55 protein-coding genes, 4 tRNA genes and 2 pseudogenes (1 of these 61 cut by a window edge) are annotated in these 54,886 nt (G+C 66.4%); 29 read left to right on the top strand and 32 right to left on the bottom strand.

The features are described 5' to 3' along the window. From recJ to AC07NG_RS23620, 8 genes are all read left to right on the top strand, one after another. Positions 1-100: the final stretch of a single-stranded-DNA-specific exonuclease RecJ gene (recJ, locus tag AC07NG_RS23655; protein WP_494596746.1), read on the top strand. The gene continues 1,727 nt to the left of window position 1, outside the view; 100 of the gene's 1,827 nt are visible here — the last part of the coding sequence; its start codon lies off the left edge, out of view; its stop codon occupies positions 98-100. A gap of 69 nt (positions 101-169) precedes the next feature. Then, a tRNA-Glu gene (locus AC07NG_RS23650) sits at positions 170-244 on the top strand. A 57-nt stretch (positions 245-301) separates the two neighbouring features. After that, positions 302-376: transfer RNA gene (locus tag AC07NG_RS23645), tRNA-Glu, on the top strand. Positions 377-549: 173 nt separating this feature from the next. Then, positions 550-1,146: a stationary phase survival cold shock domain protein CspD gene (cspD, locus tag AC07NG_RS23640; protein WP_492854608.1), complete on the top strand. Its 597-nt coding sequence runs from the start codon at positions 550-552 to the stop codon at positions 1,144-1,146. Between the two features lie 237 nt (positions 1,147-1,383). After that, positions 1,384-1,460 (top strand) — tRNA-Pro (locus tag AC07NG_RS23635). Positions 1,461-1,486: 26 nt separating this feature from the next. Beyond that, positions 1,487-1,792 carry an ETC complex I subunit gene (locus AC07NG_RS23630; RefSeq protein WP_110118268.1) on the top strand — a complete coding sequence of 102 codons (306 nt, stop codon included), beginning with the start codon at positions 1,487-1,489 and terminating at the stop codon, positions 1,790-1,792. A 28-nt stretch (positions 1,793-1,820) separates the two neighbouring features. Then, positions 1,821-1,897, top strand: a tRNA-Arg gene (locus AC07NG_RS23625). Positions 1,898-2,272: 375 nt separating this feature from the next. Further along, a complete protein-coding gene (locus tag AC07NG_RS23620; protein ID WP_494596744.1) occupies positions 2,273-2,443 on the top strand; it encodes a hypothetical protein in 171 nt (56 codons plus the stop codon). Between the two features lie 30 nt (positions 2,444-2,473). On the opposite strand, the pseudogene AC07NG_RS23615 reads toward AC07NG_RS23620, so the two are convergent. Together AC07NG_RS23615 and AC07NG_RS23610 are read right to left on the bottom strand one after the other, a co-directional pair. Beyond that, positions 2,474-3,526 (bottom strand): annotated as a pseudogene (locus AC07NG_RS23615) (recombinase family protein); the annotation flags it as partial. A gap of 362 nt (positions 3,527-3,888) precedes the next feature. Beyond that, positions 3,889-4,290 carry a thermonuclease family protein gene (locus tag AC07NG_RS23610; RefSeq protein ID WP_494596743.1) on the bottom strand — a complete coding sequence of 134 codons (402 nt, stop codon included), beginning with the start codon at positions 4,288-4,290 and terminating at the stop codon, positions 3,889-3,891. Between the two features lie 140 nt (positions 4,291-4,430). Between AC07NG_RS23610 and AC07NG_RS23605 the strand changes: the two genes are divergently transcribed. From AC07NG_RS23605 to AC07NG_RS23595, 3 genes are all read left to right on the top strand, one after another. Then, entirely contained in the window at positions 4,431-4,808 is a 378-nt protein-coding gene (locus AC07NG_RS23605) for a hypothetical protein (protein WP_494596741.1), read from the top strand. 4 nt (positions 4,809-4,812) lie between these two features. Continuing rightward, positions 4,813-5,109, top strand: a complete 297-nt coding sequence (locus AC07NG_RS23600; RefSeq protein ID WP_494596740.1) for a putative quinol monooxygenase — start codon at positions 4,813-4,815, stop codon at positions 5,107-5,109. A gap of 135 nt (positions 5,110-5,244) precedes the next feature. Next, positions 5,245-5,670, top strand: coding sequence for a nuclear transport factor 2 family protein (locus tag AC07NG_RS23595; protein WP_494596739.1), 426 nt, complete (start codon positions 5,245-5,247; stop codon positions 5,668-5,670). Here AC07NG_RS23595 and AC07NG_RS23590 read toward each other — a convergent pair. Both AC07NG_RS23590 and AC07NG_RS23585 read right to left on the bottom strand, forming a co-directional pair. Beyond that, positions 5,667-5,960, bottom strand: coding sequence for a hypothetical protein (locus AC07NG_RS23590; RefSeq protein ID WP_494596738.1), 294 nt, complete (start codon positions 5,958-5,960; stop codon positions 5,667-5,669). The two genes, AC07NG_RS23595 and AC07NG_RS23590, sit on opposite strands and share 4 nt — an antisense overlap. A gap of 172 nt (positions 5,961-6,132) precedes the next feature. Beyond that, positions 6,133-6,453, bottom strand: coding sequence for a hypothetical protein (locus AC07NG_RS23585; RefSeq protein ID WP_494596736.1), 321 nt, complete (start codon positions 6,451-6,453; stop codon positions 6,133-6,135). A 558-nt stretch (positions 6,454-7,011) separates the two neighbouring features. Here AC07NG_RS23585 and AC07NG_RS23580 point away from each other — a divergent pair. After that, the gene (locus tag AC07NG_RS23580; protein WP_494596735.1) at positions 7,012-7,344 is read left to right on the top strand and encodes a DUF3768 domain-containing protein; all 333 of its coding nucleotides are present in this window, start codon (positions 7,012-7,014) and stop codon (positions 7,342-7,344) included. A gap of 212 nt (positions 7,345-7,556) precedes the next feature. On the opposite strand, the gene AC07NG_RS23575 is transcribed toward AC07NG_RS23580, so the two are convergent. The 3 genes from AC07NG_RS23575 to AC07NG_RS23565 all read right to left on the bottom strand — a co-directional run bounded on the left by AC07NG_RS23575 (position 7,557) and on the right by AC07NG_RS23565 (position 9,166). Further along, positions 7,557-8,204 (bottom strand): DsbA family oxidoreductase, encoded by a 648-nt coding sequence (locus tag AC07NG_RS23575; protein ID WP_494596733.1) that lies wholly within the window; start codon positions 8,202-8,204, stop codon positions 7,557-7,559. A 174-nt stretch (positions 8,205-8,378) separates the two neighbouring features. After that, the gene (locus tag AC07NG_RS23570; RefSeq protein ID WP_494596731.1) at positions 8,379-8,657 is read right to left on the bottom strand and encodes an HU family DNA-binding protein; all 279 of its coding nucleotides are present in this window, start codon (positions 8,655-8,657) and stop codon (positions 8,379-8,381) included. Positions 8,658-8,758: 101 nt separating this feature from the next. Beyond that, the gene (locus AC07NG_RS23565; protein ID WP_494596729.1) at positions 8,759-9,166 is read right to left on the bottom strand and encodes a helix-turn-helix domain-containing protein; all 408 of its coding nucleotides are present in this window, start codon (positions 9,164-9,166) and stop codon (positions 8,759-8,761) included. A 423-nt stretch (positions 9,167-9,589) separates the two neighbouring features. Here AC07NG_RS23565 and AC07NG_RS23560 point away from each other — a divergent pair, with 423 nt between their 5' ends. Then, positions 9,590-12,007 carry a type IV secretory system conjugative DNA transfer family protein gene (locus tag AC07NG_RS23560; protein WP_494596727.1) on the top strand — a complete coding sequence of 806 codons (2,418 nt, stop codon included), beginning with the start codon at positions 9,590-9,592 and terminating at the stop codon, positions 12,005-12,007. Between the two features lie 7 nt (positions 12,008-12,014). Beyond that, positions 12,015-12,431: a ribbon-helix-helix domain-containing protein gene (locus AC07NG_RS23555; protein WP_494596726.1), complete on the top strand. Its 417-nt coding sequence runs from the start codon at positions 12,015-12,017 to the stop codon at positions 12,429-12,431. 131 nt (positions 12,432-12,562) lie between these two features. On the opposite strand, the gene AC07NG_RS23550 is transcribed toward AC07NG_RS23555, so the two are convergent. After that, positions 12,563-13,111, bottom strand: coding sequence for an AAA family ATPase (locus AC07NG_RS23550; RefSeq protein WP_494596724.1), 549 nt, complete (start codon positions 13,109-13,111; stop codon positions 12,563-12,565). 136 nt (positions 13,112-13,247) lie between these two features. Beyond that, positions 13,248-14,147, bottom strand: a complete 900-nt coding sequence (locus tag AC07NG_RS23545) for a LysR family transcriptional regulator ArgP (protein ID WP_494596723.1) — start codon at positions 14,145-14,147, stop codon at positions 13,248-13,250. A gap of 68 nt (positions 14,148-14,215) precedes the next feature. On the opposite strand from AC07NG_RS23545, the gene AC07NG_RS23540 reads away from it, so the two are divergent. The 3 genes from AC07NG_RS23540 (at position 14,216) to AC07NG_RS23530 (ending at position 16,510) form a co-directional block, all read left to right on the top strand. Further along, positions 14,216-14,839, top strand: a complete 624-nt coding sequence (locus AC07NG_RS23540) for a LysE/ArgO family amino acid transporter (protein WP_494596721.1) — start codon at positions 14,216-14,218, stop codon at positions 14,837-14,839. Between the two features lie 25 nt (positions 14,840-14,864). After that, positions 14,865-15,545 carry a B3/B4 domain-containing protein gene (locus tag AC07NG_RS23535; protein ID WP_494596719.1) on the top strand — a complete coding sequence of 227 codons (681 nt, stop codon included), beginning with the start codon at positions 14,865-14,867 and terminating at the stop codon, positions 15,543-15,545. A gap of 89 nt (positions 15,546-15,634) precedes the next feature. Beyond that, the gene (locus tag AC07NG_RS23530) at positions 15,635-16,510 is read left to right on the top strand and encodes a dihydrodipicolinate synthase family protein (RefSeq protein WP_494596718.1); all 876 of its coding nucleotides are present in this window, start codon (positions 15,635-15,637) and stop codon (positions 16,508-16,510) included. A gap of 129 nt (positions 16,511-16,639) precedes the next feature. Here AC07NG_RS23530 and AC07NG_RS23525 read toward each other — a convergent pair whose 3' ends face one another. After that, positions 16,640-17,005 (bottom strand): PRC-barrel domain-containing protein, encoded by a 366-nt coding sequence (locus AC07NG_RS23525; RefSeq protein WP_487290750.1) that lies wholly within the window; start codon positions 17,003-17,005, stop codon positions 16,640-16,642. Positions 17,006-17,216: 211 nt separating this feature from the next. On the opposite strand from AC07NG_RS23525, the gene AC07NG_RS23520 reads away from it, so the two are divergent. After that, positions 17,217-17,378, top strand: coding sequence for a hypothetical protein (locus tag AC07NG_RS23520; protein WP_487290751.1), 162 nt, complete (start codon positions 17,217-17,219; stop codon positions 17,376-17,378). 181 nt (positions 17,379-17,559) lie between these two features. Here AC07NG_RS23520 and AC07NG_RS23515 read toward each other — a convergent pair whose 3' ends face one another. Then, a complete protein-coding gene (locus AC07NG_RS23515) occupies positions 17,560-17,976 on the bottom strand; it encodes a hypothetical protein (protein ID WP_494596716.1) in 417 nt (138 codons plus the stop codon). Continuing rightward, entirely contained in the window at positions 17,976-18,563 is a 588-nt protein-coding gene (locus tag AC07NG_RS23510) for a DUF4303 domain-containing protein (protein ID WP_494596714.1), read from the bottom strand. The genes AC07NG_RS23515 and AC07NG_RS23510 overlap by 1 nt, the downstream gene beginning before the upstream one ends. A 270-nt stretch (positions 18,564-18,833) precedes the next feature. On the opposite strand from AC07NG_RS23510, the gene AC07NG_RS23505 reads away from it, so the two are divergent. After that, the gene (locus AC07NG_RS23505; RefSeq protein ID WP_494596713.1) at positions 18,834-20,579 is read left to right on the top strand and encodes a histidine kinase famiy protein; all 1,746 of its coding nucleotides are present in this window, start codon (positions 18,834-18,836) and stop codon (positions 20,577-20,579) included. A gap of 141 nt (positions 20,580-20,720) precedes the next feature. Then, the gene (locus tag AC07NG_RS23500; protein WP_494596711.1) at positions 20,721-21,149 is read left to right on the top strand and encodes a response regulator; all 429 of its coding nucleotides are present in this window, start codon (positions 20,721-20,723) and stop codon (positions 21,147-21,149) included. Positions 21,150-21,172: 23 nt separating this feature from the next. Here AC07NG_RS23500 and AC07NG_RS23495 read toward each other — a convergent pair whose 3' ends face one another. The 4 genes from AC07NG_RS23495 to AC07NG_RS23480 all read right to left on the bottom strand — a co-directional run bounded on the left by AC07NG_RS23495 (position 21,173) and on the right by AC07NG_RS23480 (position 22,999). After that, complete coding sequence (locus AC07NG_RS23495) at positions 21,173-21,562, bottom strand: response regulator (RefSeq protein WP_494596709.1); 390 nt, start codon at positions 21,560-21,562, stop codon at positions 21,173-21,175. 236 nt (positions 21,563-21,798) lie between these two features. Continuing rightward, a complete protein-coding gene (locus AC07NG_RS23490; protein WP_494596707.1) occupies positions 21,799-22,092 on the bottom strand; it encodes a DUF3175 domain-containing protein in 294 nt (97 codons plus the stop codon). A gap of 272 nt (positions 22,093-22,364) precedes the next feature. Then, positions 22,365-22,604, bottom strand: coding sequence for a hypothetical protein (locus AC07NG_RS23485; protein ID WP_494596705.1), 240 nt, complete (start codon positions 22,602-22,604; stop codon positions 22,365-22,367). Positions 22,605-22,711: 107 nt separating this feature from the next. Further along, on the bottom strand, positions 22,712-22,999 hold the full coding sequence (locus tag AC07NG_RS23480) for a hypothetical protein (RefSeq protein WP_487290759.1): 288 nt from the start codon (positions 22,997-22,999) through the stop codon (positions 22,712-22,714). A gap of 198 nt (positions 23,000-23,197) precedes the next feature. On the opposite strand from AC07NG_RS23480, the gene AC07NG_RS23475 reads away from it, so the two are divergent. The 5 genes from AC07NG_RS23475 (at position 23,198) to AC07NG_RS23455 (ending at position 25,665) form a co-directional block, all read left to right on the top strand. Further along, positions 23,198-23,518, top strand: a complete 321-nt coding sequence (locus AC07NG_RS23475) for a plasmid stabilization protein (RefSeq protein WP_494596704.1) — start codon at positions 23,198-23,200, stop codon at positions 23,516-23,518. A gap of 141 nt (positions 23,519-23,659) precedes the next feature. Continuing rightward, positions 23,660-24,211: a type 1 glutamine amidotransferase domain-containing protein gene (locus AC07NG_RS23470; protein WP_494596703.1), complete on the top strand. Its 552-nt coding sequence runs from the start codon at positions 23,660-23,662 to the stop codon at positions 24,209-24,211. A gap of 374 nt (positions 24,212-24,585) precedes the next feature. After that, complete coding sequence (locus AC07NG_RS23465; RefSeq protein ID WP_494596701.1) at positions 24,586-25,068, top strand: Hsp20 family protein; 483 nt, start codon at positions 24,586-24,588, stop codon at positions 25,066-25,068. A 10-nt stretch (positions 25,069-25,078) separates the two neighbouring features. Continuing rightward, positions 25,079-25,342 carry a hypothetical protein gene (locus AC07NG_RS23460; RefSeq protein WP_487290763.1) on the top strand — a complete coding sequence of 88 codons (264 nt, stop codon included), beginning with the start codon at positions 25,079-25,081 and terminating at the stop codon, positions 25,340-25,342. 71 nt (positions 25,343-25,413) lie between these two features. Then, positions 25,414-25,665: a hypothetical protein gene (locus AC07NG_RS23455; protein ID WP_487290764.1), complete on the top strand. Its 252-nt coding sequence runs from the start codon at positions 25,414-25,416 to the stop codon at positions 25,663-25,665. A 427-nt stretch (positions 25,666-26,092) separates the two neighbouring features. Here the strand turns inward: AC07NG_RS23455 and AC07NG_RS23450 are convergent, their stop codons facing one another. Together AC07NG_RS23450 and AC07NG_RS23445 are read right to left on the bottom strand one after the other, a co-directional pair. Further along, the gene (locus AC07NG_RS23450) at positions 26,093-28,612 is read right to left on the bottom strand and encodes an ABC transporter permease (protein ID WP_494596699.1); all 2,520 of its coding nucleotides are present in this window, start codon (positions 28,610-28,612) and stop codon (positions 26,093-26,095) included. Further along, complete coding sequence (locus AC07NG_RS23445; RefSeq protein WP_494596697.1) at positions 28,609-29,298, bottom strand: ABC transporter ATP-binding protein; 690 nt, start codon at positions 29,296-29,298, stop codon at positions 28,609-28,611. Before AC07NG_RS23445 ends, AC07NG_RS23450 begins: the two co-directional genes overlap by 4 nt. 57 nt (positions 29,299-29,355) lie before the next feature. Between AC07NG_RS23445 and AC07NG_RS23440 the strand changes: the two genes are divergently transcribed. Next, on the top strand, positions 29,356-30,000 hold the full coding sequence (locus AC07NG_RS23440; protein WP_494596695.1) for an arylesterase: 645 nt from the start codon (positions 29,356-29,358) through the stop codon (positions 29,998-30,000). 297 nt (positions 30,001-30,297) lie between these two features. Here AC07NG_RS23440 and AC07NG_RS23435 read toward each other — a convergent pair whose 3' ends face one another. Next, positions 30,298-31,230 carry an NmrA/HSCARG family protein gene (locus AC07NG_RS23435; protein WP_494596694.1) on the bottom strand — a complete coding sequence of 311 codons (933 nt, stop codon included), beginning with the start codon at positions 31,228-31,230 and terminating at the stop codon, positions 30,298-30,300. Positions 31,231-31,330: 100 nt separating this feature from the next. On the opposite strand from AC07NG_RS23435, the gene AC07NG_RS23430 reads away from it, so the two are divergent. Together AC07NG_RS23430 and AC07NG_RS23425 are read left to right on the top strand one after the other, a co-directional pair. Beyond that, positions 31,331-31,972, top strand: a complete 642-nt coding sequence (locus AC07NG_RS23430) for a TetR/AcrR family transcriptional regulator (protein ID WP_494596693.1) — start codon at positions 31,331-31,333, stop codon at positions 31,970-31,972. 151 nt (positions 31,973-32,123) lie between these two features. Further along, positions 32,124-35,237, top strand: a complete 3,114-nt coding sequence (locus AC07NG_RS23425) for a PAS domain-containing protein (RefSeq protein ID WP_494596691.1) — start codon at positions 32,124-32,126, stop codon at positions 35,235-35,237. A 220-nt stretch (positions 35,238-35,457) separates the two neighbouring features. On the opposite strand, the gene AC07NG_RS23420 is transcribed toward AC07NG_RS23425, so the two are convergent. From AC07NG_RS23420 to AC07NG_RS23405, 4 genes are all read right to left on the bottom strand, one after another. Next, positions 35,458-35,922, bottom strand: a complete 465-nt coding sequence (locus AC07NG_RS23420; RefSeq protein ID WP_494596689.1) for a PaaI family thioesterase — start codon at positions 35,920-35,922, stop codon at positions 35,458-35,460. Positions 35,923-35,977: 55 nt separating this feature from the next. Beyond that, a complete protein-coding gene (locus AC07NG_RS23415; protein WP_494596688.1) occupies positions 35,978-39,070 on the bottom strand; it encodes an efflux RND transporter permease subunit in 3,093 nt (1,030 codons plus the stop codon). Continuing rightward, positions 39,067-40,158, bottom strand: a complete 1,092-nt coding sequence (locus AC07NG_RS23410) for an efflux RND transporter periplasmic adaptor subunit (RefSeq protein WP_494596687.1) — start codon at positions 40,156-40,158, stop codon at positions 39,067-39,069. The genes AC07NG_RS23415 and AC07NG_RS23410 overlap by 4 nt, the downstream gene beginning before the upstream one ends. A gap of 76 nt (positions 40,159-40,234) precedes the next feature. Continuing rightward, on the bottom strand, positions 40,235-40,858 hold the full coding sequence (locus tag AC07NG_RS23405) for a TetR/AcrR family transcriptional regulator (protein ID WP_494596686.1): 624 nt from the start codon (positions 40,856-40,858) through the stop codon (positions 40,235-40,237). Positions 40,859-40,952: 94 nt separating this feature from the next. Here AC07NG_RS23405 and AC07NG_RS23400 point away from each other — a divergent pair, with 94 nt between their 5' ends. Further along, entirely contained in the window at positions 40,953-42,407 is a 1,455-nt protein-coding gene (locus tag AC07NG_RS23400; RefSeq protein ID WP_494596685.1) for an efflux transporter outer membrane subunit, read from the top strand. Positions 42,408-42,609: 202 nt separating this feature from the next. Here the strand turns inward: AC07NG_RS23400 and AC07NG_RS23395 are convergent, their stop codons facing one another. The 9 genes and pseudogenes from AC07NG_RS23395 to AC07NG_RS23355 all read right to left on the bottom strand — a co-directional run bounded on the left by AC07NG_RS23395 (position 42,610) and on the right by AC07NG_RS23355 (position 54,870). Next, complete coding sequence (locus AC07NG_RS23395) at positions 42,610-43,851, bottom strand: MFS transporter (protein ID WP_494596684.1); 1,242 nt, start codon at positions 43,849-43,851, stop codon at positions 42,610-42,612. Next, on the bottom strand, positions 43,848-44,780 hold the full coding sequence (locus AC07NG_RS23390) for an ROK family protein (protein ID WP_494596682.1): 933 nt from the start codon (positions 44,778-44,780) through the stop codon (positions 43,848-43,850). The genes AC07NG_RS23395 and AC07NG_RS23390 overlap by 4 nt, the downstream gene beginning before the upstream one ends. Further along, the gene (locus tag AC07NG_RS23385; RefSeq protein ID WP_494596680.1) at positions 44,777-46,606 is read right to left on the bottom strand and encodes an alpha-amylase family glycosyl hydrolase; all 1,830 of its coding nucleotides are present in this window, start codon (positions 46,604-46,606) and stop codon (positions 44,777-44,779) included. The genes AC07NG_RS23390 and AC07NG_RS23385 overlap by 4 nt, the downstream gene beginning before the upstream one ends. A 96-nt stretch (positions 46,607-46,702) precedes the next feature. After that, positions 46,703-49,159 (bottom strand): TonB-dependent siderophore receptor, encoded by a 2,457-nt coding sequence (locus AC07NG_RS23380; protein WP_494596678.1) that lies wholly within the window; start codon positions 49,157-49,159, stop codon positions 46,703-46,705. Between the two features lie 188 nt (positions 49,160-49,347). Next, complete coding sequence (locus AC07NG_RS23375; protein WP_494596764.1) at positions 49,348-50,157, bottom strand: substrate-binding domain-containing protein; 810 nt, start codon at positions 50,155-50,157, stop codon at positions 49,348-49,350. 57 nt (positions 50,158-50,214) lie between these two features. Then, positions 50,215-50,382: pseudogene (locus AC07NG_RS23370) on the bottom strand (LacI family DNA-binding transcriptional regulator); the annotation flags it as partial. Positions 50,383-50,749: 367 nt separating this feature from the next. Further along, the gene (locus tag AC07NG_RS23365; RefSeq protein WP_494596677.1) at positions 50,750-51,814 is read right to left on the bottom strand and encodes an alpha/beta fold hydrolase; all 1,065 of its coding nucleotides are present in this window, start codon (positions 51,812-51,814) and stop codon (positions 50,750-50,752) included. 560 nt (positions 51,815-52,374) lie between these two features. After that, positions 52,375-54,162, bottom strand: a complete 1,788-nt coding sequence (locus AC07NG_RS23360; protein WP_494596675.1) for a methyl-accepting chemotaxis protein — start codon at positions 54,160-54,162, stop codon at positions 52,375-52,377. Between the two features lie 549 nt (positions 54,163-54,711). Next, a complete protein-coding gene (locus AC07NG_RS23355; protein ID WP_494596762.1) occupies positions 54,712-54,870 on the bottom strand; it encodes a DUF3325 family protein in 159 nt (52 codons plus the stop codon). Positions 54,871-54,886: the final 16 nt, after the last annotated feature.

The raw sequence follows: 54,886 nt of genomic DNA, 5'->3' as shown, positions 1-54,886 counted from the left end.
GCACGTCGTCGGCCGCCTCAAACCCGACGATTACATGGGCCGGGAAGGGGTCCAGCTGGAGATCGAGGACGCCGCCGATCCCCGGATGTGGACGGAATAAAAAAAACGCATCTGACCGCTTGCGCTCTCCGGGGAGCCTTTGTATATCCCCGGCTCCTCGCGGCGAGATGGTCCCTTCGTCTATCGGTTAGGACGCCAGATTTTCATTCTGGAGAGAGGGGTTCGACTCCCCTAGGGACTACCAGCCGCGAGGGCTGTACTTTTGAACTGCTGCGGATTACCTGCTTCTTCGAAGCATAGTGGTCCCTTCGTCTATCGGTTAGGACGCCAGATTTTCATTCTGGAGAGAGGGGTTCGACTCCCCTAGGGACTACCAACCGCAGCGTTCAAAATTTCTGACAGCATACAAAAGGCGCGACTAAACGTCGCGCCTTTCGCATTGCGCGCTCTCTGCATCATTTGGCCATTGACGGCTCTCCCTCCGCGAGAACAGTGTTATTCTTGTGGCGCTCGCTCCTTTGGGCTGTTTGGGCGAGCCAGAGGGGCGGAATGTCTGGTTACGACTTGGATGCATCGGCGGCGCACGAGGATCTCGTACGCATCAGCGGCCGCGTGAAATGGTTCGACGTCGGAAAGGGCTACGGCTTCATCGTTCCTGACGATCCGGGCCAGACGGGCCTGAAGGACGTCCTGCTTCACGTCACTTCGCTGCGCAACTGCGGCCGCGAGTCGGCGCTGGAAGGCGCCGTGATCGTCTGCGACGTGGTCAAGCGTCCCAAGGGCTGGCAGGTCAGCGAGGTCGTCGATCTCGACGAGACCTCGGCCCCGCCGCCGCTGGAGCGCCCCCGGCGCACCTTCGACGAGGCCGCGCCCCGTCGCGACGGCCTGCGCAGCGGCTTCGGCGGCGGCGCGTCGCGCCAGTCCCTCGAAGCCGTCGGTCCGCCCGAGCGGGCCAAGGTCAAGTGGTTCAACCGCACCAAGGGCTACGGCTTCGTGGTCCGCGACGAGGCCCCGGGCGACATCTTCGTGCACATCGAGACCCTGCGTCGCGGCGGCCTCGAAGACCTCCAGCCGGGCGACGACGTCATGGTCCGCTTCGCCCAGGGCCCCAAGGGCCTGGTCGTCGCCGAGATCACGGCGGCCTGAGGCTGCTTTCCGGGACGGCGAGGGGCCTTCCAGGCTCGTCGCCCGTTCCGCGGCTCCAGCGAGGCGCTCCTGGCCCTTCTGGACGATCCGCGGCGTCGCATCTTGCCGAAAGGCCGAGGACTTGGCCCGAGGCTGGGGAGGCCCCACATCAGGCTGCCCACAAAGTTGGTGCTGCTGCTCTTTTGTCCTGTTGCGTAGAATCGGAAATCGCTTACAAGGCAACCCCTTGCTGGTGTCCGGAGCGTAGCGCAGCCTGGTAGCGCATCTGTTTTGGGAGCAGAGGGTCGCAGGTTCGAATCCTGCCGCTCCGACCACCAGCTGGAGCCGTTTGGAGAGGTCCATGCTCGCCCGCATTTATCGTCCCGCCAAGAACGCCATGCAGTCGGGCAGAGCCAAGACCAAGGACTGGGTGCTCGAGTTCGAACCGACCTCGGCCCGCAAGCCCGACCCGCTGATGGGCTGGACCCAGTCGAGCGACATGAACGGCCAGGTCCGCTTGACCTTCGAGACCCGCGACGAGGCCATCGCCTACGCCCAGCGCCACGAGATCTCGTTCCAGCTTTTCGAACCCAAGGTTCCCAAGCGGATCATCAAGGCCTACGCCGACAACTTCGCGACCAACCGCAAGCAGCCCTGGACCCACTGAGGGTCTCCCGGGCTAAGCTGGCCAGCGCGCGCCCTTAGCTCAGTTGGATAGAGCATTCGCCTTCTAAGCGAACGGTCGCAGGTTCGAATCCTGCAGGGCGCGCCATTCCCGGACAAAACCCGGCACGACAAGAGCCGCCGATTCTACGCCGTTGTTGACGGCGAGCGTCCGCAGCAGCTCCACCTTCGATCCGCAGATCCGGGCTTCGTGCGGCGACACCATTTCCACCTTCTGCGCGACCGCGCGAATCAAGTCCCTGCGATAGGCGCCGTTGTCGGCTCTGAACAGCTCGCGGGTCGCTTGCGAGAACCTGTTCAAAAGCTCCGGGGTCAGCGCCGGCATGATGTTCTCGATCGCCTTGGCGGCCCGGTCGGCGTCGCCGGCGGCCTTGTCGCGCAACGCCCGTAGCTGGGCGATGCGCGGCTTTAGCGAGGGATCTGTGGCGTCGAGTATGCCTTCCTCGATGGACGCATAGAGCCGTTGCAGGCGTTGCTCGACTTCGGTGGCGCGCTTGCGCAGGTCCGCGACATGGCGGTGGCGCTTCTCGATCCATTCCGAGCGCCGGTCGATGATGTTGTCCATCATCGTGGCCAGACGCTCCGGATTGAGCAGGCGGTTTTCCAGGTGATCGATGACCGCGGCGTCCAGTAGGTCCATCCGCACGCTCATGCCCTTGCACCCGGTTGAACCCTGCCGGGCCTTGGTGCAGCAGGTGTAGTATCGGTAGGCGCTGCTCTTGCCGGTGCGCAGGGTCATGGCGTTTCCGCACAGGCCGCAAAAGCAGATGCCGCCCAGAAGGATTGGGCTGTTGACGAAGCGCGGGGCCATGGCGAGCGGATTGCGCTGGGACATCGCCCGCTGGACGGCGTCGAAGGTGTCCCGATCGACCAACGGCGGGACCGCCATAATCACGCGCTCGGACTCGTCCTTGAACTCCTGGGTGGCGTAGTGGCGGCTATTGAAGACATGCTCGCCGATATAGGTCGTGCGGGTCAGAGTGTAGTGCACCGTGCCGTTGCTCCAGCGCCCGCCGCCGCGCGTGGTGAGATGCTGGTCGTTGAGGTAGGTCGCGATCGACTTGACGCCCATCGGGCCGCTGCCGTCGATGCCGTGCAGGGCCAAGCGGTAGATCAGCCGCACAGTCTCGGCCCCGATCGGGTCGATCTCCAGCTTCTTCTTGATCCGCTCGCCGCGCTGCTCGGCCGCGACCACCCGATAGCCTAGCGGGGGCAAGGAGCCATTCCAGAAACCTTGCCGAGCGTTTTCCTTCATGGCCCGCAGCGTGTGCTTGGCGTTCTCCCGCGACTGGTATTCGTCGAAGAGGTTCATCATCTGCCGGACCATTACGCCCATAGGGTCGTCGCCGACCTCCTGGGTGATCGAGACGATGCGCACGCCGTTCTTCGCCAGCTTCCGGGCGTAGAATTCGAACTGGAACTGGTCGCGGAAGAAGCGCGAGAAGGAGTGCACGAGGATGACGTGGAAGGGCGGGGGCTTGGCCATCGCCGCGTCGATCATCTGCTGGAAGGCCGGGCGGCGATCATCGGTGGCGGTGTTGCCCGGCTCGACGAATTCCTCGGCCACGGGCCAGGCCTTGGCTTGGCAATAGGCCCGCAGTTGCCGGCCCTGGTCAGGGATCGAAAGGTCGCTGTCGGCCTGTCGGCCGGTGGAGACGCGAAGATAGAGCGCCGCGCTGGGCGCGGTCGGTGGGGGAGGGGTTCGACGCTTGGCCATCTCTGTCTTTCCGGCGGATCAGGGCAGAGGACCGAGCAAATCGGCCAGGACCTTCTCCAGATAGGCCTCGGTGACCTGCAGCTCGCGGATCCCGATGGGGATCTGCGCCGGCATGTCGTCCGTGACAGAGAGGGAGACAGGCGAGACCGGCCTCCTTGGTAGTCGCGGCGGCAAAATATTTAGGTAGTCGAGGAAGTCGGGCGGTTCGGCCTCGGGGAGCGGCTTTCTGGGCATAGGCCGAGGGTCACTCTCACCTCGATGGGGTGCAAAGCCGATCTCAGGTTGGGCGTGCTGTGGCGCAGAGAAACAGGTGTTCGGCGATGTCGGCCGTCTATGAGCCAGCCGGCTTTTGATCGGGTGCACTAGCGGGCGGGCTTGGCCCACACCCCACGACGGGCCGTCTTGGCCTCGGCTTCGGCCTTGGCATAGAAGCCCTTGCTGTAGCGGCGGTACTCGGTGGCGTAGCCCGAACGGATCAGGGCTGCATTGATGTCGGGGCTGGCGCTCGACCAGCACTTGGCCACCGTGCGGCCGTAACGGTCTCGATCGACCGGTCGGCAGCCGACCCGGCCGCGGGTCAGGCCGATCAGCTCGTCGCGGGCTTCATAGGCGAAGGGTTCGGCCGGCGTGCTCCCGCGTCGCACCTCTGGGGCGTCGACGCCGAAGAGGCGGATGCGCTCGGCCCCGCAGCGCAGGGTGTCGCCGTCGTGAACGGACGGTGCGGTGCAGGCGATGATGGCGGCGGCGAGGGGAGCGAGGGACATGGGCGAGCCTTAGCCTGCTTCGTGGTGGAGCCCTAAGGGGCGGGCGGTGGCCGCGACCGAACCTGACGCAAGGTCATGGTTCTTTGCCATCAGGCGGCGACTCGGGATGAGAAGGACGTCGTGTTGCGCGAGAACTGCTCATGACCCCAGAGGCCTTTTCGCCCCTGGCCTGCCGGCTCGGCGCCGCCGTACAGGTCCGCCATGTGCTCGACACGACCCAGTTTCGAGTCGGCGGACGCGCCTTCGCCACGCTTAACTGGCCCGAGGCCGGGTGGGCGGTGATCAAGCTGACCCTCAGGGATCAGGCCGCCGCCATGGCGCTCAGCCACGCGGTGTCGATCGAGCCGCGGCGGCCGCGCAACTCCGGCGTGACCCTGATCTGGCTCAAGGGGATCGACGAAGACGCCATGGCCTACATCCTGGCGGCCGCCTTCCGCGAGGCCTACGCCAAGGCTTCGCGCGCTCGTCCGGGCAGGGGGCGCGGCGTCCTGCCCGCCGGGGCCAAGGACGCGGGGTGATCCGATGAGCGCCGGGGTCAAGATCGTCGCGGTGCTGGCCGGCAAGGAAGGTATGGGGCAGGCGTTGGAGGCGCTGCTCTTGGGCATGGCGAGCGCGAGCCGGGCCGAGCCCGGCAACCTTCGCTGGGACGTCTGGCGCGATCAGGCCGATCCGACCCGCTTCGTGCTCGACGAGCTCTATGTCGATGACGCGGCAGTGACGGCCCATCGCGCCAGCGCCCATTTCGCCGTCTATCTGGCGAGGATCGGGGACTTGGCCGAGCGCACGGCCCTCGTGCTGGAACCGGCCGACCTCGGCTGAGCGCCGAGCCGCGATGCGAAGACCGCTGCGAGGTCCCGCCGACAAGGCGCGTTGACCGGGCTGGTTCGGCTCCTAAACTGCCGCGTCCGGCCCACGAACGCCGTGACCAAGCCCAGACAAAAAGGGGGGAGGCATATGGCCAAGGAACAGGCGCTGCAGACGCTCCAGGCCTGGCATGACCTGTTGGAAAAGCGCGAGTTCGACCGCCTGCGGCCCTTGGCGGCCGAAACCGTGGTGTTTCGCTCGCCAGCCTTCTTCACGCCCTATCCTGGCGTCGAGGCGCTGGTGCACATCATCGCCACGGTCAACACGATCTTCCAAGAGTTCGTCTACCATCGGGAGTTCTGGACCGAAGGCTATGACGCCGTCGTGCTCGAGTTCAGCGCCCGGATCGGCGACAAGACATTGAAGGGGATCGACATCATCTCCTTCGACGACGCCGGCCAGATCCGAGAGTTCGAGGTGATGATCCGGCCGGCCAATGCCGCGGTCGCCTTGGGCGAGGCGATGGCCGCAAAGGCCGGCCCGGGCCTGAAGGCCCTCTTGGGCAAGCCGGCCTAGCCGGCCAGCCGCACGAGCAGTTCGTTCATCCCGTCGCTGAGGGCGCCGCTCCAGGCCGGGTGCCCTGGCCCCGCCGCCTGGGAGATGTCTTTGGCCTGTTCCATGTGCAGGATGGTGCGTTCCCCGTTTGGCGCGCGACGGCTGAAGGCAAACTGGCCGCTGCCGCGCAGGAAGGCGCCGTCGCGATGGTGCAGGCTGATGAACCGCTGGCCGTCGATGACGACGGCGTCGTCATCGGGCCCGCCGCGGCGATCGGCGGCTTGGCGCAGGGCGCCCCAGATCATCGTCATCTTCGTGGTCCTCCCGACCGGCTCCGATGGTTAACGACCATGCTGGGCAGGGCGATTCCCGCCCAGGCCCCGCCTGGCCGCGATGTGATTTTTCAGTGGATTGATCGACCCGGCCAGCGCGCCGCAGCCGTGAAACCCAAGCGAATGCAAAGGGCCGTGGCTGGCGTTGGTTTCAGGCATCGGCGGGAGGCTCCACCTGGCGCACGGCCCGCCACCAGGGCCAGCGATGCTCGCCGCCGCGCTCGACCTTCTCCATCTCGAACCAGGCTACGTCGCCCTCGAAATCGGGGACGAATTTGGGATCGACAAAGTCGGCCGGGCCCTTGAGGCCGCCGACGGTATGGAGATGGTAGTTCAGTGTGCGACGGGTTTGGGAGGCCCCGTAGCCTTCCTCGACCGCGATGCGCGTGAGGCGGGCGATTGTGCGCAGAAAGACGCGAGGCGCCCTTGGCGCGCGGGGGCGCGCGCGCGGATCGGCGCGGTTGGGCGGCATGGGAAGCTCCTGAATGTTCCCATATTGTTCTCATTTCGCGTGAGTGAGCGCAATGCGCGTTTGCGGCGAGATCGCGACTCTGCGACCTTGAGGCGTTGTGCTCGGTCACCAGGGGCTCCCGCTGGGCGCTTTCGCGCCCGGCTTCACCCGATACGGAGAGCGGCCGGCGGTCACGCTCGGTCCCGAGCCTTTCGGCTCTCCTACGGGCGCGCCGCCTGGCGGGCGACCCCTTAAGCGAAGAGTGGGGTCGCCGCCGGCCGATCGACGCGGACGTTCCGACACGCGCTTTGCGCGGTCTCCTTGCCGGCTTCATTCGTCATGAGCGCTCGCTGACGCGCGCGCGCACGGGTTGTTCTGGCCGCTGCCGCGGCCGCTTGGCTTAGGGCTCCGCCCTCGGCGCGCTTCGGATCGGCTTCCGCCCAGCTTCGGTCCCTAAAGGGCCCTGCAGCCGGGTCCCCGCGAAGCCGCCCCTCCGCTTGCACACCCAGGTCTCGCCGACGGGCGCCGGGGTCAGGCGCGCTTTTGCGCCAGACCCCGAACTCCGAAGGGAGCCTTCAAATGACCGAGGATGACCATACCGCCGCGATCGCGGTGCTGAACGACGCCTGCCGCGCCGAACCTGGCGCGGGATGGGTGCTTACGCCTGGCGTTCAGGCGTTCTCCAAAGTCGATCTGGACAAGGCGGTGGCCGCCGTGTCGGCCTTTTCCGACTTCTCCGAAGCCAACGACCCGTATGGCGAACGCGACTTCGGCGCGTTCGAGGTCGGGGACGAGCGGCTGTTCTGGAAGATCGACTATTACGACCTGGATCTCTGCATGGCCTCGCCCGATCCGGCCGACCCAGCGGTGACCAAGCGGGTGCTGACGCTGATGTTGGCGCACGAATACTGAACAGCCAAGCCCGCCACGCCGTCCGGCGTGGCGGGCTTGCACGCGGTCCAAGAGAAACGGCGAGGGCGTGCGCGCGGCGGCCGATCCTTTGGGGATCGGCCGCTTTCGACGTCGCAGGATCCATCATTTGCGACGGCCGTGATGGCGGGGGCGCGCGTTGTCTGGTCGGCGGGGCGCGCCGCATCCGATAGCTTCGACGAGGGCGCGGGGCCTTACGCCTCGGCCGCGATCTGGCGCAGGGCCTGCTCGAAATACTCCGCCGGCTGGCCGCCCGAGATCAGGTAGCGGTCGTTGATGATCACGGCCGGCACCGAGCTGATCCCGGCGCCCTGCCAGGCGCGCTCGGCCTCACGGACCTCCTGGGCGTAGCGGCCCGAGGTCAGAACCTCATGGGCCGCATGCGGATCCAGGCCCGCCTTCATCGCCGCGCGAACCAGGGTCTCATGGTCCGACGGATCTTGGTTTTCGGTGAAATAGGCCTCGAACAACGCCTGCTTGAGCGCCTTCTGGTCGCCGACCAGGCCCGCCCAGTGCAACAGGCGGTGGGCGTCGAAAGTGTTGTAGATGCGGCTGTTCTCGTCGGTGGCCATAGTGAAGCCGACGGCGGCGGCGCGGTCGTGGATCGCCTGGCGATTGGCCGCCGATTGCTCGCGTGTGGCGCCGTACTTCCGGCCCACGTGCTCGACGATGTTCTCGCCTTCGGGCGGCATGTTCGGATTGAGCTCGAACGGCTGGAAATGAATCTCGGCGTCGACCAAGCCGCCGACCCGCTCCAGGGCCGCTTCCAGGCCGCCCAGGCCCACCACGCACCAGGGGCAGGAGATGTCGGAGACGAAGTCGATTTTCAGGGGCTTGGTCATGGCGTGGTCCGGTTGGGGCGAGAAGCGCTGATATGGGGGCCGGCGCCAGGATTGCACCGTGCTCGGCGAGGCTGACGCTGACGCCAAGGGCGAACCTTGATTTGATCCCGTGAGCGCCGAGCCGCCACGAGGGACCATCCCTGCGGCGGCTCGGCTCAAGGCGCGCTGCGCCCCTTAGCCGTTGACGGCGTCCTTCAGCTGCTTGGCCGGCGTGAAGGCGACCTTCTTGCTGGCGGCGATCTCGACGGCGGCGCCGGTGGCCGGGTTGCGGCCGGTGCGGGCCGGCTTGTCTTGGATCTTGAACTTGCCAAAGCCAGGGATCGAGACCTCCTCGCCCTTGGTGGCGGCTTCGGCGATCGCCTTGAAGACGCCGTCGACCAGAGCCTTGGCCTGGGTCTTGGTGAGCTTGTCGTCGGCGGCGGCCAGGGCTTCGGCGATGTCGGCGGTGTTCATCTTGGAACTCTCCATGGAATCGGAAGGCCGAACCTGAACGTCCCGTCCGGGCCTGTCACGTCGAGCTTAACTCCGATCGCGACAGGAGCGTTGCTCGGCCTTCAATCCTTCGAACCGTCGGCTTCGCTCGCCAGCGCCTCGACAAGGTCGAGCAGGCGCCGACGGAGCTCTTGCGGGAGGTCGGCAAAGCGTTCGAGCAGCGCAGCCTCGTTGTCGGCCTGCAACTGCTCAAGCGTGTTGGACAAGCGCTCCTGCCGGCTCTGCAGCTCATCGGCCGCCTCAAAGAAGAACGCCACCGGCACCCCAAGGATGAGGGCTATGGCGGCGAGCGCCGCCGGTGGGACGCGGTCGACGCCACGCTCGAAAGCGTCGATCTTCTCGAAGCTTACCCTCGCAAGTCCAGCCAAGGCGTCCTGGCTGAGATTGAGGACCTTGCGCCGCACCCGGATCCGGCCGCCGACATGGACATCGACGGCGTTGCCGACCTTGGCTTTGTGACCTGGAGGCAAGTCGAAGGTCCTTCTGAAGGTGCATTGCCTAGACGGCGCCGCCGCGCGGTCGCCTCATGGCGCCAAGCGCGATCGTCAGCACCGCGACACGTGGCCTCTGGCCGGGGTCTCGCGTACGCGCCTCAACGGAGGTCACCCGAGCGAGGGTCCATCTCTGCGACGGCCGCCTCCCGATAGCGACAGCCGACCAGGTCTTCTTCGGGGCGCTGCCGCGCCCGCGGGCTTAGGGCTGCCGCCCTCGGCGCACTTCGGATCGGCTTCCGCCCAGCTTCGGTCACGTCGGTGAAATCGCATATCCGGGCACGACGCCCTGCAGCCGGGTCCCCGCGAAGCCGCCCCTCCGTTTGCACACCCGCGCTCGCCGCTGGGCAGGGGTTCAGGCGCGCCTTGTGCGCCTGCACCCCTGTCCCAAGGAGGCAGATCATGACCACCTCAGAGACCCCCGCGACCACCGTGGACCATGCGTCCAAGGCCGCGAGCCCCGGCCAAGTCATCGTCCAGTACGGCGAGGTCCGGGATATCCCTCTCAACCGCCTCAAAGCCTCGCCCAAGAACGTCCGGCGCGTGGGCCACAGCGCCGAGGTGATCGAGTCCCGCGCGGCCTCGATCACCTACAAGGGCGTGCTTCAGCCGCTCGTCGTCGAGCCCGAGGTCAAGGACGGCAAGGAAACCGGCTACTATCTCGTCAGCGCCGGTGAAGGCCGCCGTCAGGCCCTTCGCCTGCTGGCCAAGCGCAAAGCGCTGGCCAAGGGGGCGCCGGTGCGATGCGTGGTCGATACGACCAACGATCCCGCCGAGGTGTCCTTGGATGAAAATTTCGCCCGCGAAACCCTTCATCCTGCGGACCAGTTCGAAGCCTTCAGGGACCTCGCCGAGCGCAAGGGCTACGGCGCCGAGGAGATCGCCGCCCGGTACGGGATCAAGCCCGACACCGTGCGCGAGCGCCTGCGTCTGGGGGCGGCGGCCCCGGCGCTGCTCGATCTCTATCGCGAGGCGGCGCTGACCCTGGAGCAGGTGACGGCCTTCGCCGTCAATCCCGACGTCGCCCGGCAGATGCAGGTCTATAGCCAGCTGTCGCCGCACGGCCTGCAGGCCTACGCCATCCGCCGCGCCATGGTCGAGGACAAGGTCGTCAGCACCGATCGCCGCGCCCAGTTCGTGGGCGTGGAGGCCTACGAGGCGGCGGGCGGCCCGGTCCTGCGCGACCTCTTCAGCCAAGCGGGCGGCGTCTGCTGGCTGGAAGATGTCGCCTTGCTCGAACGCATGGTCGTCGAAAAGCTGGAGGTCGTCGCCGAGGAGACGCGGGCGGCCGAGGGCTGGAAGTGGGCCAGCGCCCACATCGACTTCCCGCAAGGCCACGGCTGCGGCCGCGTCTGGCAGCACTACCGCCAGCGCGCCCCGGGCGAGAGCGAGGCGATCAACGCGCTGCTGGCCGAGGACGCCGAGCTGACCGAACAGTGGGGCGACGTCGATCCGCCCCCGCCGGAGGTCGCCGCGCGTTTCGAGGCGATCGCCGCCGAACTCGAAGCCTATGGCGACGAATACGGCTGGGACCCGGACGACAAGGCCCGCGCCGGGATTTTCGTCGTGCTCAGCCAGTACGGCGAGGCGCGCATCGAAACGGGCTTTGTTCGTCCCGAGGACGAACCGGCGCCCGAGCCTGCCCCTGAGGATACAGAGGGCGTGCAAGGCGAGGGCGGCACCCATGAAGACGGCGAGGACACGCGCCCCGACGAGGTCGAGGCCGACGCCGATGAGGCCGGGTCGAACGCCGAAGAACCGGCGGGTGACCCGGCCGCCCCGCTGCCCGAACGGGTCATCGCCAACAAGTCCGAGAACGAGCGATCGGGGGTGCTGTCGACGGCGATGAGTTTCCTGGGCCTGTACCGCGATCCCGTCGTGGCGGCCGTCACCTCCAGGTGCGACTGGCGGATCGCGGACCTGGTCGGCCACGAGCGACCGGTCAGCCTCTATCTCGTCGTGCCACCTTCGGACATCAGTCGTACCAAGCCGCTGATCCGGCTGATCCTCAACCAGGTCGGCCGCCGCCTGACCGAGGACTTGGAGGAGGCCCGGGACCGGCGGCCGCTACTGCTGATGCTCGACGAGTTTCCGTCCCTCGGGCGCCTGGACTTCTTCGAACAGGCGCTCGCCTTCATGGCTGGCTACAAAATCCGCAGTTTCATAATTGTCCAAAGCTTGAACCAGGTGGCGAAGGCGTACGGCGAGAACAACTCGATCGTCGACAACTGCCATATCCGCGCGACCCTCGGCGCCAACGACGAGCGGACAGCGCGCCGCATAAGCGACAGTCTCGGCACCGCCACGGAGATGCGGGCCATGAAGAACTACGCCGGTCACAGGCTCTCGCCGTGGCTCGGTCATCTGATGGTCAGCCGTCAGGAGACGGCCAGGCCGTTGATGACGCCGGGCGAAATTCTGCAGATGCCGGCGCACGAGGCCATCATCCAGATGGCGGGCCTGCCGCCGATCCGAGCGCGGAAAGTCCGCTACTACATGGATGCTCGGCTTTCGAAGCGGGTCCTGCCTCCGCCGGAGCCTGGAAGTATCGCCAGCGATGGACCCCCGCCTTGGGGCCAAGTCGTCGGCGTGTCCGCAGCCGCTGGAGAGGGGCGTCGCTCCGTTGAAGACGAAGGCGGTCATCGCATCGAACCGGAGTTCGAGGCGCCTGCCGAGCCGGTGCGAGAGGCGCCCGAGCCTGAGGCTTGGCTCGACCCTGATCCCGACGCCGACGAGTCCGCCCAGGCTGAACAGAGCCGCCGTTTCAGGCTTGCGGCTAGGCAGGCCAGTCTCGATCCCGATGATGGCATCCCGTTGTGAGGGCGCGATGAAGATCCAGACCAAGGTCTTCCTCTCCCGGGACCTCGTCCTGGCACTCGACGAAGCGTCGCGACGGATGAAGCGTTCAAAGTCGGAGATCATCCAGACAGCTGTCGCCAGCTACCTCTCGCCAGACGGCAACGAGGCGGCCGAGGCCGCGGTGGTTCGACGCCTCGATCGGATCGGCCGGGAACTGGAGCGCCAGGGGCGCGATCTGACGATCTCCAACGAGGCGATCGCTCTGTTCGTCAAAGCCTGGCTGACCGCGACGCCAAGCCTTAGCGCTGGGGATCAGAAGGCGCAGAACGCCAAAGGACAGGAGCGGTACGCGGGGTTCTTAGATGCGCTGGCGCGCCGATTGAGTTCGGGGCGGCTCCTGCGGGCTGAGGTTCTCGATGAACGAGTTGGGACTGGGGAAAGCTGACTCTAAGGGGACCTTGCGAAGGTCTGCTGTCGGACGCTCAGCACGCTCAGGACGCAGCGTGGCTCGACCGTTAGGCGCGGGCCTTCACCCGTTATCACTCACGCAAATTCATCGCCGCTTTACCCAGGGCGTCACGGGGGGCAAGCTGAACTGTCGGGTACCTTCGGGGAATCTAGGGTGTCCAGCCCGAAGATCGAACTCTGCAAAAGCTGGTGAAGCATCAACTTGTTGGGTGCTCCGACATAGGCTTCCATGGTCGTCCCGCCCCCCGCGTCGCGGCGCATAACGAAAAGTTCGCCCTCGTCGGCGGAATGGATGGTCAGCGGCGAATGGGTAGTCAGCACGACCTGCAGGTTTGGCAGCGTCCCGCGCAGGAACTCGACGAGCCGTCGCTGCCAGACAGGATGGAGGTGTAGGTCGATCTCGTCGACAAGTAGGACGCCGCGCGCCTTGAGGGGGTCCTTGTGGTCCCTAAACGTCTCGGTGATGCGGAAGAGGAGGTCGCCGCACCAAGCCGCCATGGCCTGGTAGCCATCCGAAAGCGCCGCGAGCGGAAGTTCTCCGTCGGGGGTTCTAAAGAGGATCTGACGGCGTTCACGATCGATTCTCGAGAAGTCGACGTCCGGAAGCAGTGTGTGGATGGGCCCGCTGCGAAACGGCCATTCGAACCAAGAAGCCACCGCCTATATGCGACGGGTAAGACGTTCGATGCCGGAGCCAGCGCAACAGTTCCGCCGTGCAGGGTTGTGCCTGCGCCACCGACATCCACGTCCGCTTCCTGGAGGCGAGCCAACGTCTGCAACTGGCGCATTGCCGTCAGGCGATGTGTAGCCAGTCGGCCGCCCCGGCGCGAACCGCACTCGTCAGGTCTTCGATCAGGCGGGTGGTGATGCGTAGGTGCTGCCAGAAAAGCGGTACGTCGACGATGACGCCGGGGGCAAGATCGACCAGGCGGCCTGACGAGATCAACGGAGCGGCCAGGCGTTCCGGTGTCAGGGACCAGGCGACTCCTGCCAGGGTGAAATCCAGAAACCCTTGGGTGGACGGCACCCAATGGGTCGGGCCTTCGATCGGGCTTCCGACGACCTCTTCAGTCCACTTGAGTTGCAGCCGATCACGCGGGCTGAAGCGGAGCACCGGCGCCTCCGCCAGCCGCGCCGCTGTCACGCCGTTCGGGAAATGATGGTCGCGATAGTCTGACGTCGCGGCGGCCAAGTAGCGAAGCGAGCCTAGCTGAAGGGTGCGACAGCCTGCGACGGCCTTTCCTGTCGTGGTCACTGCGGCGATCACTTCTCCCGAACGCAGGCGCTCGGCAGTGTCGGCCTCGTCGTCGAGCACCAGAGACAGGGTGTTCGGCTGGGCGGCGGCGAAGCAGGAGGCCGCGCCTGGGAACCAGGTGCCGAGGCTGTCCGCGTTGAGGGCGATCTTCAAGGTCGGGCGCGCCCCGCCGAACGCCGCTGCCCAGACGGGATCGCCCGCCATCATGTCGTGCTCCAGCAGGGCCACCTGATCGAGGTGGGCCGCCAGCCGCGCCCCTGCCTCGGTCGGTCGGCATGGCGTCGCGCGGATGACCAGGGGAAGACCCAGGCGCTCCTCGAGTCCCTTCACGCGTTGGGACACCGCGGAGGGCGTTACAGACAGGGCTTCGGCTGCCGCATCGAATGATCCGGTACGAATGACGGCGGCCAAGGCGGCGAGGGCGGGATAGTCGAGCATTAGGGGTGCTAATCTAGCCTAAGCAGGATTAGTTCGGCTACGGTCTCATGTCGTGCGATCTGCGCCCCATGATCGTTTCCATTCTTCTGCCCCTGGCGAAGGGCTTCGCCCTGTCGGCCAGCCTGATCGTCTCTATCGGCGCCCAGAACATGTTCGTGCTGCGGCAGGGGCTGCGACGCGAGCATGTCCTGCCGGTCGTCCTGTTCTGCGCCGTGGCGGATTCCGTTCTCGTCATCGCCGGCGTGAACGGTCTGGGCCAGCTGCTGGCGGCGGTTCCTGGCCTGTCGATAGCGTTGAGCCTGGGCGGCGCGGCCTTCCTCACCTGGTACGCCGTCGGGGCCTTTCGACGGGCAATGCGCTCGGAAGCCTTGATCATTAAGAACGACGCAGGTCTGTCGCTCGGGGCGGCGCTGGCGGCCACCGCCGCCTTCACCCTGATGAACCCGCACGTCTACATCGACACCGTCATGCTGATGGGAGCGGTCGGGTCCAGCCTGCCTCCGAGCCAGCGGCTGTTCTTCATCATAGGAGCCTCGACCTTCGCCGCTGTCTGGTTCGCGTCCATCGGGTTTGGCGCGCGCTTTCTGGCGCCGCTCTTCGCCCGTCCGATCGCCTGGCGCGTGCTGGATGTCGTCACCGGCCTGATGATGACCGTCATCGCCATGGTCCTGGTGCACGGCGTCTTCGCCTGACGCCATTCTATACCACGAGGTCCACATGAACCCGCCTGTCATCGCCCCGGAAATCTACGCCCTGCGCCCGGACTTCTCGGCGCTCAGCATCCTTGTCACAGGCGCGCGCAATGGGGCGAGCGATCCGGTTGACGCAGAACAGTTGCGTCTAGCGTGTGAAGCGCAGGAGCCTGAGTGGGCTGAGGCGCATCTGGACGCCTGGCGGGACGCTTACCGCGCCTTCGGAGCCAAGCCGCAGCGGACGCCCTGCTCGGTCGAGGCCTTGCGCAAGCGGGTTCAGCGGGACGGGACCCTTCCGCCGGTGAACGCCGTCGTCGATCTCTACAATGCGGTCAGCCTTCGCTACGCCCTTCCGATCGGCGGCGAGGATGCGGATGCTTACGCCGGGACGCCCCGATTGGTGGTCGCACAGGGCGGCGAGACTTTCGACACGACCCAGAACGGCGAACCGACAACCGAGATGATTGATCCCGGCGAGGTCATCTGGCGCGATGACCACGGCGCGACCTGCCGACGATGGAACTGGCGACAGGGCGTACGGACGCGGATCACTGACGACAGCACCGCCATGTGGTTTATCCTCGAACGCCTGGACCCCATGCCGATACCGGCCTTGTTGCAGGCGGGTGACGAACTGATCGCCGGGCTGAAGCGTCTTAGTCCATCGCTGCGCGCGAGCAGTCTTCTGCTTCAGCGCCCCGATTGATCGGGTGGCTCGACACAAACTGAAGCCAAGCCTGATTTGAGCTGACCGTCGCGTCGGTCCTCACTGAGGCGGTATTCTGGAGCAGAAGCATGGCGCTGTTTTCGGGCCTTTCGGCCTTTCCTATCACCCCGATGACGTCCGAAGGCGAAGTCATTTCGCCTGACCTGCGGCGGCTGGTTCGGCGTATCGAGGCGGGCGGCGCCGATTCCATCGGCCTGCTCGGCAGCACCGGAACCTACATGTTTCTCAGCCGCGACCAGCGCCGACGCGCCGTGGCGGCCGCCGTTGAAGCCGTCGCCTCAATCCCGATCATCGTCGGCGTCGGCGCCATGAGGACGGACGAGGCTCAGGCCTTGGCGCGCGATGCGGCCGGGGAGGGCGCGTCCGGCCTGCTCCTGGCGCCGGTCAGCTATACGCCGCTGACGGAGGGGGAGGTCTTTCAGCATTTCCTCGCCGTGGCCTCGGCCACGGACCTGCCGCTATGCATCTACAGCAATCCGGGCACGACCAACTTCACCTTCAGGCCTGAACTGGTCGCTCGTCTGGCGGCGATCCCGACCGTGGCCGCGATCAAGCTGCCGCTGCCGGCCTCCGGCGACATCGTCTCCGATCTGGCGGCCTTCCGGCAGGCGGCGCCGAGCCTGTCCATCGGCTATAGCGGCGACTGGGGCTGCAAGGTGGCGCTGCTAGCGGGCGCTGACTGCTGGTACAGCGTGGCTGGCGGGCTGTTTCCAGAACAGGCCGCTGCACTCGCGGTCGCGGCGGTCAAAGGCGATCGCGAAGCAGCGGACCGATGCGACGCCGTGTTCGCCGGCCTGTGGGATATGTTTCGCGCGCACGGCAGTCTTAGGCTGATGTATGCGGCGGCGAACATGTTGGGCTTGACCGAAGCTTTGCCGCCGAAACCGCTTCTGGGACCCGACGAAGGGCTGACGGCCAGTCTCCGAAAGGCTTTGCCGATCTGAGGCGTAGAGGGCGCCCAGTGTCGGGTTTCGGCCGTGAAGCCAAGGACCGCTATTGGCGCCAAGGCGACGCTCGGGCGCTCCGCCGAAAGGAACTGGCACGCTCGTTTGCCAAGCGCGCCAGTCCGGGGCCTAGCCTTTCCAGTCTGGAAGCGCGGCCAGCTGCGCCTTGGTCAGCTTGGTTCGAATAATGTGATCCTCCGGATCGCCCGGCTCTGGAGCGACGGACACGTCCGCCAGCGCGACGACGACCTTCTTGTCGGGTCCCATTCGGTCGATCTCGATGACGATCGCTGTCGGCTTCCCAGCGGCGTCGAGCAAAACGTGCTCGACCTCGCCGGCCTTGCGATTGGCCGAGTCGATCACGTCAGCGTCCTCGATGTGGCCGACCGTGAAAGCGCCCTTGGCGGGCTGGGCCTCGTTGCGGGCGATGGTTGTCTGCGCCAGTGCGCCGGTGGCGATGGCGGCCAGGGACAGGCCAAGGATGGCGGTCTTCATGGGCTAACTCCTTGTGACAGGGGCTCGGATAACGTGACCCGAGCGTCGCGCGTTGCCTGCAAAGCGCCAGGCAGCGGCGAGCCCGCATATTGCCAAAGGCCATCTGACAGCCCCTGACGACCAGGTGGCGAGGCCGGCGCGCACTCCGGTCGTACTCGATCGCGGGAGCCTTTCCGATTGTCGGGGATTGGGGGCGGGAGAGGAGACCGCCATGACGGACAGCAACAAGGCAACGCCTACGCCAAAAAATCCGCCCGCTGGGGAAAGACCAGCTGGCCAGGAGGCGCCGCTGCCGCCCGAGCTCGACCCCAACAAGAAAACCAACGCGACCCATGATCCGACAGCGGACGACCCGGGCAACGGCGCAGATTAAACCCTGGATGACCTCGCCACACGTCACTTGGCGCCTAGAGCAGCGTGCGCCCGCTAGCGTCCATGACTAAGGAATGCCCATGCTGTCTCGCGCCGTCGTTGTCGGTCTGTTTTAGGTCCTGGCGCTGGCCGCCTGTGGCGAACGTTCCGCCGCGCCCAGTGCGAGCGCTTCCCGTGCTGATCTACCGACAGCCTCGGTAACCGCTGAGGGCGCTTCCGAGCGCGACGTGCTGATCAAGCCGGCACGGGACTTGGGCGGCGCTCTGCCGCTCAAGCACGGCATCTTCGTCGCGGCCGACATTTCCTGCGGCGATCCGCCAAACGCCTCCCTGCGTCGCTACGACGGGGAAGGCCTGCGGCGCCCACACGCATGCCTGCCGGATCAAGGTTCTGGCCAAGCGCGGCTCTTCATACGACTTCGAGCAATCGTGCATCGACGCAGGCCAAGGCCCTGGACCTCGTTCGATCGAGAAGGCGACCATCGACATCCAGGACAACCTCACCTTCACGCTCAGGCGCGGCGGTGCGGGCGAAGCACCGATATTGCTCTGCGTCGATGTTGCCGCCAGCGCTTCGGAATTGGTGATCAATAGGCCCATCAGCCTCCAGTTTCAGTCGACCACGGGACGGCGGCTTCTGGCGCAGCGCTGCCGCTTCGGCCCAACCGCTGGCCGAATTCGGCAGCGAGCGTCGACCGATTCAGCCGCTGGACTGAATTCCGCTCGACCGCTCGCGCGGCCTCGCTGTCGGAGATCGTCACAAACAACGTCATACCTTCGAGCGCCTGCGCCCGTTCCGCCTGCAGATGGGCCAACGCATCGATCATCGCGTGGATGAGATGGTCGAAATAGAGGGCAAAGTCATCGTTCGAAGTGGCGCTTGCCGCAGTGAGGTCGCGATTGATATCCGCGAAAAGGTCGTCGCCGAAACCTTCGTACCCCCACTCGGCGGGCGCCCAGCGCAGATAGGTCGCGTAGTCAGAGCTCATGTCCTCGATCGCGGCCTCGGAGGCATGCTTCTCGGCGTAGCTTTCCTCGGTATTGGCGCAGAAACCCACGCTCATGCCGTCATCCGCTGTCTGGAGACAGACCGCATAGAGGCGTCGCCCTTCGAGCACGGAGCTCAACATGTCGACGGCCGCGATCGTCGCCGCGCGAAGTTCCCCTGCTGTGGCGATCCAATCCACGCCGGCTCCCTTTCGATCTCGGGAAGGCTAACACCCAAGTCTCCGCCGACAAGTTGTCTCAAGGGGGAAGGCGAGGGGCGGAGGCCGTCTCCTTACCCTAGTCGCTGAACGTCCGGTTCCTAGCGGTGCGCCGACGGCAGCAAATGGCGCGACCCGCCCCCAGCTTTAGGGGGCACGGTCGGGCGCCGGCTCGACAGATTGGGCGAACCTGATAAGGGCCCAGGCGTTGCGCATCGGGAAGGCGCAGCCAAGCTTGTCGGAGACGGCCCGTTGAGTTCAGAAGACCACGATCGCAACCCCCGGCGCGACGTCGAGGGCGGGGGGCAAAGCAGCGGAGTTCCGGCCGCCGGCACGCTGGACAGCGGCGCGCCCGAGCCCTTGGGATCGCGCGGCCTTCGTCACTGGCGCGAGAGCACGATCACCGAGCCTGGGCTCGAAAGCCGCGGCAACGTGTTCTTCGCGGCGGTCGAGATGACCCGCATGCCGATGATCCTCACCGACCCCAATGTGCCGGACAACCCGATCGTCTTCGCCAACAAGGCCTTTCTGGATCTGACGGGGTATGAGGAAGCCGAGGTGGTCGGCCGCAACTGCCGCTTCCTGCAAGGGGCGATGACGGATCGCGAGGCCGTGGCCGAGATGCGTCAGAGCATCGCCAAGGCCGAGGCGGTCTCGTTGGAGATCATCAACTACAAGCGCGACGGGACGCCATTCTGGAACGCGGTGTTCATCGGCCCGGTCTATGACACGTCCGGCAAGCTGCTCTACTTCTTCGCCAGCCAGCTCGATGTCAGCCGGCGTCGCAACAGCGAGCAGGCCCAGCGCCAGTCCCAGAAGATGGAAGCCATCGGCCAGCTGACCGCCGGCCTGGCCCACGACTTCAACAACCTGTTGCAGGTGGTCAACGGCAATCTGGAACTGCTGGCCTCGCGTCCCCTGGACGAGCGCAGCGTCCGCTATGTCGAGGCCGCGCGTTCGGCGGCCGAGCGCGGCGCCAAGCTCACTCGTCAACTCTTGGCCTTCGCTCGCAAGACCCGGCTGGAGCCGCAGGCCGTCGACATCTCGGCCCTGATCACCGAGTTTGGCGAGATCATCGAGAGCACGCTCGGCTCGCAGGTCGAGCTTCAGCTGAGCCTGCGTCGCAGGCTTCCGGCGGTGATGCTGGACGCCGACAATTTCGAGATGGCGTTGCTCAACATCGTCATCAACGCCCGCGACGCCATGCCCAAGGGCGGGCTGGTGACGATCACCACCTCGGCGCTGCATCTCAACGGCGACGCGGAGGCGCGCAACCTGCCCAGCGGCGACTATGTCGCCGTCGAGGTCCGCGACGAGGGGGAGGGCATGGCCGCCTATGTCGTCGAGCGGGCCACCGAACCGTTCTTCACCACCAAGGGCGTGGGCAAGGGTACGGGGCTGGGCCTGGCCATGGCCCACGGCTTTGTTCAACAGTCGCGCGGCCGCTTGGAGATCGACAGCGCGCCGGGGCAGGGCGCCACCATCCGCATGTTGTTCCCGGTCGCGCGCGATGTGGCCAAGATCCCGCCGGCGGTTTCGGGCCCAGCCCTGACAACGTCGACCGCCGCGACGCCCGTCAGCGAGCACATCCTTGTGGTGGAGGACAATCTGGAGGTCCTCGAGCTGGCCCGCGAAATCCTCACGGGCGTCGGCTATCAGGTGACCATCGCGACGTCCGGAGATGAAGGCCTTGCGGTGTTCGAGGCCTCGCCGCAGGCGTTCGATCTACTGTTCAGCGACCTCGTCATGCCCGGTGGCATGAACGGCATCAGCCTAGCGGCGGAGATACAGCGGCGGCGACCGGAATTGCCCGTGCTCCTGACCACCGGCTACAATGAGGAGTTGGTCATCGACGGCCCCTCTCGCCCGGCGATGGATGTGATCGGCAAACCCTATCGGCGAACCGAACTGATCGATCGGGTGCGCCAAGCGCTGGAGCGGCGCGGTCAGGACAAGCCGCGCCGCAACGCCTCGGAGTTCGGCGCGGCGGAGGCTTAAAATTGGTTATGTCGCCGGCGGGCGCCAACCGCCGACGATCGTCTGTCGCCAAGCAACAAAACCGGGACCGGGCGGGTTACTCGAGAAGCCGACAAATCCGCCAGCCTTTGGACGGCGGATCGCCGGTTCGGGGCAAATGGAATGTCGGGCGATGAAACCGCAGTGGTGGCGGGCGAAGAGGCCGCGCCGCTGATCATACTCGTCGTCGAGGACGAGGTGCTTGTTCGCATGCTGGCTTGCGACATCTTGATGGAGGGCGGCCATCACGCGATCGAGGCCGTCGACGCCCAAGAGGCGCTTATCCTTCTGGAAGCCCGCCCTGACATCGCGGTGATGTTCACCGATGTCGATATGCCTGGCGAGATCAACGGCCTTGGTCTGGCTCGCTTGGCGGCCCTGCGATCTCCGCAACTGCCGATCATCGTCACCACCGGCGCGGCGGCGGTGGCCACCGCCGACTTGCCGTCCAGCGCCCGGTTCCTGGCCAAGCCCTATTCGCCGTCTGTCTTGCTCGCGATGATCCAGGAGGTCACCACGACGGGGAAGGCGCCCCGCGCCGTTGATGAGTAGCAAGGCCAGTTTTCGGCCCAGCCTCAGGCCACCAGCCGTGGCGGCGCGAGCGAAAGCTGCTCATCCATCACGCAACTGAAGGATACCGGATCAAAGGGCTTTTCGATCGCCATATCCGCGCCAAGACCCACAGCCCAATCCAGAGCGTCCTTTCGGCGTAGGAAGCGTGATCCGGCGCTCATGGCGATAATCCGCGTATTTGGCCAGCGGCGTCTTATCGCCATGATGGTTTCGATACCGTCGCAATTGGGCATGATCATATCGACGAGCGCGATGCGGAACGGCTGCTTCTCAAATTGCGCGATCGCCTCCAAGCCGTCGGCGGCTTCGACGGCATCCAGGCCGCTGCCTTGAACAAGAATGCCGACGAGTTCTCGGATGAACGCGTCGTCGTCAGCCACCAGAACACGCATCATCGGCCTCCCGGAAGAATTGTTATTTTCAAGACCGCTATACTGAAATGCGAATTTCACTCATGGCGCCGGTTGTCGCATGTCTTGAAAATTGTGAAGCTTACGCCCTCGATCCCCGTCTAGGGTTGGCGAAACTGAATGGGCGCGAGATGCGTGCACCAACCGGCCAACGCTACGTGTCCGAAGTAGCGTTCAAGTCCGCTGCTAGAGCTGGCGCAGCGGCGCCGAACCTATCGCTAAGCCGGCTTGCGGCCAAACTGCTGGCGCAGTTCACCCTTGGCGGCGTTGAGCACCTGTTTGCGCTCGACCGACAGGTTGTCGCCCGCGCGGTTGATGTAGAAGGTGAGCATCGACATCGCCGACTGGAACGGCGTGCCCTTGCGCCGGTGGTTATGCTCGGCCGAAAGCTTGAGGGAGGCGGCGATTTCGGCCGGATCGTCCTGTTCGAAGTGGTGGGCCTTCAGGTCGAGCGCGTCACTTGTCTCGGTGACCTTGGCCGACCATTGATGGTCGTCAGCGACCTTGGGCATGAACAATTCCCTTCTGTGTTTGCCCATGGCTCTTCATCCGCTCACCCTTGGTTAGGACCGGACTTGAAGGTGTCGCCTACGTCCGCGGAGGCGCCGCCATCCGGCCCAGCCTTGGCCTGTGACCGCTTGCCCGTTCGCTGGACCGCTTTCCTCCCGCCCAGCGCCGTGAATTCGCCCGGGGGCTCCGCCTCGTTGGCCTTTCGGCCTTCGGCGTTCTGATCTGACATGATTTGTCTCCGTTCCAGAGCCTGTGCCTCAGCAAAGGCGTGGTGTTAGGCCTGGGCGTGCGACCCGACTGGCAAGATCGCGTCGCCTTTCGGCATCCACTCACCCGCCAATTGACGCCTTAGATCCAAGATGCGCACGCGCGCACCACCGGGGTGCTTCGCCGCCAGCCGCCTGGCTTCCCGCTCGGCCTGTCCGCCCGTTTCGAAAAACAGAACTTCACAGGTGTCGCAGAGCTTGACCGACCAGCCCCCTTCAAACGGGGAGACCTCGAAAATGCAGGTCATCGTCGCCTCCGATTTCGCCGCGTCGATGGGCAAGGCTCACCACGTACGGGCGTACAACCAGGACCGTGTGCGGAAGGAGGGCCGCTCGAGAGCGGCCCTCAGTAGACTCAGCGTTCAACGCCGCCGTCGCCGGTGCGGCCCGGACGAATGTCGCCGTTACCGCCCGTCACACCGCCGTCGGTCAGGCCGTCCTGATCCGTCCCCTCGACGCCTTCATTGGGGCGACGCTCACGATCGGCCTGCTGGTTTTGCTGACCCGGCTGGGCCTGCTGGGGGTTCTGGTCTTGCTGCTGGGGCTGGCGCGTCTCGCCCTGCTGGTTCTGCTGCCCGGCCTGCTGCCGCTGGGCGTCGTTCGGCTGTTGCTGCAGGCCTTGATTGTCGCGGTTCTCGCTCATGGTCGTCTGCTTCCCATCTTGATGTTGGCCTCGCCGATGGACGTGGCGAGAGGCAAACGATGCATGTCCGCCACCTGTTCCTCTGTCGGAAATGCGACATCCGAACTTGAGCTAAACGACTGACTTTGCTGTGGGAACGGGGTTGGGGCAGCGGGAATTTTGTGGGCGTTGCACCACCCATATCAACGGAGACGTCAGATGCCTCAAGGTGACAAAACCAAGTACACTGGCAAGCAGGAACGCAAGGCCGACCACATCGCCGAGGGCTATGAGGCCAAGGGCGTTTCGGAGAAGGAAGCCGAGCGACGGGCCTGGGCCACGGTCAACAAGGACGACGGCGGCGGCAAGAAGGAGGGCGGCTCCGGACGCGGCAAATCCACGGGTCATCCGGCGGCGCATAAGGGCGGCAAGGCGGGTGGCGAAGCCTCGGCCCATCGTAGCGCCGCCGACCGCTCGGCCTCGGCCAAGAAAACGGCCGCGACGCGCAAGCGCAACGCCGAGCATCACGCCCATCCCTAGGGACGTCTAGCGCCTCGAGCCGCGCCGAAATCACGGAAACGGTTTCTGGCATTTCCGCTGTCGGCGCCGATTGGAACCGCCGCTCGCCAGACCGGGTTTCCGCCAACACTTGATCCCTGCCGCTTACCGAGGAATTTTCCCATGCCCGATCATACCCTGGCCGGCCGCAAGGTCGCCGTGCTCGCCACCGACGGCTTCGAGCAGTCGGAACTGGAAAGGCCGGTCGAGGCCCTGAAGGCGGCCGGCGCGCAGGTCGAGGTCGTCTCGCCCAAGGGTGGGCAGATCCAGGGCTGGGAGCACCACGACAAGGGCCGCAAAGTCCCTGTCGATCGCGAACTCTCGGCCGCCAAGCCCGAGGACTACGACTGCATCGTCCTGCCGGGCGGAGTGATGAACCCCGACGCCCTGCGGCTGGAGCCCAACGCCATCGACTTCATCAAGCACTTCGTGACGACCAAGAAGCCGATCGCCGCGATCTGTCACGGGCCCTGGACGCTGATCAACGCCGGCGCCGTCGAGGGAAGGGAGATGACCTCGTGGCCGTCGCTGGAAGCCGACTTGAAGAACGCCGGCGCCAATTGGATCGACCAAGACGTGGTGGTTGACGACGGGCTCGTCACCTCCCGCAAGCCTGACGACCTACCGGCCTTCTGCGCCAAGATGGTCGAGGAATTCGCCGAAGGCCGCCACTAGGCTCTTGGCGCGGGCGACCATTGCGAGATGGGAAGCCGTGCTGAGCACGCGGCCTCTCTCAGCTTTCGCGTTTGTGCACTGAGGCGACAAGCCGCAAGTCTCCAAACGGGGGGGGGGGGGCGCCGGGACCGCTCAGGATGAGCGTCGACCTAACCTCCAACCGGTGATGCAGTGCGGCCAGGTTCAGCCTCAGCTTCAGGGCGGGCAACGCTTTAGTTCCGGGATCGAAAAATTTCTGATGCGGGCGTCTTGACGCTTTTCCGCCGCGTCCTAATTCATCGCCTGCTTGCCAGGCGCCGACAGGGCCTGGCCCTGGGGCGCATAGCGCTTGGCTCGGCGCCCCTCATGTCCAACTTGCTTGCGAGGAGATGGAAATGAGCACCGTTTTTGATTTCAGCCCTCTCTACAGCTCCATGATCGGGGTGGATCGCATGGTCGATCTCGTCGAGACGGCGCTCCGCACCGAAGCGAGCGCCAGCTATCCTCCGTTCGACATTGAGAAGACCGGCGAGGCCGCCTACCGCATCTCGTTGGCGGTCGCCGGTTTCGCGCCGGCGGATCTCGAGGTCGTGGCCGAGCCCAACCTTCTGGTGATTAAGGGGCGAAGGGCGGCGAACGAAGACCAGAGCGCGCGAACCTTCCTCCACCAGGGCCTGGCCCACCGCGCTTTCGAGCGCCGATTCGAGCTGGCCGACTATGTCATCGTCAAGGACGCCGTCCATGCCCATGGCGTCTTGTCGATCGATCTGGTCCGTGATGTGCCCGAGGCCTTGAAGCCCAAGCAGGTTCCGATCGGGGTCGGTGCACGCCAGCAGGCATTGGAGCTCAAATCGGCCAAGACCCAAAAGGCCGCATAAGGAGCTGGCCATGCGCACGCACACCAATGCGTCCCACCGGGCGGGTCCATGGCCCGTTCGTCCGGCGGTCGGCTTCCTCCACCCCTTGGAGGTGCTGAAGGATCAGGATCTCGATCTCGCCGAAAAGCGCGAAATCCTGGCGGCCTGGGCTTCCGACGCCTGCGCGGTCGAGCATCGGCCCAGTCAGAGATGGCTCTTGGGAACGCCCGGGCCTGTGCCGCTCAGCGAGGTGCTGTCCGCGCTGCGCCGCCTGGACCGCGACATGTTCTCTTGAGTTGGGGCGGGCGGCCGGCCAGCGGAGGGCCGGCCGCCACTTCGCCCCGCTCACTGCTTTGCGTTATGACCATGCCTTGTTTCATCTTTGTCGAGCCGTCGAGCGACGGCTGGATCGTTCGCGGCGACTTTAGCGGCGGTCCTCTCCAGTTTGCCACCGGCGCCCGCGCCGAGCAGGCCGCGCGTGACTTGGCCCATCGCCTGGCGGACGCCGGCGAGCCTGTGGTCTTGGACATCAGGCTGCGCGATGGCGCGCGCGCCGGCCGCTTCCTGTTTCCACCGCACGCGGCGGAGACGGAAGCAGCCTCGGCGCTGCGCGCTTAGCTAGGCCGCAACCGATCCAGCCGTCGCCCGCATTCGCCGCAAGGCGGCGGCTAAGTCTGCAACCGCCAGGGCGAAGGGCGACCCCTGGCTGAGCGATCTCTGCCTCGGTCCATTGCTCACGATTGATTTGATCGGCGACCAGACCCGCCTGCTGGTGGAAGGCGCATGGCTTTCCAGCAAGCCTAGGAGGGCATGGTTACCCGCCCAACGCCGGGCGCCCTCGCCGTGAATCCAGCAACCGAGGAGGCAATGTCGGTCCCATCGCAAGGCGGCGGGATCGACGGGGCGGCGCTCGTTGAGGGCCGCGACGAGCGCTTCGCGAATGTGGTGGTGTGCGTGTTCCTGGCGCGACCCGGTCTGGGATCAAACCTCCCGATCGGCGGAAAACGTCGCTAGACTGTCTTGGCGGCCGGCACGAATTTAAGATTTACTCGCCCCTCAACACGGGCGCCGGGCGTTGGGACAACGCCAGGCCGGCGGCGATCAGTCCGCCCAGGGTTGCCAGGCCGGTCGCGCCGGCAAGCAGGGCCAGGACGCCGCTCCAGTCGACGCTCCAGCTGGCCTCGAACACCTTGACGACCACCGGCCAGGCGGCGGCGAAGCCGAGCAGCACGCCCGCCGCGCCGGCGATCAGCCCGACCGCGCCATACTCGATGACATAGGCGAGCAGGATCTGGCCGCGCGTGGCGCCCAGAACCTTCAGGGTCGCGGCCTCGCGCGCGCGCGCGCGCGCTCCGGCGGCGATGGCGCCGACCAGCACCAGGAGGCCGGCCAGGCCGGCGACGCCCGCCGCGCCGCGAACGGCCAAGGCTAGGCGGTCGAACAGGGCTGCCGCTGCGTCCAGCTGCTCGCGGACGCTGATCACGTTGACGCCCGGAAAGGCCTCCCCGAGGCTGCGGGTCAGGGCCGCTTCCTGGCCGCGGCTCAGGCGGGCGATCGCGACGCTGCGCAGCTCCGCGCCCTCCAGAGTCGCGGGGGTGAAGATCAGGTTGAAGTTGGGCCCGAAGCCGCCGAAGTCAACCTTGCGCAGCACCGCGATCCGCGCCTCGATCTCGCGGCCCAGAACCAGCACGGTGATCGTGTCGCCGACCTTGAGGTCGGCCGCCTGGGCGATCTCGGCGCTTAGCGCCACCTTCGGCGGACCGGCGTCGTTCGCGGACCACCAGCGGCCGGCGACCACGCCGGCGTTGTTCGGCTCCCTGGCCAGCAACGAGAGGCTGAGGTCGTTGTCGAAGGCCCAGCGCTCGGACGCCTTGATGGTCTTGGTGTCGATCGGCTTGCCCTTGAGAGCGATGATCCGGCCCGTGGCGAAAGGCATGCGCAGATAGGCGTCCGCGTGCAGCGGGCCCGTCACCCCGGCCACGGCGGCGTCGAAGGCGGCGACGCGGTCGCCGGGGATCTCGGTGAAAATCATGGCCGGGGCGGTCCGCGGGGCCACGTCGCTGACCTGGGCCAGCAGCGCCGACTGGATCAGCACCACGCAGGCCAGGAGGGCCACGCCCAGGCCGATGGCGGGACTGGCGGTCCGCGCCGCCGAGCGCGGTCCGGCCAGGTTGGCGAGGCCCAGTTTGGCGAGACCGCGCGTCAGGCCGCGAACCCTTCCCGCCAGCCAGGCGGCCGAGCGGCCGAGCACGGCCAGCAGGCCGAAGGCGACCATAACGCCCGCGATCATGATCGCCGCCGCCAGCGGGGTCGGCGCGGTGGCCACGGCCAAGGCCGCCAGGCCGGCGCCCGAGAGGGCCGCGCCGAGCGTCTCGAACCCGAGCGGCAGGCGGGCCTTGGGCGCACGTCGAAACAGGGCCGAGGGCGGGGTGGCCCGGGCTCTCGCCAGCGGCAGCAGCGAAAAGGCGGCCGCCGCCAGCATGCCGAACAGCCCAGCCTTGGCCAGGGGCCACGGATAGACTTTGAACAGCGCCGGGATCGGCAGGCTGGCGCCGGCCAACTGGCCCAGGACCAGCGGCGCCAGCGCCCCGACAACCAGGCCGATCGTCACGCCCAGCAGGGCCAGCGCCGCGATCTGGATCAGGTGAAGGTCGCGGATCAGGCCGCTCTCCGCGCCCAGGGCCTTGAGCACGGCGATGGCCGGCTCCCGGGTCGACAGATAGGCCGAAACCGCGCCGGCCACGCCCAGGCCGCCGGCCACCAGCGACGCCAGGCCGATGAAGCCGAGGAAGTATTCCAGTTGGTCGATCAGCCGTCGCGCGCCGGGCGCGCTGTCGAGACGGTCACGGACCCGCAGGTGCGAGTCCGGCAGCGCCGCCTGCACGGCCTTGCCGACGGCGCGCGGGTCCTGGTTCGGCGCCAGGGCGATGCGCACGGCCCGTCCGGACAGGCCGCCCGGCGCCAGCAGGCCGGACCGTTCCAGGACGTCGCGGCGGACCAGCAGGCGCGGCGCCATCGAGAAACCGCGCGACAGCCCGTCGGGTTCGCTGATCAGCTTGGCCCGTACGACCAGGGTGATGGGGCCGGCCTCGAACCGGTCGCCGATCTTCAGGTGCAGGCGGTCCAGCAGCGCCGGCTCCACCGCCGCCCCGGGCAGGCCGTCCCGGTCGGCCAGGGCGGTCGCAAGGTTGGGCGCGCCCTCCAGGGTCACTGCGCCCGCCAAGGGGAAGCGCGCGTCCACGCCGCGCAGGCTGACCAGGCGGCGCTCGCCGCTCGGCGTCTGGGCCATGGCGCGTGCCAAGGCGGCGTAGGTCGTGACTCCCAGCTTGTCGAAGGCCGCGCGTTCCTGGTCGGTGAAGTCGCGGTTCTCGGCCGAGAACGACAGGTCGCCGCCGAGAATCTCGCGCGCCTGGCTGGCCAGGCCCTGGCGGAAGGCCTCGGCGGTGGAGCCGGCGGCGGCGATGGCGGCCACTCCCAGCGCCAGGCAGGCCAGAAAGATGCGAAAGCCGCGCACGCCAGAACGCAGCTCGCGGGCGGCCAGGCCGAAGGCGAGGGGCGGCCTCACGAAGCGATGCGCCCGTCGGCCATCCGCACGATGCGGTCGGCGCGGGTGGCCAGGGCCTGGTCGTGCGTGACCATGACCAGGGCCGCCCCGACCTCGGCGACGAGGTTGAACATCAGGTCCGCGACGGACGTGGCGCTGACGCTGTCCAGGTTGCCCGTCGGCTCGTCGGCGAACAGCAGGGCGGGACGCGCGGCCAGGGCGCGCGCCAGAGCGACGCGCTGCTGCTCGCCGCCCGACAGCTGGTGGGGATAGTGGGTCAGGCGAGCCGACAGGCCCACGCGGCCCAGCCAGTCCCGGGCGGTCGCCAGGGCGTCTTCGGCCCCGGCGATCTCCAGCGGCGTGGCGACGTTCTCCTCGGCGGTCATGTTGGGCAACAGGTGGAAGGACTGGAATACCAACGCGGCCCGGCCGCGCCGCAGCCGGGCCCGGCCGTCCTCGTTCAGCGTCGCCAGGTCCTGGCCGAACAGGCGAGCCGCGCCGGCGGTGGGGTCTTCCAGGCCGGCCGCGACCGCGATCAGCGACGACTTGCCCGAGCCCGACGGGCCGACCACGGCCACGCGCTCGCCGGCGTTCACCGTCAGGTCGACGCCCCGCAGGATGTTCACCGGTCCAGCGGCCGAAGGCAGGGTCAGGGCGACGGCGCTCAGGGCCAGGGGGGGAGCCGGGGGCGAGGCGTCGTCGGACATGGTGTTTCCTGCGAGGCCGGCCCTTGTTCGGCCGGCGGTCAGCCTACATAGGAAGGCATGGACCCGACCGCACAGCGTTTTCCAAGCCGTCGTCGTTTTTTGCTCGGCCTGGGCCTGCTGACCCAGATCGCCGCCGCGCCCAAGCCGCCTGTCGTCACCGTCCTGGGCGACTCGATCACCGCGGGGCTGGGCCTGCCGGCGCGTGACGCCATGCCCGCGCAGCTGCAGGCCGCCCTAGGCCGGCTGGGCGTACCGGCGATGGTCCGGGCGGCTGGCGTCTCGGGCGACACCAGCGGCGGCGGGCTGGCGCGGGTCGGCTTCAGCGTCGCGGCCGACACCAGGATCTGCGTGGTCGCCCTGGGCGGCAACGACCTGCTGCAAGGCGTGGAGCCCGCCCAGACCAAGGCCAACCTGCGCGGCATCCTCCAGAAGCTAAAGGCGCGCAGGATCGACGCGGTCCTGGTCGGCGTGGGCGCGTCGCCGGCCATCGGGGCGGCCTACGCCCGCGAGTTCAACGCGATCTACGCCAGCCTGGCGCGCGCGTTCGGCGTGCCGCTCTACGCCAACATCCTTGCCGGGGTGAACACGAACGCCGCCCTCATGCAGCGGGACGGCGTCCATCCCAATGCGGGCGGAGCCAGACGGATCGGCGAGGCCTTGGCGCCGATCGTGGCCAAGGCGCTGAAGGCCCGCGCTGGCTAGCTCCTTGATGGCGACGCGGATTGGCGCCCAGGGACTATTGATGCGCAGCTTCGGCTGCGACCTTAGCAGGCTTCAAAGAAGCAGACGCGTCTTCCCGCCCTCAGTGAAGACCCTCGTAGGAACCTGACGCTTTCGACGTCCTCCATGGGGCGGCGCCGGTTTTCTCCCGCCGGGTGCTGAACGTCGCATTCCTGGAGGTGGGCCAATGTCAGCTCATGGCGCAGCCTTGCCGGTAAGCGGACTTCCCGATTGGCGGGGAGGGTGGAAAGCAGACAGACTTCCCACCCCAAAAGTTGCTCAGCCGACGACGAACCTGTCGCGGTGCGCCTGTATGAACTGATCGAGTGAGGTCAGTGGCACGCCCCAATTGCGGACGGCATCGAGGTCGACCTTGTAGCCTTCGACGTTGTTCCAGATCTCGTGTCTGTAGCCGAGTTCACCGTGGGGTTTCGCGAGCGCCTCGTCTTTGGACAGGGTAACCGCCGTAACCGTCTTGCCGGTGACGTCCGACATCTTGGCTGCGACCTCAGGCAAGGTGGCGTTTCCTGCGGCAAGGTCGATCTCGTGTCCGTGGAACCGCGCCGGATCGGCGAAGGCCGCCGCCGCGAAGGCGCCGATGTCTGTTGCCGCGATCCAGTCGATGCCGGTGTCGGCGGCGACGGCTGTCTCGAACCGGCCGTGTTCACGGATGCTGGGCCACATGTTCTCCACCATGGGCGGCACGAGATTTTCCATGATCATGGCTGGCTTTAGGATCGTCCAATGGCGGAAGCCCTGCGTCTTGACCATGTCGATTACAGCGGCCTTGTTGTTCCAGTACAGGGGTTCCCATCGCCCCTCGTCCCAACCGATGAAGTTGGTCTGATCGCCCGCGCGGGCGACGGAGGTGTGGACGACCGTATCGACACCTGCCCGGCCGGCGGCCTCGATCAACGCTCTGCCGGTAACGACCTCGGTCTCCGGATCGCCTGGATGCGATCCCATCTGCATCGAGAACAGACCGCCCACGCCCGCCAGGGCGGCGTCGAGACTGACGGGATCATTGAAGTCGCCCCTGACCACCTCCACACCCTGCGCCGCCAACGACTGAGCTGCCGCCGAGGTAGTGTCCCGTGTCATCGCGCGAACGGAGCGTCCATCCCGCAAAAGCGCGCGGACGACTGCGCCGCCCTGCTTGCCCGTGGCGCCAGTAACAAGGATTGGGCGCTGGTCAGCCTGCGCGTTCGTCATGGGAAACTCTCTCTGCTGGGGCGCTCTTGGCGCCTTAGGGAGCCACATCTGGCGTCCACCAATACGAAACGCAAGAGTTCCGGTTTGATAAAGTTTCGTAATGCCCTACATGGTCCCTATGGACCAACCCGTGGATCATCATCAGCGCCGACGTCCCCCAGCGACTCGCGGGCGAACTCAGGATAGAAGCCGCGACGACCGACTGATCAACGCTACCCTCGAGTTGCTCGCCGAGCGCGGCTACCACGGGGTTACGATGACCGACGTGGCGACGCGCGCAGGTGCGTCAAAGGCGACCCTTTATCGGCGATGGACCACAAAGGCCGACCTCGTCGCCGACGCGGTTGATACGTTGAGCCCAGCTGTCTCGCCTCGGTATCCCGGTACGTCGCTGCGCGATGACCTCCTCGCGCTCCTGGAGCAGGCCGGAAACTGCGATGGCCGATCAGAGGTTGTCACCGCCACCATGGAAATGGCTCGGCTGGATCCCGACCTCTATCGGTCTCTGTCGGCCCGCTTCTTTAACTTCATCAGAAATGAGCTGGTCGCGCTCGCCCGACGGGCGGTCGATGAGGGACACGCGCCGCTATCTGATCTCGACCTAGACGGTATGAGCGAGGTCGTGGTCGCGCTGCTGGCACACGATAGCGGACCAGCTGGTGTCTCGGTTCCACCTGAGCGTCTCGCCCGGCTGGTCGACCATGTGCTGATTGTCCTCCTCACAGGAGCGCGCGCTCGCTGATCCGTCACCACGCTCGATGGTGCTTGTGTGACGTCCGCTATGGGGCGGAGACGGCTTTTTGGACCTGGGTGCTGAACGTCCTGTTTCCGGAGAGGCGCCAACGGCAGCTTGTGGCGCTGCCCAGGCTTGAGTTAGTGCGCTGCGAGCTCTTTTGTTTGCCGTCCGCGATCCGGGCGCCTCTTTGCGGTTGAGCGCTGACACAAGGGCGTGGCACGCGATCGAACTGGCTTTCCCGATCGGCTTTTCGAGCCAGACGAGTTCGGCTATCGCTAACGATCAACGAGAGTGGGCTGTGGACGTTTTGGAACCCGATACTGGAGCTCCGCGGCCTGCGGGTTCTCGCCAGTTGCAGGGCGGCGGCGCGGTCGGCGATCTGATCCGCGCCCACGACTGGAGCGTGACCGACCTGGGGCCGATCGCCGGCTGGCCGGCGGAGCTTTTCGCAACCGTCCAGACGATATTGTCGTCGCGCGTGCCGATGGTGCTGCTTTGGGGGCCAGAAGGGCGCCTGATCTACAATGACGGCTATGCCGAGGTCTGCGGTCCAAGACACCCGGCTTCTCTCGGGGGCAGGCTCCTGGAAATCTGGCCCGAAGCCGAGGCGTTCAACCGCAACGTCCTGGAAAAGGGCCTTGCGGGCGAGGCGCTGCACTACGCCGCCCAGCCCCTCGCGCTCTGGCGGCTCGGGCGCGCCGAGCAGGTCTGGATGGACCTTGAGTACACGCCTGTTCGCGACGCCGCCGGCCGCCCGGTCGGCATCCTGGCTATGGTGTTCGACATCACCCAGCGTATCCTGGCCGAGAGGCGACTGGCCAGCAGCGCGGGACTTTTCCAGTTTCTCGACCATCTCGGACTGGCGCTCAGCGCCTACAGCACCGCCGACGAAATCCTGCGGGTGACGACGCGCATGGTCGGCGAGCATCTGGGTGTCTCCAACTGCGCCTATGCCGACATGGACGCCGACGAGGACGGCTTCACGATCCGCGGCGACTGGCACGAACCCGGCTCGCCCTCGATCGTCGGCCGCTACCGCCTCGCCGACTTCGGCGCCTTGGCCGTCCGGGAGCTTGGGGCGGGGCGTCCGCTGATCATCAACGACAATCTCGCAGAACTTCCGCCGCACGAAGCCAAGACCTTCCAGGACATCGGCGTCGCCGCCACGATCTGCATGCCGCTGATCAAGGCCGGGCGACTCGTGGCCCTGATGGCCATTCACGACAAGCTTCCTCACGCCTGGACCGACGACGAACTGGCCGTCATTCGCGCAGTGACCGAGCGCTCCTGGGCCCACATCGAACGCTCCGGCGCCGAGGCGTCCCTGCGCCGGCGCGAAGAACAGCTGCGCCTTGCCACCGACGCCGCCGAGATCGGGCTTTGGGACGTCGACGTCGTCAATGACACCCTCTACTGGCCGCCGCGCGTGAGGGCGATGTTTGGCCTGCTGACGGACCGCACCGTCACCCTGGCCGACTTCTACGCCGGTCTGCATCCCGATGACCTCGAAGCGACGACGCGGGCCTTCGCCGCGGCGGCCGATCCGGCTGTGCGCGAAGTCTACGATGTCGAATACCGCACCGTCGGCCTGGAAGACGGGACAACGCGCTGGGTCGCGGCCAAGGGCCGTGGCCTCTTCGAAGGCGACCGCTGCCTGCGGGTCATCGGCACGGCGATCGATATTACCGCGCGCAAGGCTAATGAGCAGGCCCTGCGGGAGCTCAACCAGACCCTGGAGCAACGGATCGCCGAGGGGATCGCCGAGCGACGGCTGCTCATCGACCTCGTCGAGAACACCGACGCCATCATCATTGTGTTGGATCGGGACTACCGGGTGCTGGCGATCAATCGGGCCGGCGTGGACGCCTTCCAGCGGGCCTACGGTCCCCGCCCGCAGATCGGCGACAACATGATCGCCCTGCTGGGCGGGCGGCGAGACGACATCGCCGAGGTCAGGGCCTCTTGGGATCGCGCGCTGGCCGGCGAGGAATATACCGACATGCGCGAGTTTGGCGGCGCGGGGTATGAGCGCCGCTGGTTCGAGATGACGTTCCGCAACTACCGCGACGCCTCGGGCCAGATCGCCGGCGCCTACCAGTTCGTCTATGACGTCACCGCCCGGGTCGCCGAACAGCGCCGGCTGGCCGACGCCGAAGAGCAATTGCGCCAGTCCCAGAAGGTCGAGCAGCTTGGCCAGTTGACCGGCGGTGTGGCCCACGACTTCAATAATCTTCTGACCCCGATCATCGGCTCCCTCGACATGTTGAGTCGAAAGGCGCTGAACACCGATCGCGAGCAGCGCCTTATCGATGGCGCCCTGCAATCGGCCGAACGGGCCAAGACGCTCGTTCAGCGTTTGCTCGCCTTCGCCCGGCGACAGCCTCTGCAGCCGACCGCCGTCGACACGGCGAGCCTCGTAGCGGGCATGGCCGATCTGGTGTCGAGCACGACCGGGCCGCACGTGCGGGTGGTGACGGACATCGCGCCGAGCTTGCCCATGGCCCACGGCGATCTCAACCAGCTTGAGCTGGCCATTCTCAATCTCAGCGTCAACGCGCGAGACGCCATGGCTGAAGGCGGCGAATTGAGGATCTCGGTGGTGATGTCGGCCGCGGGCGAGGCCAAGCCTCAGGGCCTCAACGACGAGCGCTATATCAAGATTACGGTGGCCGACACCGGCGCTGGCATGGATGCGGCGACCCTGGAGCGGGCGATCGAGCCGTTCTTCTCCACCAAGGGCATCGGCAAGGGCACAGGTCTTGGCCTGTCAATGGTTCATGGCCTGGCTCGGCAGCTTGGGGGCGCGCTCGATATTGCAAGCCGGGTGGGCGTCGGCACTCGGGTTGCGCTTTGGCTGCCCGTCAGCCGACAATTAAACACGGCGGCCGTAGAGGGGCAGGGCGAGCCGCGGCCGACGGGCGATCGACATGGCGCGGTCCTCTTGGTCGATGACGAGGAAATTGTGCGCGAGAGCACCGCCCGCATGCTCGAGGACCTCGGGTTCGAGGTCGTCGAGGTGGGATCGGCCGAGCGCGCCCTGATGCTGATAAGGGATCGAGACGACTTCGCCTTGCTGGTGACAGACCACTTGATGCCTGGGATGGACGGGGCCCAACTCGTGCGCGCCGTCAGGTTCTCGCATCCCTCGCTGCCGACCTTGATCATCTCCGGCTATGCCGAGGAGGACGGCATCGCGCCGGATCTGCCGCGCCTGACCAAGCCCTTCCGGGCTCAGGAGCTCTCCGACGCCATCGCCGATCTCGGGCTTTGACCGATGGCCCATTTCAGGAGGCAATCGGCATTTCAATCAACTGCGGAACGCTAAGCGTTTCGGGCCCGGTTGCTGGACGTCCCTTTACTCGCGGTGGCCCAATGTCCGTGGTGGCCATAGAGCAGGGGGCGAATGTCAGCTTCTGGCGTTCTACGCCCCCCGTGGCTTGGAGCGGGCTGTTGCAAAGCCTTGACCTGCCTGAGATTAAGCCCAGCCCCGCTCAACGCTCGAAGACCAGCAGGCTCGACGTCGCCGTGGCGTAGAGGCGTCCCCTGGCGTCTTTGATCGTCGCCTCGGCAAAGGCGGCGCGGCGCCCGAAAGTTACGACCCTTCCTTCTGCCCGCACCTGACCCGTCTTGTCAGTCATCGGCCGATGATAGGCCACGTTCAGTTCAAGGGTAGTGTAGCCCTGCTTGGCGCTAAGTTTTGAATGCACCGCGCAGCCGCAGGCGGAGTCGAGCAGGGTCGCGGCGTAGCCGCCATGCACTGTGCCGATCGGATTGTAGGCGTGGCGGCCGGGCACCCCTTCGAACGCCGCCCAACCGTCGCCGGCCTCGGTCAGGGAAAACTCCAGGGTGTCGCCAATGGGCGGGCGCCCACCGGCGGCGATCATCGCCAGGAGCTGCTCCAAGCCGGAGGCCCCGGGGGCGATCTGGTCGGCGAGGGTAGGTTCAGGAACGTTCATGGTTGGCTCCAGAATAAAGCGATACGTGATCGAAACGGCTTGGGAACGGTTCGCTTCAAGTCGCCAGCGGTTGCGGCCCATGAGCCTTGGCGGGGGCGAGGCTAGGATCCTTGATCTTGAACCACATCGCGTAGAGCGCCGGCAGGAACACCAGGGTCAGGATCGTCCCGCCGATCGTGCCGCCGATCAGGGTGTAGGCCATCGACGACCAGAACACCGAGAAGGTCAGGGGGATGAAGGCCAGGATGGCGGCCAAGGCGGTGAGGATCACCGGCCGGGCGCGCTGAACCGTCGCCTCGATGACGGCATGGAACGGGTCCAGGCCATCCTCTTGGTTGGTGTGGATCTGGCCGATCAGGATCAGGCTGTTGCGCATGATGATCCCGGCCAAGCCAATCAGTCCGAGGATGGCGTTGAACCCGAACGGCTGATGGAAGAGCAGCAAGGTCGGCGCGACCCCGACCAGGGCCAGGGGCGCGGTCAGCAGCACCATGAACATCGCCGACAGAGAGCGGACCTGGAAGATGATCACGATCATCATCAGGATGAACATCAGCGGGAAGATCGCCGCCAGGGCGACGTTGGCCTTGCCGGCCTCCTCGATAGAGCCGCCCATCTCGATCTTGTAGCCGGCCGGGAGGGCGGCGATGATCGGCTTGAGGTCCTTCATCACCTGGGTGGAGACGTCCGGCGGCTGCAGCCGCTCGTCGATATCGCCGCGCACGGTAATGGTCGTCAGGCGGTCGCGACGACGCAGGATGGGATCTTCCATGCGCACCTCGGCCCGGCCGATCTGGTCGAGCGGGATGCGCTCGCCAGAGGCGCCGACCAGGGAAAACGCCCCGAGCCTGGCCGGATCGAGACGATCGGCGCCGGACGTGCGCGCCACGATCTCGACCGAGCGGATGTCCTCGCGCACCTGGGTCACCGGCACGCCGGTCAGCAGGAACTGAAGCTGCAATGACGTATCGCTCGAGCTCAGGCCAAAGGCCCGCAGACGATCCTGGTCGAGCACGAAGTGAACCGTCGGGACGCGCTCGCCCCAGTCGGTGTTGACCTGGCGCAGGCCGTCGTTGCGCAGCATCACCGCGCGGACCTGCTCGGCGATCTGGCGCACGCGCGGGGCCTCGGGTCCCATGACCCGGAACGCCACCGGGAAGGGCGAGGGCGGGCCGAACACGATCTGGGTCGCGCGGATCCGGGCGCCGGGCACAGCCCCGCTGGCCGCGAACGCGCGTAGGCGATGCTTGAGGGCCTCGCGGGCCTGCTGGTTGGGGGTCAGCACGACGATCTTGGCGAAGGACGGATCGGGCAACTCCGGCGAGATGGCCAGAAAGAACCGCGGCGCGCCCTGGCCGATATAGCTGGTGACGATCTTGGCTTCGGGCTGACGGCTCAACCAGGCCTCGACCTTCTCCACCGCCTGGCCGGTCGAGGCGATGCTTTCGCCCTCGGGCATCTGCACCTCGATCAGCACCTCGGGCCGGTCGGAGATCGGGAAGAACTGCTTCTTGGTCGCGCCCATCATCAGGACGGCGATGACCATCGCCACGCCCACGCCGGCCGCCACTTTGAAGCGATTGTCCACCGTCCAGGTCACCATCGACCGCAGCCGGCGATAGCGGGGGGTGTCGTAGATCGCCGCATGGCCGCCCTCCACCGGCTTGATCTTGGGGATCATCAGCACGCCTAGATAGGGCGTGAAGATCACCGCCACGACCCAGGAAGTGATCAGGGCGAAGGCCACGACCCAGAAGATGTTGCCGGCATATTCGCCGGCCGTGGACTTGGCGAAGCCCACCGGCATCAGGCCGATGATCGTCACCAGCGTGCCCGACAGCATGGGCGCGGCCGTATGGCCCCAGGCATAGGTCGCCGCCGAGACGCGGTCTCGGCCTTCCTCCATCTTCACCACGATGGTCTCGATGATGATGATGGCGTCGTCGACCAGCAGGCCCAGCGACAGGATCAGCGCGCCTAGGGTGATGCGGTCGAAGTCGCGGCCGGTGACCAGCATGATCACGAAGACGCCGGCCAGGGTCAGCGGCACGGCCATGGCCACCACCAGCCCGACCCGGAAGCCCAGGCTGACCAGGCTGACGACGATGACGACCGCGAGCGCCACGAAGAACTTCAGCATGAACTCGTCGTAGGCTTCCTCGATGTTCACCGATTGATCGGTGACCTTTTCGAAGCTCATGCCCAGCGGCATCTCCGCGGCGATGGCCTTGGCTTCGGTCTCGAGGTCTTTGCCCAACTGCAGGCCGTTGTAGCGATCCTTCATCACCACCCCCAGCTCAATGGCCGGCTCGCCGTCACTGCGGATCAGGAAGGTGGCGGGGTCCTGGTAGCCGCGCTTGACCTGGGCGATATCCGCCAGCTTGAGCGTGCGACCGCCGACCACGATCGGCGTCTGGCGGATCTTCTCCAAGTCGTCGAGCGCGCCGTCCAGGCGGATCTGCACCTGAGGGCCCGCCGTCTCGATCGAGCCGCCCGGCGTGACGAGGTTCTGATCATTGAGGGCCGCAAAGAGGTCTCTGGGGCTGACGCCCAGGGTGGCGATGCGGGCTTGCGAGAACTCCACGAAGATCTTTTCGGGTTGCTCGCCGATGATCATCACCTTCTTGACGCCGGGGACGTGCAACAGCCGCTGGCGCAAGGCCTCGGCCTGGCGCACCAGTTGGCGGTGGGGCTCGCCCTTGGCCTTGAGGGCGTAGAGGGCGAATGTGACGTCGCCGTACTCGTCATTGACGAACGGACCCAGGACCCCGCGCGGCAGGTTGGCCGCTTCGTCGCTCATCTTCTTGCGGGTCTGGTAGAACTGTTCCTGGACCTCCTTGGCCGGGATCTGGTCCTTCAGCGTCAGGGTGGTGAAGGCCAGGCCCGGCCGCGTGAAGGTCTCGCTCCTGTCGTACCACTTCAGCTCCTGCAACCGCTTCTCCAGCGGCTCGGCCACTTGGTCCTGCATCTCCTGGGCCGTGGCGCCGGGCCAGGCGCTGACGATGGTCATGACCTTGATCGAGAAGCTGGGGTCCTCGGCGCGTCCCAGCTTCATGAAGGCGAAGGCGCCGGCGAAGGTCACGGCGATGATCAGGAACAGCGTGATCGAACGCTCGCGGACCGCCAGGGCGGAGAGGTTGAAGGTCATTGAGCCGCTCCGCTCTGAACGCGGACCTTCTGGCCCTGGTGGAGCATGTGGGCGCCCAGAGCTACGAACCGGTCGCCGCCGGACAGGCCTCCGGCGATCGTAACCGTCTCGGTCCCCAGAGACGCCACTTGCACGGCGCGCCATTGGACGGTGGAGGTACGCGGATCGATGACCCAGACGCCCGGACCCTTGCCGGCGTCGTAGAGGGCGCCGATTGGCGCCTCGACGCCGCGTGCCGCCTCGCCGCCGGCCTGGCCGGGCAGGGCCACGACCATGGTCGAGCCCAGCGGCGCCTGGGCCGCCGGACCGCTCAGCACGTACTTGGCCTCATAGGTGCGGGTGCGCGGGTCGGCCGCGTCGGAAAGCTGGCGAAGGCGCGCCTGGCCGGCCTTGGCGCCGGTGAATGCGTAGGCGTCCGCCGTCGAGCCGAGCGGGGGGCGAACGGTCTCGGGCAGGGTTATGGTGGCCTCGCGCGGGCCGGCATGGGCCAGGCGCACGACGGGCTGACCGGCGGCCACGACCTGTCCGGGTTCGGCCAGGGTTTCCATCACCACGCCATCGGCGTCGGCGATCAGAACCGCGTAGCCGGCGGCGTTGCGAGAGACGCGGGCCTGGGCCTGCGTCGCCGCCAGCTGCGCCTGAGCCGCATCGGCGGCCGCCTTGGCCTGGTCATAGGCGAGGGCGGAGACCGCGCCGGCCGAGACCAGGCCGCGATAGCGCCGCTCCTCGGAGGCGGTCTGGACGGCGCGGGAGCGGGCGGCTTCGACCAGTTCGTTCTGGGCCGCGACAGCCAAGACGTAGTCGGCCGCGTCGAGGCGCATCAGCGGCTGGCCCAGGCGCACGGTCTGGCCGGCGTCGACAAGCCTGGCGACCACCTTGCCGGCGACCCGAAAACCCAGGTCGCTCTGGACGCGGGCCGAGACGACGCCGCTGAACCGCCGCTCGCCGGTGGTCGCCGGACCCGCGACGGCCGTCCGGACGATCGGGGCTTGGGTGCGCGGATCGTTGGCGTCGGCCTTGCCGCCACAGGCGGTCAAGGGAGCTAGGCCGCCTAGGAGCAGGACGGCGGCGAGGGTGCGAGACGACATGGCTTGAAGGTCCTGCCTTGACGGAAGGTCCCTAAGCTGGCGGCGAGTGACTAAACTGTCAACTAGTCACTTTTGCTCATGGCGCGAGACTGCGAAGCACGAGGTTGACCGCCTTGGTCGGCGCTTCGGGCAAATCGTCCAGATTGTGCTTGAGCATCAGCGGATTCATGAAGCTCTGCATGACCAGCAAGATCGCCTCGCAGATCTCGTCGATCGGCGTCTTGCGCTCGAACTCGCCGGTCTCGCGGCCCAGAAGAATGATGTCGCGAAGGATGGCCTCAGCTCGCGCCAGATAGGCGATCACCGAGGGCCAGCGTTCTTCGGCCGAGTGGGCGGCGATGTCGTAGAGCAGCTTGTCCTGGAAGAAGAGTTCTGCGCTCTTGCTGGTTATTCCATTGAAAAAACGGCGTAACTTATCGGAAGCTGTCTTGCCTTCAGCGACGCCGGCCTCGCCCGCTGCAAGCACCTTGTCCAGGCACTGGACGCAGATCGCCTGGCCGATCGCCTGCTTGGAGTCGAAGAACTTATAGATGTAGGCCTTGGAGAAGCCGATCGCCTTGGCCAGATCCGCAACCGTGGTCTTGCCATAGCCGTAACGGCTGAAATGCGCCTCGGCCGCATCGACGATCTGGTCTCGGATACCGTGCTCGATGGGCCCGCGTTGGCCGTCCGCAGGGGGGGAGGGATCGAGGGTGCTCATGGCTGGCAAGCTAGCATCGGTCATCGCGATTGACAAACAAGTGACGATATTGGCATTTGGTCACATCTGGTTTCTTAGCCCGGAAAGTATGCCGATGCGCGCCGTCTTCCTTCGGACTCTCCCTGCGATGGCGGGCGTCGCCGTGCTGGGCGGTTGCGCGATCGGTCCCAACTATGTGGCGCCGACGATCGCGGCCCCGCCGGCCTTCATGGGCGGGGCCGCCGTCGCCGCCAGGCCGGTCCCGGCCGCGCCGATCGATGCCTGGTGGCGCGGCTTCAACGATCCGGTTCTTGACGGGATGGTCGATCGCGCCCTGGCCCAGAACCTCGACCTGGCGCAGGCCGCCGCCCGCGTAACGCAAGCGCGGGCGGGCCTGGGCGCGGCGACCGCCGCCCTGCTGCCCTCGGCGTCGATCGAGGCGCGCGGCGCCCAGGCCCACGCCTCCACCCAGACCCCGACCGGGCGCCTCCTGGCCGCCACGCCCAACTTCGATCGCGACGGCGCGCTTTATGAGGCCAATGTCGTCGCTGGCTGGGAGTTGGACGTCTTTGGCGGCTCGCGTCGCGACCAGGAGGCGGCCCGCGCCCAATACGAGGGCGCTAGGGCCGGCGTCGCCGCCGCGAGGCTGGCGGTCGCCGCCCAGACCGCCGACACCTACATGCTGGTTCGGGGGCTCCAGGCCCGTTTGGCCGTCGCCCGCGAGCAGGTGGAGACGCAAGCCCAACTCGTCGAGACGGTCCGCCTGCAGCGCGCGCAGGGCGTCGCGGCCGAACTCCAACTGCAGCAGGCGCTCGGCGCCCTGCAGCAGACCAGGGCTGGCATCCCTGCTCTCGAGGAAGGCCTGGACGCGGCGCTCAACGCCATGGACGTGCTTCTGGGCGCGCAGCCGGGAACCTATCGCGCCGAACTGGCCGTGGCGGCCCCGATCCCGGCCGCGCCGGGCCTGGCCGAGGCCGAGGGGCCGGCCGAGCTGCTGCGGCGGCGTCCCGACCTTGTCGTGGCCGAGCAACGGCTTCGCGCGAGCAACGCCCAGGTCGGATCGGCCCTGTCGCAGTATTTTCCCAAGTTCTCTCTGAGCGGCCTGGTCGGCACGGCCACCACCAGCAGCAGCACACTTTTCGAGAGCCCCGCGTCGCAGGCTCAAGGCGTCCTCGGTCTTCGCTGGCGGCTCTTTGACTTTGGCCGGGTCGGCGCAGAGGTCAGCACCGCCCGCGGCCAGAAGGCCGAAGCGCTGGTCGCTTACCAGCAGTCGGTCCTGCGGGCGACCGAGGACGTGGAGAACGCGTTCTCCAGTCTGGTTAAGCGCGAGGACCAGGAGCGGGTGCTGGCTCAAGGCGAGGCGGCGTTGGTCAAGGCCAGGGGCGCGTCCAAGGTCGCTTACGACGCCGGCGTCGTCAGCCTTGTCGAGGTGCTCGACGCTGATGCTCGCCTACTGGCCGTAAGAGACGCCAGGGTCCAGGCTCGGACCGAGGCGGCCCGTGCCTCCATTCGTTCATTCCGAGCCTTGGGCGGCGGCTGGGGCCACACGGTCGGGGCGAGTAAAGGTTAGGGGCTCCGCCAGCGACAGCAATTGAACGTCCGGAGTCTGGAGTGGCTCCAAGGTCAGTTCATGGCGCATTGCGTCGCAAAGCGCGCATGCATGTAGCTAGTTCGCGGGGCTGTTTGTCCGGGACACGCATTGAGCGTGGTTGATCGGAGTGTCGAAGGTAGAGTGCTGATTGACGAGGATCGGCGCCTCTACTTTGTAATTTTCATTCGGGCGGGTCTTTGTAGTCGGTGTGCTGACGCGCCGTCAGGCGCGTACGGCTGGGATCGAAGATCAGATTGATCACGGCAAAGAGCGCCAACAGTCCCGCCAGAACCGTCGCCAACCGGAAGCCATAGGCGGCGTCGCCGAAGCGATCGCTGACGAGACCCATCATCCAAGGCGAGACCACGGCGCTCACGCAGGTGAAGAACAGGATGACGCCGGAAACCGAGCCATGCTGGGCCTTGGGGAAGCAACTGATGCCTTTGGAATTGATGGTCGGATAGAGTACCGACATGAAGAGGCCCGAGACGGGCAGGGAAAACACAGCCACATCGCGCCCACCCATCAGCGCCATGCCAAAGCAGATCAGGATCGCCACGCTGCATAGCGCGACGACCTTGGCCCAGGCCAAGCGGTGGAGCAGCCAAGCCCCCATGAAGCGGCCGACGGCGCGCAGGACGAAGAACACCGACAATGCGTAGGCGGCCAGGACGACTGCGGGTCCCTGGTAGGCGGCCAGAAGGGTCGGCATCCAGACGTAGATCGCCGTCTCGACGCCGACATAGAGCATGATCGCGAGGCTGAAGGCCAAGGCGTAGGGATTGGCGAACATGGCCAGGGTGACGCGCGGGTCGAGTTTCTCCTGGGCGGCCCGGGGCGTCTGGGGATAGCGGACCGCCAGTGCGGCGATGATCAATAGGACGCAGAGGGCGCCGGCGATCACATAGAGCCACTTCCACGATGCGCCTGCCGCCAGCAGGGCTGCGACAATGGCCGGGCCAATAATGGCGCCGACGCCGAAGAAGCCTTCCACCATGTTCATGGTGGCTGTGTGGGCGCGAGTGGAGGTCGAGATGTCGCCGATCAGCGCCAGGGCCCCGGTCTTGAAAACGCCGATAGCCAAGCCCGACAGCAGCAGAAGGCCCACGAAGAAACCGAAGGTCTGGCCCACCGAGAACAGGAAGGCCGAAGCGGCGAAGGCGACCAGGCCGATGACGATGGTGGCTTTGCGGCCGAGGCGGTCGGCCAGGAACCCAAGGCAGACCCCGCCCAGCGCGATCCCGGTCATGCTGGCGTAGTGGAACGAGCCGGCAGCGGCCATCCCTAAGCCGAAGGTCTTAATGACGTGGGGGATGATGACGCCGACCGAGTCCGTGGTCATGGCGAACATCATGAACATCAGATAGGTCAGCACGCGGATCAGGCGCGGGTTGCGCTGTGCGTCGGGGTCCGGTGCGATCATCGCTGCTCTCCAGCTCTGGTTTCGAAGGACGGGCCTGGCGACTCCAGTATGCCAAGGCCGAGCGCGACGGCGCCGAGCAGGCCGGAGGTCTGGCCAAGCCCAGGCGCGGCGACGAACGCCGCGATCGCGGCGTCCGTGTCCAGCGCGTCGAGATAGCCGGCGAGCTTGGCGGCCAGGAGTTCGCGGGTCCGCGCCAGCAGCCGCGGATTTTGCCCGACCCCGCCGCCGACGATCACCCGCTGGGGCGAGGCGACCAGCACCAGGCTCATCAAGAGCTGGGCCAGATAGTCGGCGACGAGATCCCAGACCGGATCATCGACGGCCAGGGTCTCGCCCGGCGCGCCCGTCCGCGCGGCCAGGGCAGCACCGCTGATCAGGCCTTCCAGACAGTCGCCGTGGAAAGGGCAGCATCCGGTAAAGGGGTCCTTGGCCGTGTCGCGCCGGACCAGCAGGTGGCCGGCTTCCGGATGCAGGAGGCCATGAACGGGGCGCCCATGGACCACCAGCCCGACGCCGACCCCGGTGCCGATGGTGACGTAGGCATGGTTGGACAATCCCTTGGCCGCGCCCCAGGCCCCTTCGGCCACAGCCGCGCCCGACACATCGGTGTCGAAGGCGACCGGCAGGCCAAACCTGCGGCAAAGCCTGCCGGCGACGTTTGCGCCCGACCATCCCGGCTTGGGCGTCTTCAGCATGTGGCCCCAGTCGGCCGCGGCGCGGTCGAGCCGAACCGGACCGAAGCTGGCGACGCCGATCGCGTCGAAGCCGCCATGCCGGTGCTGATCCTCTAAAACAGCCTCGATCGCCGCCAAGGTCTCCTGCGGCGTGGTCGTGGAGATCCGGACCGGAGCGGTCAGGTCGCCCGGGCTGGAGCCAAAGGCGATCAGGGCCTTGGTGCCGCCAAGCTCAATCGCCGCGATCCGGGTCATCGGGTCACCAACCACTTGATTGCGTAGGGACCCAACACCTGCGCAGGCCCGGCATAGGGCTCACCGTCGAGAATGTCCTCGGTCAGGTCGTCGAAGGGCGGCGGTAGCGCCGCGCCGACCGTTGAAGCCGACAGGTTGGCAAGGCATAGGAAGCGCCGCTGGCCCTCCTCGCGCACGAAGGCCAAGAGAGAAGGAACCGCTAGATCCAACGGCTTTGCGGGGCCGGCCACGCCCAAGTCAGCGAGCACTCGAGCGCGCCGCGCCAAAAGGCCGAATGACGTGAAGAGGTGAGCTTCCAGCGCCTCCGGATCATGGCGTCTTCCTGCCGCCTCCCAGTCCATCAGCGGGCGATGCAGCCATCGTCCGTCACCAGCCCGCAAAGGATCACGCTGGTAGGCGACGTCGTCGTCCAGGCCGATCTCGTCGCCCATGTAGATCAGGGGCCAGCCGTCCAGCGCGTGAATGACGCCATAGAGCAGGGTCAGGCGGCGCGCGCCCATCCCGTCCAGGTCCTGGCCAGCGTTCAGGCCAGCCAGCGAGGCGGCCATGCCATTGGTGGAGGGCACGCCCCCCGCCGCGGTCTGAAAGGCGCGCCCGCGCGAGAAACCCCCGCCCTGGCCGTAGGCGTCAGACCAGCGCTTGAGGTCCTCGGGCGGAGCGTAGGCGGCCAGAGCGTTCCAGATCAGGTCGTCGTGGCAGCGGACATAGTTCAGCCAGGCGCCATGGGCGGGTTTTTGCGCCGCGACGGCCAGGCATCGGCGGGCGATCGCCGCATCGGCGTCGGCCAGGGCGCCCCAGAGGGCGGTCATGACGACGTTGTTGTAGGCCAAGTCGCAGCCGGGGGCCGAACGGCCAAAGAACGGCAGGACGTCCTCGAGGCTCTCGATGGCTTCGGCCAGCAGCACCACGCCGGGGGCGACGATCGACAGCGCCGCGCGCCAGGCTTCGACGATGGCGTAGGCCTGGGGCAGGTTGCGGCAGGTGGTGCCGGCCTGCTTCCAGAGATAGGGCGCGCTGTCGAGCCGGAACCCCTGGGCGCCCTTGGCGGCCAGGAATATCAGGACGTCGAGCATTTCGGCGAACACCGCCGGATTGGCGTAGTTGAGGTCCCACTGGAAGGGATAGAAGGTCGTCCAGACGTAGCCGTCCATGTCGGCGTCGTAGGTGAAGCTGCCTGGCGCGGTGTCGGGGAAGACGTCGATCAGGTCGCGGTCGCGCGCCGCGGCGCTCCCTGCGTCCGGCAGGACGACATAGTAGTCGCGATAGGCGGGATCGCCCGCGCGCGCCCTGGACGCCCATTCGTGTTCGCGGGCGGTGTGGTTGCAGACCACGTCCAGGATCAGTCCCATGTCGCGCGCGCGTAGATCGGCGGCCAGGGCTTCGAGGTCATCAATGGTTCCTAGCCTGGGATCCACCCGGCGATAGTCGGAGACGGCGAAGCCGCCGTCGCTGTCGCCGGGGCGCGGCTCCAGCAGGGGCAGGGGGTGAAGCCAGCGCACGCCCAGTTCCGAGAGGTAGTCGAGCTTGCCGCGCACGCCGGTGAGATCGCCGGCGAAGCGATCGACGTAGAAGGTGTAGGCGCTTTGCCCCGGCGCCAGCAGCCAGGCCGGATCCGCCTCGCGGGCGGCGTCGAGCGCGCGCAGCGGCTCTGGCCGGGTGCGGGCGGCCGCCAGAAGCCTGGACTTCAACTGCTCCAGGACGATCGGGTGGTTCTCGTGGCCGCCGTAAAGGTCTTCGAAGATGGCCGCGATGGTCGGCCATAGCGCCGCGAAGCGGCGTTGGACGGCGTCCTCGTGCGGTGATTGGAGCGGGGAGGCCAGGACCATGCGGTGAAGCTCTTTGGGAAAGAAAGGCCTCGCCAACGCGGCAGGAGCGCGCGGCGAGGCTAAGGAACCAACGGGGGAAGCCCGCCGGTCAGGGACCTAGAAAGCGTAACGAAGCGTCGCCGTGACGGTTCGGCCGTTGATCGAGCGGGCCCGGATCGCATTGACCGAGCCGGCCGTGATTGCGCTCTCCTCGGCTTCGGTCAGCCCGACCTTGTCGAAGAGGTTGTTGGCGTTGACCGACAGCGAAAGGCCCTCGGCGATGTTGTACTCGGCGAAGGCGTTGACCTGGGCGTAGCCGGGGAAGGCCAGCAGGTTCTCGTCCTGGGCGTAGGCCTTGGTGGTGCCGATCACGCTGGCGCCGATCGTGGCCTTATCGCCAAAGCGCCAGGTCGGGGCGAACTGATAGATCCACTTGGCCTGGCGACGAGGGGTGTTACCGACCACGGCCGGATTGAGGGCGTCCTTGTCGATTACCGCGTCGGTGTAGGTGGCGCCGCCGCTGATCGAGAAGTCGCCGATGCGATAGCTGGCTTCCAGTTCCACGCCCTTGGCCTTGTAGGTCCGGTCGAAGAACTTCTGGCTGGTGGCCTCGAAGTTCTGCTCTTCGGTCTTGGCCCAGAAGGCCGTGGCGAAAAGGCCAAAGCCGTCGCGACGGAACTTCACCCCGCCCTCGACCTGGTCGACCATGTCGACGGCGTCCTCCTTGGCCACCGTGCCGTCAGCCCGGACCTTGCCGAACAGCAGCCGGTCGGCGTTGGCGCGGCCGCCGCGGCTGGCGCGGGCGAACACCGCGAGGTCCGAGGTGAACTGGTAGTTGGCGCCCAGCGACCAGGAGGTGTAGCCCCAGTCGTAGTTCACCGGCGCGGCGCTGGCGTTGTCGACCACCGACACGCTCTGCTCGACGGTCTGGATCACGCCATCGCCGTTGACATCGACGCTGGCCTGCTTGGCGCCGGCGTAGCTGCCGCGGGCCTTGCCCTCGTCTCGGCGCAGGCTGGCGTCGAGGCTGAGGTCGCCGACGCGGGTGGAGAGGCTCAGATAGGGCGCGTCGATGTCGTAGGTGACGTCGTAGCGGCGGGTGCAGCAGTTGCCCCAGTAGGGCACGCCGTAGGCTGCGAGCCCCGCCTGGGTCAGCTTGGTCCCGGCGCTGTTATAGACGTCGAGCAGGGCGGCGTTGTCACCCTTCACCTCCATGATGAAGGTGTTCCACAACCAGTCCATGGCGATGGTTTGGCGCGACTTGTAGTAGCCGGCGGTAACGTCGACAGAGAAGCCGCCGACATCGAAGGCGCGCGACAGCTTCAGGTCGTTCATGGCGTTGCCGAAGTCGTTGATCTCGACGTCGAACATGTGCACGCGCATCGCCAGACCGTTGCCATTGAGGCTCGAGGGCGAGGTGATCGTCTGGCCCGCCAAGGGGCCGTTGGCGTAGCGCAGGGTCGCGCCGGTTCCGCCGATCTCGGCCGCCAGGGTCTGGGCCGAGGTCACCTCGGCTGGGAAGGGCGCTACGAAGCGGCCCGAGGTCTTGGCGACCTTGAAGCGGTCCTCGATCTTCCAGCCGCCGACATTGAACTTGGTCTCGGCCCCGAACTGCAGGGTGTCGGGGTGCATGCCGTCGGCGACCTTGCTGATCCGGCGATTGCCGTCGCCGTCGAGGCCCGGATTGGTGGTCAGGTAGACGGACTGAAGATCCTCGTGGCTGATGTCGAACCCTGGGAAGGAGCCGATGCTCGGATCGCTGTTGGAGCCGGTGACGCGGGTGGGCATGGGCAGGTAGCCGACCGCGCGGTCGTCCAGGTACTTCACGTGCAGGCGGACGAAGCCGTTTTCGAACTCCTTGGTTAGGTTGGCCTTGATCTGGCCGCCCTTCTCGGAGGTGTAGCCCGACTTCCGCGCGCCTTCACCTTCCCGGTAGAAGCCGCCAACATGGAAGCGCAGGGTGTCGCTGATCGGCGCTCCGTAGTCGAAATCCAGCCGCGTGTGGTCATAGCCGAGGCCCTTGGTCAGGGCGATCGCGCCGCCTTCGGTATCGCCGGTCTTGCTGATGAAGTTGATCACCCCGCCCGGCGAGTTGGAGGCGAAGGTCGAGGACGAGCCGCCGCGGACGGACTCGATGCGCGAGACGTTCTGGTCGGCGCGCAGGAAAATGTCGGCGTTGCCGAAGGCGATGTCGCCGAACTCCATGACCGGCAGGCCGTCTTCCTGCAACTGCAGGAACTTGGCGCCGCCGGAGGCGACGGGCAGGCCGCGGACGGCGATGTTGGCGTTGCCTTCGCCGCCGGTCGATTCCGAACGGATACCGGGAAGACTCCGGAAGATCTCGGCCGTGGAGCGCGGCGCCTGGGCGGCGATCTGGTCAGCCGACAGAGCGCTGACCGAGATCGACGAGGTCATCTTGGTGGCGCCATCGCGCGAGGCGGTCACCACGACCGCGTCGAGCGCCAGGACGTCCTTGTTAGTGTCGGTCTGGTCCGCCTGCCTGGCCTGAGCCAGCGCGGGAACCATCGCCAGCGCGGCTACGCCGGCCACGAGCTTGGCCTTGTGCTTGTCCATTCGCTTCCTCCCAGTGACGCGCCTCCGTTCTTGAAGAGGAGGCTGCGAGCGTGAGCATGCGGGTTACGCAATCGATTGCGAAGGGTGATTTTTGCAATCCCGCGATTTACGCAATCGATTGCGTTATTTTCGCAACAGTGCCGCTGGGAATGCCGCCCGGTCAAAGCCGCCCGGTCAAAGCCGCCTGGTCAGGATCCGCGGATGATCAGCTGGGGCGGCATGAAGACGGAGGACACATCTTCGCCGGCGATCTGGCGGAACAGCAGATCCACCATGGACCTGGCGCCGGTCGCCAGGTCCTGCCTTACGGTCGTGAGCGCCGGCGCCACATGCCGGGCAAGGGCGATGTCGTCGAAACCGACCACGGACACGTCGCCCGGAACAGACCGGCCAGCTTCGACCAGCGCCTGGATGGCGGTGATGGCGATGAGGTCCGAGGCGGCGAAAACCGCGTCGAACGCCACGCCGCTTTCGATCAAGTCCCGCACGGTGGCCTGGGCTGTCTCGACCGTGAAGTGGGCGGCCGCGCTCAGCTCCGGCTGCGGCTTGAGGCCAGCCTTGGCCAGCGCCCGCAGATAGCCCTCGCGGCGAAGGCCGACTTCGGGCGCCTCTGGCGCGCCCAGGAAAGCGATCCTTCGCCGTCCTAGGCCGATCAGGTGTTCGGTGGCCAGCTGGGCGCCGGCGATGTTGTCGGTGCCTACGGTGCAGTAGTGCTGGTCGTCCAGCGCGCCGCCCCAGACCACCATCGGACGATAGGTGCTGGCCACGGCGTTGAGCGTTTCATGCTGGTCGCTCTGACCGATGACTAGGAGGCCATCGGATTTGTGGGATTGGACGATCTGTTCCAGCCAGCCGGGGCGCGGAGCCACCACCTTCTTGAGAAGCACCTCGTAGTCGCGGCCGGTGATCTCGTCGGCCAGCCGGCCGATCATCTCCAGGAAGAACGGGTCGGAGATCAGCTGCCCGGCCTCGTGGCCGAGCGGCACGATGACTCCGATTACATGGGTCTGCTGCAGGCGAAGACTGCGGGCGGCCTGGTTGATCGCGTAGCCCTGGGCGTGGGCCAGGGCTACGATCTGCTCACGTAGCGGCTGGGGGATCGACTTGTGGCCCGACAGCGCCCTCGACACCGTAGAGGTCGAGACGCCGGCGAGCCTGGCGATGTCCGACATCTTGATGCGGCCGGAGTTTGCGGATCCGTTATCGGGAAGCTCATTACTCATGAATCGACGATAGTTTATCGTTCGCGCTTTGCACCAGTTGCTTCGGGTCCAGTTGACGGCGTCGGCCGCCTATCAAGTTTTTGGCGAGAAGAACGAGAGAGAAGCAGGCTTGGTGGTCCGTAAGCGCGCCGCTGTGCAATGTCGGATCCAGGAAGGTGCCGCAAGGTCAGCTTCTGGCGCGACCCGGTCGGCGATGCAGACCTCCGGCCCGGCTGAGAAGGGCGGGCTTGTGACGTTGGAGTGAACCCGAAGAACTTACATTCAGGTTCTGCGACGATCACCGTCGCCGCGTCTGAGGCCGGCGCCTCAAGCCCATCATGATCGCTGCACGCTGGCGCGCCACGGCGCTGCGGCGCAGTCGAACGCCTCACGGTCTGTCCTTCGCCATTGCCTCGCCGCGAACTTGCTCCAGAGCCGCGAGTTGCGCGTCGATCATCGTCTGGTTGGGGTCGTGCCCAGTACGGGCGAGTGGCAAGAACACTTTCTTGGGCGCGGTCAGATCGTCGAAATACGCTTTAGAGACCTCCGGCGGGGTCACCAGATCGGCCTCGCCCTGCAGCATGTAGACTGGCATGGCGAACGCCGTTCCCAGCCTGCGCAAGTCGATCTTCGGCCCCATGCCGTCGCCGGCGAGGCCGACGAAGTTCAGGAAGGAATAATCCTCGCCGGCGGTGTAGTCGGTCTCGTAGGCGGGAGTGTCGTAGCCGGGGCCGAACGTGAACCAGCCCTTGGGCGGTGCGTCGGTCGCCAGAGCCTCGTACTTGCGGGTGATGCGGCGCAGGATTCCGAAAGCACGGGGATTGGTCCACGGCGGGGCGCCGAGCCCCTCCAACTTGCCAATCGACTCCGTGTCGCCGGCGGCTCGCGCCAGACCAAGGGTCTTGGCGTAGCTGGCCGCCATGTCCAGTTGGTAGTTAACAAGCTGGGCCGTGCCGACATAGGCGCTGAATAGGTCCGGCTCCGCCATGGCGATGTTAACCGCCAGGGCCGAGCCCCAGGAGCCGCCCATGATGATGACCTTGCGCTTGCCGAAGCGATGGGTCGCATAGCGGGCCATCTCGACGCCGTCGGCCGTCAGGCGCTGGAGAGTCAAAGCCTCGTCTTCGGCCGGCTTGTTAGCGCCATAGGTCTTGCCCGAACCACGCTGGTCCCACTGGACGACGGTGAAGTCCTTTGCCCACTCGCCGAACAGGGCGTGGGCGAAAGGCGTGTTCGGGTTACCGGGACCGCCGTGGACGATCAGCACCACCGGATTGGCGCAGTCGTGCCCCTCGACCGTCACCCACTGCTTGATACCGCCAATGTTGATGAAGCCGGACTCGTTGATGGGCTGGCCCCGCGTTCGACATCCTGGGCTAAGCTCCGTCGCGTGGGCCTCCCCGACGACGCCACAGGACAGCAGCAACGCCGCAGCGAAACCCAATACTCTCATGTCCGCCCCCAAACACGCCGCTCATCGCCCAAGATGGACGCGCATGCTTCGTGGCGCTTATCACCGCAGGCGCCTGCGCCGAAGTCGAAACCCAGGCGCCCAACTTTACATGGTGGCCGTCGGCTCAAGGTTTGTTCGATACAGCGTGCCTTGAAGCTGAAAGATAAGCCGCCGTGAATGGCTCGCCCAAAGCTGACGATTTCAATTTCCGACTAGGGTCGATCTCGCCCGTCTGCATGGCGGGCTGAATGTCCGCTTGCTGGAGGGATGCCAACGTCAGCAACTGGCGCGCGTCGGACGACGACCGAGGCCTCGATGATGAGCTGGGGGCGATCGTCGCACCAGAAGGTTGTCGATCAGGGTCCGGAACAGGCCGCGAAGGCGCCCATCGTCGCGCGTGCTCGAGACGATCGAACGCTCAGGCGAACTCCTCTCGCGATATCACGCCCCGCGCGATGAGGATGCCGATCAGGACTGCGGTGACACCAGACTGATAGTCGGCCATTAGCAGCAATGCGGATTCATTAGCGGTCATGCGCGCGCTCCAATGCGGGCCTGACTCAGAACTCTTCCCAGCTATCGAGCGCCGGCGCCGCTGAGCCCCGGACCAGCATCGGGGCGCGGGTCATTGGGCGCGTCTTTTGGATCGCGCCGGGGCGCTCGCGAGGCGGGCTGGACGCGGCGTTTGCCGCCGTGACCGCGCTGATTCTGAACCTTCCGACCATCTGGCGAAGCTCGCTGGCTTCGAACTTCAGGCTGGCGGACGCGGCGGTGGCCTCCTCGACCATGGCCGCATTCTGCTGGGTGACCTGATCCATCTGATTGACCGCGACATTGACCTCGTTGAGGCCTGTCGCCTGTTCCTTGGAAGACTGGGCAATCTCGGAGATCAGGCCGTCGATCTGGCCAACCTTCTCGACGATTTCGCCGAGCGCGCGGCCGGTTTCGCCGACCAGCTTCACGCCGCGTTCGACCTGCGAGCCGCTGTTGGCGATCAGGGTCTTGATCTCCTTGGCCGCCTCGGCTGAGCGTTGGGCCAGAGCGCGGACTTCCTGGGCGACAACCGCAAAGCCGCGACCAGCCTCCCCAGCGCGGGCGGCTTCGACGCCAGCGTTGAGAGCCAACAGATTGGTCTGGAAGGCGATTTCGTCGATGACGCCGATGATGCTGGTGATCTGGCCCGACGACTTCTCTATCTCGCCCATGGCGGCCACGGCGTCGCCAACGATCTCACCCGAACGAGCGGCGTCTGCCCGGGCGCTGGAGGCGGCCGCCGAAGCCTGCCGGGCGCCCTCAGCGCTGCGATTGACCGTGGCGGTGATCTGGTCGAGGGCGGCGGCGGTTTCCTCGAGGCTCGCGGCCTGCTGCTCCGTGCGGCGCGAAAGATCGTCCGACGCGATGGAGATCTCATCGGCGCCGGCGCCGACGCTGCCGGTGGCCGTGGTCACCGAACTCATGGTTTCGTCAAGGGCGGCTAGAGCGCGGTTGAGATCGTCACGCACCTTCTGGAACTGTGGATCGATCGGCTGGTTGAGCCGGCAGGTCAGGTCGTTAGCCGCCAAGCGCTCAAGGGCGGCGGCTATTTGGTTGATGGCGTCGACCCGTCCGGTGATGACCGTGGCGAACTTCACGACCTTCTCGACGCGACCCTTAGGTCCGAATACCGGGTTGTACGAGGCCTGGATCCAGACCTCCGTGCCGCCCTTGCCAACGCGCTTGAACTCGGCGGCTACATATTCGCCCGCGTTCAACCTACGCCAGAAGTCAGCGTAGTCGGGCGATCCGGCGTAGGTCTTGTCGAGGAACATCCGATGATGTTGGCCCTTGATCTCCAAGAGGCTGTAGCCCAGCGCGTCGAGGAAATTCTGATTGGCGTCCAGAACCAAGCCGTCGGTGGAGAATTCGATGATCGCCTGAGCGCGGCTGATGGCGGTGAGCTTGGCTTCAAAATCCGCGTTACGCAGCTTCTGATCCGTGATCACCGTGGCGACCTTCACCACCCGCGCAACCTTGCCCGCGCCGTTGCGGACAGGATTGTAGGAGGCCTGGATCCAGACCTCACGTCCGCCCTTGCCGATGCGCAGATATTCACGTGCATCAAACTCGCCTTGGGCGAGCTTGGACCAGAAGTCGCGGTAGTCTTGACTCGCCGCATACTCAGGCTCGACGAACAGGCTGTGGTGCTTGCCGACGATCTCGGAGAGCCCATAGCCCATGGCGTCGCAGAAGTTGGCGTTGGCGGACAGGATCTTGCCCGACAGGTCGAATTCGATCGTGGCGAGTGAACGATCCAGCGCCGCCAAGGTATGGGCCGGATTGCCATTCAAACGATTGCGTAACCCAATCAACGCGCTTCCTCCGAGGTCAAGCTTTCGCGCATAGGAAGCGAACTAGGGTCAACGAACGGTAAAATTCGAAGATATGGTTTGTCGCGGTCTTAGAAAATCGAGCCCGATTTGGGTTGCTTGTTCTCAATTAAAGGTAGCTATTTTCTGTTCAAAGAATTTGATGATGGAGAATATTGATCTGATTTCGCGCTATGCGGGAAATCCGCGACGCGAACGTGAAGATTTCTAGCGACGATCTGCCGCATCGCATCGGGCCTGAGAAGCGACCGGCCGATTTGACGACATCTACAGAGGAAGTTTGGCGCGCGGCGCGATCGGATCCTCTTGGCCCGAGGCGCGTGCGCCACCTGAGCGCTAAAGTCGTGTTCTTGGAGGTGATCCAGAGTCGGCTATTGGCACGCCGGGCCCAGGAGCGTCGTGTTCCTGGCGCTGAACCAATGTCCGCAAATGGCGCGGCGTAGACCAGTCGCTACGCCCCTTTGGAATTCATGATCAGCCGGGCGTGTTTTCATGGCGTTGCATTCTTAGCACGACGCTAGGTCTTCCCGATCAAAGGAGCGCCAAGAAGACGGCGACGACAAAGGCGCCGCCGGCTAGGATCGCCGCCAGCCTTGGCCACCACGAAAGCAGCAGCACCAGCAGCGACACGGCCACGCACATCTGGCCGACCCAGGTGGTGACGCCGAGCGGCGCGCCCAACCGAGCCACGGCGGTCGTGGCCGCC

This window comes from Caulobacter sp. GW821-FHT10C03 (assembly GCF_059415485.1).
The sequence above is the reverse complement of the archived record's forward strand: the minus strand, read 5'-3'. Positions and strand labels throughout refer to the sequence as shown.

Bases quoted from the DNA above. Each gene is read 5' to 3' on its own strand.
- AC07NG_RS23535 (WP_494596719.1), top strand. From the start codon at position 14,865: ATGAACCCGCCTGTCATCGCCCCGGAAATCTACGCCCTGCGCCCGGAC.
- AC07NG_RS23405 (WP_494596686.1), bottom strand. From the start codon at position 40,858: ATGAGCACCCTCGATCCCTCCCCCCCTGCGGACGGCCAACGCGGGCCC.
- AC07NG_RS23545 (WP_494596723.1), bottom strand. From the start codon at position 14,147: ATGCTCGACTATCCCGCCCTCGCCGCCTTGGCCGCCGTCATTCGTACC.
- AC07NG_RS23470 (WP_494596703.1), top strand. From the start codon at position 23,660: ATGCCCGATCATACCCTGGCCGGCCGCAAGGTCGCCGTGCTCGCCACC.
- AC07NG_RS23555 (WP_494596726.1), top strand. From the start codon at position 12,015: ATGAAGATCCAGACCAAGGTCTTCCTCTCCCGGGACCTCGTCCTGGCA.
- AC07NG_RS23590 (WP_494596738.1), bottom strand. From the start codon at position 5,960: ATGACGATGATCTGGGGCGCCCTGCGCCAAGCCGCCGATCGCCGCGGC.
- AC07NG_RS23600 (WP_494596740.1), top strand. From the start codon at position 4,813: ATGAGCGCCGGGGTCAAGATCGTCGCGGTGCTGGCCGGCAAGGAAGGT.
- AC07NG_RS23515 (WP_494596716.1), bottom strand. From the start codon at position 17,976: ATGGGCCTATTGATCACCAATTCCGAAGCGCTGGCGGCAACATCGACG.
- AC07NG_RS23435 (WP_494596694.1), bottom strand. From the start codon at position 31,230: ATGACGAACGCGCAGGCTGACCAGCGCCCAATCCTTGTTACTGGCGCC.
- AC07NG_RS23365 (WP_494596677.1), bottom strand. From the start codon at position 51,814: ATGAGAGTATTGGGTTTCGCTGCGGCGTTGCTGCTGTCCTGTGGCGTC.
- AC07NG_RS23400 (WP_494596685.1), top strand. From the start codon at position 40,953: ATGCGCGCCGTCTTCCTTCGGACTCTCCCTGCGATGGCGGGCGTCGCC.
- AC07NG_RS23495 (WP_494596709.1), bottom strand. From the start codon at position 21,562: ATGCGTGTTCTGGTGGCTGACGACGACGCGTTCATCCGAGAACTCGTC.
- AC07NG_RS23420 (WP_494596689.1), bottom strand. From the start codon at position 35,922: ATGAACGTTCCTGAACCTACCCTCGCCGACCAGATCGCCCCCGGGGCC.
- AC07NG_RS23500 (WP_494596711.1), top strand. From the start codon at position 20,721: ATGTCGGGCGATGAAACCGCAGTGGTGGCGGGCGAAGAGGCCGCGCCG.
- AC07NG_RS23465 (WP_494596701.1), top strand. From the start codon at position 24,586: ATGAGCACCGTTTTTGATTTCAGCCCTCTCTACAGCTCCATGATCGGG.
- AC07NG_RS23415 (WP_494596688.1), bottom strand. From the start codon at position 39,070: ATGACCTTCAACCTCTCCGCCCTGGCGGTCCGCGAGCGTTCGATCACG.
- AC07NG_RS23460 (WP_487290763.1), top strand. From the start codon at position 25,079: ATGCGCACGCACACCAATGCGTCCCACCGGGCGGGTCCATGGCCCGTT.
- AC07NG_RS23475 (WP_494596704.1), top strand. From the start codon at position 23,198: ATGCCTCAAGGTGACAAAACCAAGTACACTGGCAAGCAGGAACGCAAG.
- AC07NG_RS23530 (WP_494596718.1), top strand. From the start codon at position 15,635: ATGGCGCTGTTTTCGGGCCTTTCGGCCTTTCCTATCACCCCGATGACG.
- AC07NG_RS23560 (WP_494596727.1), top strand. From the start codon at position 9,590: ATGACCACCTCAGAGACCCCCGCGACCACCGTGGACCATGCGTCCAAG.
- AC07NG_RS23485 (WP_494596705.1), bottom strand. From the start codon at position 22,604: ATGACCTGCATTTTCGAGGTCTCCCCGTTTGAAGGGGGCTGGTCGGTC.
- AC07NG_RS23610 (WP_494596743.1), bottom strand. From the start codon at position 4,290: ATGTCCCTCGCTCCCCTCGCCGCCGCCATCATCGCCTGCACCGCACCG.
- cspD (WP_492854608.1), top strand. From the start codon at position 550: ATGTCTGGTTACGACTTGGATGCATCGGCGGCGCACGAGGATCTCGTA.
- AC07NG_RS23630 (WP_110118268.1), top strand. From the start codon at position 1,487: ATGCTCGCCCGCATTTATCGTCCCGCCAAGAACGCCATGCAGTCGGGC.
- AC07NG_RS23455 (WP_487290764.1), top strand. From the start codon at position 25,414: ATGCCTTGTTTCATCTTTGTCGAGCCGTCGAGCGACGGCTGGATCGTT.
- AC07NG_RS23490 (WP_494596707.1), bottom strand. From the start codon at position 22,092: ATGCCCAAGGTCGCTGACGACCATCAATGGTCGGCCAAGGTCACCGAG.
- AC07NG_RS23595 (WP_494596739.1), top strand. From the start codon at position 5,245: ATGGCCAAGGAACAGGCGCTGCAGACGCTCCAGGCCTGGCATGACCTG.
- AC07NG_RS23605 (WP_494596741.1), top strand. From the start codon at position 4,431: ATGACCCCAGAGGCCTTTTCGCCCCTGGCCTGCCGGCTCGGCGCCGCC.
- AC07NG_RS23575 (WP_494596733.1), bottom strand. From the start codon at position 8,204: ATGACCAAGCCCCTGAAAATCGACTTCGTCTCCGACATCTCCTGCCCC.
- AC07NG_RS23390 (WP_494596682.1), bottom strand. From the start codon at position 44,780: ATGACCCGGATCGCGGCGATTGAGCTTGGCGGCACCAAGGCCCTGATC.
- AC07NG_RS23385 (WP_494596680.1), bottom strand. From the start codon at position 46,606: ATGGTCCTGGCCTCCCCGCTCCAATCACCGCACGAGGACGCCGTCCAA.
- AC07NG_RS23525 (WP_487290750.1), bottom strand. From the start codon at position 17,005: ATGAAGACCGCCATCCTTGGCCTGTCCCTGGCCGCCATCGCCACCGGC.
- AC07NG_RS23410 (WP_494596687.1), bottom strand. From the start codon at position 40,158: ATGTCGTCTCGCACCCTCGCCGCCGTCCTGCTCCTAGGCGGCCTAGCT.
- AC07NG_RS23380 (WP_494596678.1), bottom strand. From the start codon at position 49,159: ATGGACAAGCACAAGGCCAAGCTCGTGGCCGGCGTAGCCGCGCTGGCG.
- AC07NG_RS23430 (WP_494596693.1), top strand. From the start codon at position 31,331: ATGCCCTACATGGTCCCTATGGACCAACCCGTGGATCATCATCAGCGC.
- AC07NG_RS23540 (WP_494596721.1), top strand. From the start codon at position 14,216: ATGATCGTTTCCATTCTTCTGCCCCTGGCGAAGGGCTTCGCCCTGTCG.
- AC07NG_RS23570 (WP_494596731.1), bottom strand. From the start codon at position 8,657: ATGAACACCGCCGACATCGCCGAAGCCCTGGCCGCCGCCGACGACAAG.
- AC07NG_RS23395 (WP_494596684.1), bottom strand. From the start codon at position 43,851: ATGATCGCACCGGACCCCGACGCACAGCGCAACCCGCGCCTGATCCGC.
- AC07NG_RS23520 (WP_487290751.1), top strand. From the start codon at position 17,217: ATGACGGACAGCAACAAGGCAACGCCTACGCCAAAAAATCCGCCCGCT.
- AC07NG_RS23585 (WP_494596736.1), bottom strand. From the start codon at position 6,453: ATGCCGCCCAACCGCGCCGATCCGCGCGCGCGCCCCCGCGCGCCAAGG.
- AC07NG_RS23580 (WP_494596735.1), top strand. From the start codon at position 7,012: ATGACCGAGGATGACCATACCGCCGCGATCGCGGTGCTGAACGACGCC.
- AC07NG_RS23445 (WP_494596697.1), bottom strand. From the start codon at position 29,298: ATGTCCGACGACGCCTCGCCCCCGGCTCCCCCCCTGGCCCTGAGCGCC.
- AC07NG_RS23480 (WP_487290759.1), bottom strand. From the start codon at position 22,999: ATGAGCGAGAACCGCGACAATCAAGGCCTGCAGCAACAGCCGAACGAC.
- AC07NG_RS23440 (WP_494596695.1), top strand. From the start codon at position 29,356: ATGGACCCGACCGCACAGCGTTTTCCAAGCCGTCGTCGTTTTTTGCTC.